We start from the raw sequence: 57,671 nt of genomic DNA, 5'->3' as shown, positions 1-57,671 counted from the left end.
AAACAAGAAATCATAGAAGTTGTGAGTAAGGAGGAGTTTGCAAATTTACACCCCTACATAAATTGTACCAAAACTAGAAAACAAAAACATTTTTCGCTTATAATACATTATACAACTGTATCACTGATAATCTTCAAAAAACCGTTCTTTGAGGCGGTATCAATTAACTGATTAATGGATTTCCTTGCCTTATCGTTAAATAAATACCATTGGTTTTCAGTAACGTCATAAAGTAAAATTTCTGGATATCCCTCTAAATCTTCATTTGGAAAAGACTCAACTAAATTATAAATCTCAAAACTCTTTAGGATATCATCTTCCTGATCCAAAAAATCATATTGTCCTACTTTATAATAAGATCCAAGAATGTCCATGGTATACATCCATGAATAATTTTCAGGGGCATCGACTTTATCCCCTTTATTTTCCATAAAAATATTATAGATTGCTTCGTTATATGCATTCCCATTAATTTGCTGTACTACTCCGCCCATAGTCATATGGTATTCGTGTTGCAATGCTTTTACTTGTACACCATCTATATGCAATGGCTTTGTATCGATAGTTACTGTAAAGTTGCTGTAATTGACATCACATCCAAACGTCTCTGAGATAAAGCGAAGTGGAACGAATATGCGATTATTTTTTATGTATGGTTCTATTTCAAGAAGTATCTTTTCACCGTTCTTCTCCTCTGTAATGCTGTTCAAATTTAATATTACTTTGATATTACTTTTTGTAAAAGTAACTTCGGAATTAGACCAATCAACATTAGCCCCCAAATTTTCACTAATAACACGTAAGGGCACCATTGTACGATTGTTCATAATTTCGGGTTTCACATCAGATACAATATCTACGCCGTCTACTTTTATTTGTATTTCTGCAGCATAAGTAATAGACGATGCAATAAATAAGAGAATTGAAATGAAAACTCCAAAGAATACCTTTCTCACATATAACGACTCCTTTTTTGTCTAATATTTTTAAAATAATATACGTCTATACGATTTAAAAGTTTCGATAAACTGGAGTGGGGTAGCCTCAATTTTGTTTTTATAGCCTTCTGTATGTCCGTTAGCCATCTCAGTAACGTCATTATTTGATAAAATCTAAGATTAACTAAATAAAATAAATACAGATGATCTCTTAATAGAGAAATGCACCATTTTGTTGAGGATCACTAGAGCTCCTACTTGATGGTTGCGACAAAAATATAAACGAATATAATGTTGTACTCATCAATCTTTAACTACTCCATAACCTCTTAACTTCTACTAATGACTGACCAATGAACTCCATCCTATATACATCTGGTTTGGTAGTGTTTATAAAAAATCTACGTTGTACCGATTATCATAATGTGCCATCATTAGAGTCATTACAGCTCAATGAGTGCCTAATACTATTTTCTGTCCTTGATAAATATGACCTTAAAATGTAAAAAGCACACTTCTTCAAGAAGTGTACCATAAAGCTTTCGTTATTCAAGAATGGCGCCTGATTGTTGAAGATAACTTGAGTTTCTATTAGTCATTTATGTATAAACGTTACAAATTGCTCTTTATATTAGAGAGTTTTCGATAACCTCAACAGATTTTCGTGTAGTATCTAAAATACGTGTTCGAACATCGTTTTTTGAAATCAATATTTCTTGTCCATTTTTATCAAAACAGTATGATATCGGAATTGAAAATCCACAATTTCTATATGATCCATCTGCGTGGCTAGCTCCAATAATCATCGCCCTTTGATCAATGGCAATTTTTCTAGCTTCATTCGTCCATTCTTCAAATTGTGCTTCACTAAACATACCAACTCCAATAGGATTAAAGATAATATCGATATCATCATGTTTGACTAGTCCTTCCAATCCTTTGAATATTTCTACACAAAGTAAATATCCTAAATTCACACCATTCTCTTCAATATTCGATGGAGTATATAATTTTTCATCTTCTGGTGTTTTTGCTCTTTCCAACACAAGCTCACCTAAACTATTAATAATAGAAACCCTATCTTTATTGTTATCATCTTTATAACCAGTTACAATAATAGTGTTATAAGTTTTTGCTAAATTACACACATTCTGCATGTTATCCTGATGAAAATAACCTTCAGGAAACAATACTATATCTACGGTAGGATTATTTTCAACTTCATTCTCTAACTGTTCTAAACTATTCTCTCTTTTAGGTTGACCAATAAGAATTTTCATTTACAGCACACCCTTTTTAAATGTTTACTAACTATCCCATAATTATATCAGGTATACACCAATTAATTGGAATGAAAAAAATTAATATTTCATTTCTTTAAAAAGGCACCCTCTTTATTCAAGATTTGCGCCAGATTTGCTGAACAATGAAACTCGAAAACTTCCACACATCCAGTGATTAGCCTATAGTATTATATTTTTATAATTTATTTTTACTATCATCTAATCCAATCTTTTTGGATTACTTTAAAGTCCTTTATTCATTTTTTGGAGTAAATAGAAGAACACAATTTTTAAAATGTCTGCAATCATTAAGGTTCTAGGACTTCATTTTCAGTTATAGTGTAATCGCTTAGCTATTATAAAATGTTGATAGTAAATGTCTTTCATTTTTTATAACGTCACACCACGAAAAAAAATTTTCAACAATAACTCCTGCTAGGTTTTTATCAATTTCTTGGAGTCGATTGTATAATGGAAAGTAGACAAACTCTCTTAAATCAGTTTCAAGATTCTTTATTTTTCTAATCAAATCAATACGTTCAAACTCAATATAATACATATCTTCTGTGGGTAGATCTTCTTCCCAAATACTTATGTAATCATCTGACCACACACGGACGTTATCTCCTACATACTCAAAAGTAGGATAAGGTGTATGCCCCATCCAAGGACTTTTCATTGTAATAACACCTTCAAGAATTTCACGCCCCCCTTCTAATCCAGAGCAGCAGCTTGGGAATACCTCTTTACTTTCACCATAAAAAAATACACCACCAGCAATCACGATGCTCTCCTTTTCAAGTAAATCTTTAAAAGCTTGCTGTGGTCCATTATCAACCTGAATGCCATTATATCCAAACAACTCAACTAAAAATAAATCTACATCGTTTTTGTAGTGTTTTTTGCAAGTGTTATATATTCTTTATATTTGACTTTTGTGAGCCAATTAGGGCATTGATAATATGGGTCTTGGACTACTACTTTAACACCTCTATTAGACATTATTACACCTCCTTTTAGATTGTGACAATATGATTTGTATTCTCTATTAGAGAATGGCCCATTTTGTTGATAAAGATTAGCATATAGGAAAAAAGAAGTTACTCTTTTAGTAGAAGATCTCAATTGGAACATCCCACAAGAAGTAGTTTTTCGAAAATAATCTTGTTCCCACTGTTGTTACTTTTTGGTCCTTTTCAAACACAAATCCTGATCCCATTTGTTCTTTAAATACCCATCCTTTCTCACTCATAAATTTCTTTACAACATCACTACTTTTATTCTCTGAAACATATCTATATGAGTTATCGTTACTTGAAAACATTTCGAAGTCATGACCAGAAGTTTCAAGTTTGGCAATTGATATTAGTATTGGAATTGGGTTGCCTTCTTGAGTTAAAGCATTTCCAAAGCTTAGTCCTAAAAAACCAATCATCAGTATAAACAGTCCTACTGTCACAAACAAAAATCTCTTCAATTGATTACCCTCCTTTATAAATTACTATTATGTAAAATATGATGTCCTTTAATTTCAATACCCCTAAATTATACTAGAATAAATACCATTATATAGCCCAAATCATAAAGAAAGGCGCTTCTCTATTAGAGAAAAGCGCCAGATCGTATTATGAGGTCAATCAGTTAGCAATTGGACAAGCTGCTAATATAATACCTGATCGCTTTGCTGGATCTCCTGCCACAGCTAGAGGTTGATCTTTATATTCTGGATATGCTGCCTTTTCAACTGATGCATAAAACGATTGACGATCCACCAAAAAAATCACTCGTTCTTTTTTCTTTAAATCCATTGTAATCACACCCAAGATAGAATATATGTTCTTATTTATTATATTCAATATACCGAACATATATTCTTAATTCAAGTATCAAAATTTACTAAATAGGGTGCCAGCTATATTTCATTAAACTTCCAATGAATTTATTTTCCTAACATTACCTGAATTGATCCATCAATAGCAAAAACTTAACGAACCAATCAAATTAAAAAAACTTCTCGAAGCCATTACAATCTATGATTAAGTTACTAATTCATTTGAGATAGTAACTTTTTTAGTTATAAAACTCACTTTTTAAGTGGTATTACTCACTTTTTAAGTGTATAATATATTTAACAGATTCATATACTAATAAAGAAACCGCAGGTGCGCTAACACCATACGGTTTTTATACAATAGCCGCATTAAGCGGTAGGACAGAAGTCAATTATAAAAATAGACCGTTTCCTTTGGCTAAGGCGGTCTATTTTTTCTTGCTAACAGATATTAAAGCTACTATTAATAACCCGAAGGTTAACATTAATGATATAGCTTGATATACCGTCATTGGCATCACCCCCTAACTTTTAAAAATGAGGGATCTGCCTACCGCCCTTGCCAACTATTGTATTATTTTAATTATACCACTATATTCCATCAGAAGTTATATATATTAAATAATGAATAGAATAGATTTATGCTGGTAAAGTTTCCTTGCCACTTACGACAATACGCCCTTTATTTAAAATGATAGAAATACAGATCACCAGAAGTTATGGATGTGGTTGTTGAAATTGAGTATCAAACGAGGGAATAACAAGTAAGAAGAAAAGGAGGAGGAAGAAAAATTCAGGGTTAAATACCTATAAAAAATACGGGGTCAGAAAAAATGAGTGGTACACTATAAAATGTTCAGGATGTGGATATGATGTTCATTACTCACACTTCAAAACAATGAAAGAGCGAGGGAAAATACGATTTAGTCAATTTTGTAGTGATGGTTGCAGAAATGAATATAGCCGTCGTAGATACCAAATGAGAAAGCTTAATGCTATTGATAGAGTAAAAGTAGAATCAGAAATTCGAATCCATGAAGAATCAATAAAGGTTTACAAAGACTATTTGAAGCTTATTAATAATAGATAAAATCAGTATTAGGGAAAATAAAGATCCTGATGATATAAATAAAATTTCAAACCTCAAATCATTTATAACAGAACTAATGCAATAATTAAAAGAAAAAGATAGTGAAATTAAAAAACTTATGAATAAATGACCCTAGTCAAAGTACTGTCATAAGTACTGTACCAAGGTCATTTATTCTGATCATTTTATCTTCACCTTATTTTCTTGTCATTGGTTCTTGTATGATTTTTAGCCAATCACACCAGTTAGTGAAACTACCATCAAATTGCACATAAACTTCTTCTGCTTGTGGGTAATTAAAAATTGTTGAATACAATTCATCGTAAATTTGCCTCATTTGATAAGTTGAAGGTGCAGGCATATCAAAGTTTTTAAAGTCTATGATAACTATTCCTTCTTCGTCTATAGAAACACCTTTTAGTAAACTTCTTTTTGAAATAGAAGAGAAGATTGAATCTTCATTCATAAATAGATTAGCAATGTCTTCTTCTAACTCTCGGAATTTTCCACCATAGGTTTTATAGTTGAAACCGATTTCTTTTCTTTCAATTATTGGATCTACTGCTTTCATTAAATTTAATTCACTAGCTTTTTCAGGTGTCAACTCTATGCAAGCATCAAATTTACAATTTGGTGCCCCAATACCATCATGAATTCCTAATGATATATAATAACCAACAGTCGAATGATTTAACATCCAGTCCTTATCAGGGCCATAAGTATGGAAGGCCGTCTCAATATAGGCATCAATTGCATATGTACCAGAAAACTCATAATAATTAAATCCTGAAGCAGCAGAATCAGTTAAAACCTTATCGTTAGTTCCTGGACTTTTACCATCCATAACAGTTTCGATCTTTGATGCCAAGTCATAACTGATTGAATCACCTTCATCATACATTATCCAAGTCCCACCTCTTGAAGAGTTACTTCCTTCGCAATCAAAAGATGTTGCATTAGAGTGAATTGGAATATGATAGTCTGCTCCCCAAGAATTTGAACTACTGGAGTTAGCTTCATAACCACCACTACCCACACGAACCGAATACCCCATAGCTTGTAGATCTTTAGCAGCTTCATGAGCATTATCACTTGCATTATCACTCTCTGAAAAATTATCGCATCCAAATTTGTCTGGACTGTGATTTGCTGGAGAAAGGTAAACTTTCACCCCATTGTACTTAGAAGGGGTATAATTAGTATCAGCGAAAGAGTCAGATGGGAATAATAGCAATGCAAATACTATAACTGCAAGTACTGAAAAAGAAAGCGTTATTTTTGCCATTCTTAGCATGATAAATTACCTCCATTATAATTAGAATTTTGTTTGCAATATAGTATTTCGATATAAGATAAAAAATTCCTTTTACTTACTTAAAAAATAAAATAAGACAAATTTGGATATATAATATATTTTCTTGAAAAATGGAATAAATATGTAATAATGTAATTGAGGAGGTTAATTTAGAAGTGACTATAGAAAAATAGAATAAGAAGATTATTATTAGGGAGTGATTAATATTAAGAGAGTAACAATTTTAGTTTTATTTTTTGTTTTAATTACAGGATGTTCCAATGAAACAATATCAACAGATTCAACAGATAGTAACATATTAATAATCGAGAAAGGCGAAGTTAAAACATATGAAGACATTTTGACAGTTGAAGATATTGAAGAGGATATTGATGGAGATGAAAAAAAAGAACATATTAAGTTATCTATATCTCCAGCTCCAAAACCTGATCCAGAAAATGAAGGTCAATACCTCTGGGATGACAGTCAAGTCTGGCAGCTAGTTGTTGAGGACGAAGGGGACTTTTACACTCTATTTGACGATCATGTTCAAGGATTGGCTGAGCTATATATAGCAAACGAAGGGCAGAATCAAAATGCAATTATCTTTCAAACAAAGGGAACAACCTTAAGTTTGTTACAATATAAACATAACCAAGATGGTTATTTTGAAAAGAAAGTTGTTTATAATGAAGGTACCATACTTCACCGTTCAACAATAAAATAATAACGTACCATTAAGAAGATGATAATATTTTAGAAATTGAAGAATGGAGAATAATACGACTGAAAACCATCCTCGATGGAAAGGATGGCTTTCGGTTTAAAAAGTCATGGAAATGTAGTATATAAAGATTATATCTTATGAGAAGGAAACATTCAAAAGAGTAGTATCAGTCAGCAAGTTCATGTTCTTTTTCTAATTCTTCCATCAAAGTTAAAATACTTGTCAACAGATCTGCAATTTGAGGTAGATTGCTGATTGGCTGCAAAATCTTGAATCATAATACGTACAATTTCAAGGCATTTATTAAACATAGTTTCATTCGTATGAAAATTAAAATTCAATTATAAAGTTCCTCTCTGTCATCACTTTTTATTAGGAAAGGAGCAAGGCTACTTACTCCCCACTCCTGACAAGATGTAGTTTTAAAATAAAGTTTGATCAAAAACCTCATACATACCCACATTCTATGGCAAATAAAAGAATCCATTTTGAAAGAAAGATTGATCAAAATGGATTCTAAAATGAATATTAACTACTTGGTTTTTATAAAAAAGATTGATCATTTTCTACTCATGTTATTCCATAATCGCGCCATATTGTTGAACATTACCTAATTATATTGAAGCAGTATTTTGATTTGATTTGTATTCTTTCGTAATGTAATCAATAAGAAAATCTCTATCTTCAGGGAAAGTTAATTCTAAAAACTTTATTTCATCTAAGGTTTTCCAAGCGATATCATGAATAAGATTATCTGGATCTTGAATTGTTTCTTTCCCACCTAGTATTTTAACTAAAAAATAATGGACTTCGACAGATCTGTTATAATACCTATCATTTCCTTCTTTCACCTTAATTTCTTTAACTATTTCAGCTATATATCCTGTTTCTTCCTCAATCTCTCGAACACAGCATTCTTGAAAAGTTTCATTGTGTTCCTTTCCTCCCGATGGAAATAGACCAGGTTTTTTTCTCTTCAGGTTTTCCTTGTAAGACCATTAGCAATTTACCATTTTCATTAACACAAACACATGATGAACCAAACCATTTTTGCATTGAGTATAAGCCCCTTTTATAAAAGATAAATAAAATAATATTCCTTTAACTTATACGTTCTACTTTAAAATCCCCCCATGCTGCAATTTCTAATATGTCATCTTGAAACGGGAAAATGAAATGAATTGATTTATCCATAAAAGTTGCATGTGGATCTTTTTGTTTGAGTACCAAATTCATTTCTTTTAGCCAACTTGAATTATTTACTTTTAATAATGAACGTGGATACTCATCATTAACAAATAATATAGTATAATCAAAACAATCTATAGTTGTTTTTTTTAAACCTTGACAAGGACCAAATGAAACTTTCCAACGATTTTCATTTATATCATCGAATTCTACTATTATTTTATTTAATTCCGGATCAGTATATATTTCGTCTAATGGTGTTTCATGTATTTTAACACCTATATCAATAATTTCAATTTCCATTATTTCTCCTTTCCTTTCACTTCTATACAAAATTAATATTCATTTTTCTCTTTAATTTTAGTGATGTCTATCTTATGTTAAACCGTGTTCTATTAATGCGCCAGATTGTTGCAAAACTTCCATCCTTATAAGCCTTAACAAATACTTTTGACAGAAGAAAGCAAAGCGTCTCATTTGATACAATAAGAATCAATTCTTTGCAGTTCATTTTTATCATTAAAAATATAGACATCACAGGCTGAAACAAAAGATAATTGTTCACCATTGCGAATAAATTCAGCTGTTCCATTTACTGCAACACAATTTTTTTCGGAAATTACATTCAATGTAGTGAATTTAGTGGTTATAGTTTTGAAATAATTTGAAGTTTTCTTGCATTCTTCTATTACAGCTTCCCTACCTACTAAGGTTTTGTCACCAACGATATTCCATTCAATTATTTTTGCTAGAAATGGAAAAGCAGGCTCAAAATTACCATTAGAAAATGACTCTGCTATTTGTTTTTGCTTGAGAACATGGCTTTCTGAAGTCATAGTTCAATTCCTCCTCGAATAATTAGATAAACTTTATATTATAATATTAGCTCACAGATGTCTTACCACTGTTTGCTCTATTTAATTAGTACATCCGAAGGGATTAATACCTGCGGACTAATTTCCCTCTATCTAGCTACGAAAATTGAATTTTCGGTTGCCGTTCTTTAATTAAATGGCTCTAAAATGAAATTGAGCGCTGATCCTTGTTCTAGGATTGCGCCATTTTGTTAAAGATGTACAGGAAATTAGCTTTATTAAAGTCTCTTACTTTTTAAATAAATTACTAAGTTTGGTTTTAATAAGGAAGCTATAATGGAGTTGTATAATTACAATTACTGAATGGATTCCAAACTGTCCAGCCATTTCCTTCAAATAATTTCTGTAACATCCAGAGATGATCACTTCCAATTATGAGTAAGATCCTTTCATTTGTTTTATCAGAAATTTCAATTATATTTTTAAATATCATTAGCTCTCTTTCAATCCATTTATTCAAAAAATCCACTCCTACAGATGCACCATCTTTTTCTACTGTAGCAAAAGAGAGATACATATTTTCTAATTCATCAATCATATCTTTATCATTTTGGTGTTTATATATATCAAGCAAATGACTAGCAGGATTTATATTCCCAGTTTTTTGAGAATATGAATTTATAATCTTTGAAATTTCTGGATATTTGCTTTGAATGGTTTGATTAAGTTCGATTAGATCATCTTCAGTAATTTTACCGTCCCAATTTACTGGAAACACTTCTTCATGCTGTAATTGATTTGCCAATCTAAAACCTAATTGTTCAATTTCATTAATATCATAAACATTATTATGATTTTTATATTTTTTATTTAATTGAGATTTTTGACTTTTTTCATACTCCAAAGCTATTTTAAAAGGTTTAAGTTCAGATAAGTAGTTAACTAACTCTAGAATTTCTAAATTCTTTTCTTCTATTAATCTTTTCTCTTGTTCAAAATGAAACGTTCCTACAAGAATTATCTCCTTTTTTATTTCCATTTTTTACTATTACACCTCCTGCCTATTCCTACAAATAATTATTTCAAATTTGCATCATCTTTACAATACGCTATTCCACAATCTGGCCCCATTCATAAAGAAAGACGCTTCTCTATTAGAGAATAGCGCCAGATTGTGGAAGATGGGACTCCGCTTACCTGCTAGTTTAAGATCTACACTCTTAATAAAAGATATTTATGTTTTGTATAACATTTTCTATGGGCATTACCCGCCTTTTCAACACTTGCTTACCACGTAAATTGACAAGAAAATCAATGAATTCCAATTTCGTTGGAATAGTTAATATATCATGAGGATGCTTATTATTTGAGACGGTATCATGGACATACTTTTCTAAGGCGTGTATTACAGTTACTTCATGTTTTTCTTCTAACATGGTCCACCTTTCTAACTCTTCCCAAGAAAAGTTTGATCTGAAGAATAGTTCGTCCCAACCTTCAGTAACAGGAAATTTAACATGACCTTCCATCCATGAAATAACATCTCTCGAATGAAAGTCTCCAAGATGGGACAGAGCTTCATACCCAGATATTTGTTTATTAGATACTTGTTCAAGAAAATTAAATACTAAAGATAGCCCTTCATCCTTACTCATACACATTGACGTTAGGCAGGAACGCAATCTAGTATCTATAACAGTTTTTTTGTCTTCCCATAAGCTTTTTACCCATGTCTCTACGTAATCTCCTAAAACTCTTCCGATAATCTCACATATTATCCTTTGATTATTTAAAACCTCTTTTTTATGTAGTTCTTTTAAAAGAAAGTCAAATAACACTTTTCTATTAAATTTCTGGAGATAGTTGATTTCTTTTTCATCTAGTTTCTTACGATAAACAACAAAAGCTACTAGCTGTTCCATGTCATTTTTGACATCATCTAACATTGTCTCAGAAAATGAGTTGAACCAATTTTTCCACTTAATTGCTGCTGAACTTGTAGTTACCAATCCAGTATCACTTAGAAAATATTCAAGCTGCCACTTTTCACTGCCAATACACGCTAGTTCGGTAATCCTAAATAAATAATCAATAAATGAATCCGCAATATAAGTAACTGAGTCATCTTCATGATCCCAATAAATAACTGGTTTCTCTTCGCCCTCAACAGACATATCGAACGCATAAACATCTCCATTTCCAGCATGAGCAAATTCTAATTTCCCCCTAAGTGTCTTTCCATAATCTTCTCCGTCTTCCATCAGTTCGTCAGCTAACGTATCTAAATTCTGAAGGAAATCAATGTTCCAATTTATCTCTCCTGAGAATATTTCCTTGAATTCACTTGGAATCATTGTATCGTTAGAAAAAGAGTAATAAAACGAGAGTGACTTTCCTAAGTTCAGTAATATATGTTTATACGAAGGAGGTAATTGATAACCTAACTCTTTTTCCTTTGCTGTTATCTCCTGTGCCGTTGCTCTTTTTCCAATTTCAATTGGAAAAACTTTTCCGTTATTGCTGTTTAATTTATGTAGTATTTGCTCCCACTTTGATAGGAATTTGTTAATCTCCATACTCTTTAACCACCTTTAATTTATGAAAGAAATTTGTTTATTAAATGGTCCGTTAAATTTAAAATTTTCCTTTAAAATCCACCTCAATTTTAGCATATCATTATCTTCTCTCTCACCTAAATATCTTTTTATCCAAATATCACACCTTACATTATTTTAGACTACCCTTTTAAATTTATTAGAAATCAGGATCAATATATTTAGAATGATATTTTATTTTACTTTCCCAACAAGTGTTATCTTCCACAATCTGGCCCGATTCATAAAGAAAGACACTTCTCTTAGAGAAAAGCGCCAGAGGGATTCGATCCCGTCCACAATACTGTTCACCCCCTACTTGTAGAAACATGTTTGAGGCTGGTTGGGACATAGATCCCGTATAACAAGCGAAGCTATGAAACTACAAGTTTGGTTAGGGGTTGCCGGCAAATCTATTAAAGGGAAGTGATACAACATGGATCCAGTCATTGGTCTGGATGTTGCAAAAGGAGAAAGCCAAGTTCAAGCGTTTCTAGAAAAGAAAAGTCCTTACAAAAAGAGTTTTAAGTTTAAACACGATCGAATGGGCTTACATGATTTTTATTTGTTTTATCAGGAGGTAGAGCAAAAAGGCGGACAACCTCCGGAAGTTATATTTGAATCAACAGGGCACTATCACGAGCCTGTCTTGCAATTTTTAGAGGACCATGGTGTAACCTATTATTTAGTCAATCCTGTCATTTCATATGAGGCCAAAAAAGTGAGTCTACGAAAAGTCAAAACAGATGCCATGGATGCCTATCACCTCTGTGAGCTGTATTACAAAGAAGACCTAGAAGCATTTCAAAAGAAAAGTATTCAAACGCTAAACCTTCGTAATCTCAGTAGACAACATGATTCCCTGACGGGAATCTATGTACAAACCAAGTTGCAATTTCATACTATATTAGATCAGGTCTTTCCTGAGTATAAAGGAGTATTTGGGGACTTATTTTCAAAGGTTTCCCTACATACCCTACTCACTTTTCCAACACCTAAAGAAGTTGAAGAACTGAGTCTTAGTGAAATTGCACATGAAATTCACCATCTATGTAAGAGTCGTTCGAAGTCCTGGTCAGTGAAAAAGGCGGAGGAACTAACATCTGCCGCAAGAAATAATCCATATAAACAAACGCTATACTACAGTTATCTTATTAGTTTAAAGATGTATATTGAAATGCTTCTACAGTACCAAAAACACCTATCCCAGTTAGAGGCGGAGATAGATGCCATGGCTCAAGAGTTTGAAGCATATCATATTATTCGATCAATCCCTGGTATTGGAGGTAAGATTGCAGCCACAATCATCTCTGAGATTGGTGAAATTGATCGATTTAATAACCCCAAGAAACTCGTTGCCTTTGCCGGAATTGATCCTAGTGTTCATGAGTCGGGCAAATTTAAAGCGAGTATTAATCTTATTACAAAAAGAGGCTCTAGTAGACTTAGACAAATTTTATATACGGCCGTACAATGTGGCTTGATAAACACTCGAAATCCTAGACTAAAAGAATTCTATGATAGAAAACGAGAGGAAGGTAAGCCACATAAAGTCGCAGTCATTGCTTGTGCTAATAAGCTCATTCACTGGATTTATACCTTATTAAAACGAAAAGAAACATTTGTAATATAGTTTATACCAAAATAATCAATTAAAAGAAAAACTTCCTAAATCCTTAGAAGGAGGCTTATTTGCTATGCTTATTTTTATCCTAACACATCTAAATAAAAATTTTTAGAGTTTATTATTGACTTCCTATTAGCTGGTATTGTTGAATAATTTAATCATGCTTACCATAGACGATGGCAATCAGGATATGAGAGATTTATTACCACATCTTTTTATACAATGAGAAGATTACAGTATAATCTAAACAAGCAAGACACGATGTGTATTCGTTTCTCTTAAGTTTACTTAAGTCCTATATCATACCTGATTTAAATTTATATGTGGTTCTGATCACCTTTACAAATTGTCCAACTGCTTCTAATATCCATGTCTACAATCATCCATTTTGTAGGCTTTGAAAAAAGTTTGATCAAACACCTCACGCAATTTCATATTCTATGGCAAACAAAAAGAATCCATTTTGAAAAAAGATTGATCAAAATGGATTCTAAATTTGAGATTAACTACTTAATTTTTATAAAAAAGTTTAATCATTCTATTGTCTATCTTCTTCTATATTGATCGCTAGTTATTACCAGCACACTTTAATTTAAATCAAAATTTGTTTTTCAACAAAATAGCGCTATTCAAAATCCTAGTAATAACAAGGGTTTAACCGTATCGAGGGACAATACACCCCACTCTTAAATCATGATTAAAAGGAAGTGTTAATTATGCCTGAAGAACTAAAAAATGCAATGATTTCTGGTCTTATGAATGGATTAAGTATGCTATGGACTAATACCCTATCAGTCTGATAAGAATAAATTTGTATAAATAAAACCTTGAGCCATAGGAGGTCCTATAGCGTCCAACAAGCATGTAGAAGTTATACTAAATGGTGTTGGTGGTAGACCACCCATGTCAATATCTTTCAATAAAACAATTCCTTCTCCCACAGCTGCTATACATGCTGATAATATGCCGCTAGGTCCTCCACCAGAAGGTATAGATATTTGCTGTCCAATCTTACTTGCTAGCAAATTCGTCGTGGGGTCTTCACAACATACACATTCTCCAACGACGTCCTTTCGAATGGGCTTTAATTTAAAATCCGCTGGGAGAGTTAGAAAACCGACTGTAATGATTTGACAGATTGCAATTTCTATTCCCTCACTCGTCGTTGCAATAAAATCTTTGACTTCTGTTAGTGTAAAAGACATGGCGCCCCCACTTGGTAGTATAGCACCCAATGTTGTGATGATAGCATTGATCTCTGTTCCTGCATTTTCCAACTGTTCTAAAGCACACTGCATCGGACAAACGCAACAGTTACAGACTGATCTATCGAAATGTCCCATAAGATTCACCTCCTTTTTACATTTGGTGAGTTATTATATGAACAGAATAAATAGTCTGATTGGACATCTGCCTTAGGTGATCATAAATCCGCATTTGTCAGTGTCAATAGATGAAATGTCATAAGATAAAACTTTTTTTCTTGGGATAGAACCAGCACCTGAACGATGAAACGAAATTTGTTTAAATATCATGAGATTTCGGCACCAGAAACAGCCGTTTTTGATCATATTGCATACTCATTAATAAAGTTGTAACAATTTACATATACTTTTTTGTATGTATTTTTGAATTTTTTTTATAAGGAGGCAGTATGGATAACAAAAAAGAAAGTAATGTTCAAGGGAAAACACATAAAGTTCATAGACAAAATGACGATCGTATGAATTCTGAAAAACTCGTTCAGATACTCAAGGATATTTCGAATGATTCAAAAATATTAAACTTGCTCAAGGATAACCCTGTTGAAATCGCAAAAATGTACGGACTTACTGGAAAATCGTTGGAGGCTCTAACCAGTGCTGATGATTTACTACTCGTTAAACGACCAAGAAATATTAAGCTAGATGGTGAAAAAAAACGTTGACTTTTTACACCACAATTATAGCTTCACCTATACTCAAAAGTTCGTTTTTTTGAAGAAGAATATGCAAACAAGTCAAAGCTGGGGGGAAAAGTTACAATGTCTTATTCGTTTATTAGCATAGTAATTCCTGTAAGAAATGAATCTGATCGTTTAATTGGAACAATCAAGTCCATTATGGAGAACAGTGTTACTGCTTGTGAGAAAGAATTTATTATAGTAGATGATGCCTCTGATGATCCTTTCTATGAAAAAATGGTAGACGAGGTTTCTGAAGTTTGTGTTAAGGTGTTTCGGCTTAATGAGCATGTAGGCATTCCACGAGCAAGGAACTATGGTGTAAGTATGGCACAAGGTGACATTGTTTTTATAACGGATGCACATGTGCATTTTAGCAAGGGGTGGGATAGCTTTGTTTTAAATAACATAGAAGATAATAAAATTATAGCGGCTACCATTTGTGATCCTAAATCAAATTTTAAAGGTTACGGAAGCCATTTAGTTGTACCTTTTGTGGGGATAAGGTGGAATCAAAAATTGGATGTTGATCGCTCGCCTTTCGTTCAAATTGCATCTTCAGCAGGGACTGTGCTTACCAAAAAGTTGTTTGAGAGAATTGGAGGATATGATCAAGGTATGATGATATATGGAGGTGACGAGCCCGAATTTAGTATCAGGGCATGGTTGAGTGGCGCTGAAATTGTGTCCGCCCCATCTCTCCAAGTAAATCATCGATTTAAAACGATAGAAGAAGTTAGCACCTTTTTAAAAGGACTAGGAGCGAATTTGATTCACAATAATCTCAGGTTTGGACTACTATATTTAAGTGAACCCGCCTGCTTACAAATGATTAGATATTTTGCAATGCTCTATCCTAAACGAATACAAGAAGCAGTCAAACTGTTGCAAAAAAGTGACGTTTGGGATCGGAGAGCTCAACTCAATGAATCATTAATTTATGATTTTAAATGGTTTGTTCGCCATTTTAAAGTGAAGGATCAAATAAACCAAGAAATCTTTTTTTAAATGGGTAAAAACAAATAGGTCTGGAGGTGCAGATTGTGAAGTTCCTCTAAAATATTGATCTTTGCTTTTTTGTAAATCGGGAAATATGTAAAATTATATTTGTAAAACTCATCTAAAAACTTACTATTTTTATACAAATAGATTCTAAATTGAGTATTTTGCCCATCCCCCCGGATATGGAGCTACTAATGAAAATCACGTTTTAAGGTGTAGCATAGATCATTCCCATAAATGGCCGTTTATGGGACAATACTATTTTTGATTCAAAGATGTGAATTTCAATTTTATTTTGCGTACTATTTAAGATTTATTTTGCGCAAATATCAAATAAAGGATCATACTAATAGTCAAAACTCTTCTAATTAGGTATGATCCTTTTATGCTTTTTCAACAAAGGCGCCATTTTGTTGAAGAACACAAATATAAAATTAAAAGTGTTCATATTATTTATTCAAAAAAATAATTTTAATTAATAATACTGTATACGAAGCGAATTATTATAAAAATAATTAAAAATACTGAGACAATGACTGAAATTAGTTTGAGCATTTTAAATCGTCTCCTGTGTAAATTTACTCTGGTATGATCTCAATCAAGAAAGGTGCTTCTCATATTTTAGAAATGGCCAGATTGTACAAGATCATCTGATTTGGTTAATTAAAATTTTGGTTTTATTCCTTTACTTTCTTAATATATGGCTCAATATAACTTTGATATTCATCTGTTAAACCCTCTGGTAATTCGTTAATGTTAAAATACTGAACATCAATAGATTCATTTTTATCAATTTTAATATTTCCCTTAATATCATGAGTCAAATAAACAGCTGTCACTGAATATAATTCATCGCCATTTGGTACTTTAAAGTAGTATTCGGGACCCGAAAATACATTTAATAATTCCAACTCTCCAATTTCAAGACCTGTTTCTTCTTTAACTTCCCTCCTTGCGGTATCTTCTAGACTTTCACCTAATTCCATTAATCCACCAGGTAATCCCCAACCTCCATCACTCCTGTGCTGTAACAACAATTCGTTATTTTTATTAATAACTAAGACTACGGATCCCGTCAGTATTAAAGGACGATTACCTACTAACTTTCTTAATTCCATAACGTAATTCATAACTAATTCCCCTTATGTACATTAAAATAACAAAATTATATAAACTATTAATAAACTAAACTGCCACTTTAATAACGTTCTTTTATCCAAATAAAATATCATTTTATACAATTATATAAACGCTCCAGTGGAAGATTAGTAATTGTGAAAATGTAATCTTATTCCTTATAATCCTCATTAGCTTAATAAAAGTTTGATACATTTTCACAGTACTTTTTTAGTTCAAGGTGCTTCTCTTATTAGAGATACGCGCCAGATTGCTGAATAATAATTTGTTCTGAAAGCGAAAATGAGAGTTCCATTAAACCAACAAAATCTATCCCAAAATCATTCACCCCTTAAATCTAACCACTCCCAATAACTATCAAATAATTGATCGTGTAAAAAATCACTCTCTTCTTCAAAATCTTCCCGTACCTCTGTTAAGCTTAAGCCCAACCATACTTTATTATCCTCTAATAACGATGGGTTAGGATCAGTTACTCCATCAATTAAACATAACGCATCATGAAAAGCACACATGATGTTATCACGTACTATTTTTTCAATTACACTGATACTATCAGAATTAAATTGTTGAGTTTTTAAGGATTTTAACTCCTCTTCATTTAATTGAATTCTTCCCAAACTAATTTCTTAGATGGGTCTTTTAATTGATTTTTGATCATTGAGTATTCCTTAATAATATTGTGAAGCTCAACCAAAAATGCTCTTTTAAAGTCCACTTTCTTTTAAATCTCCTTCCTAAAAAAATATCAAAATACAATTTACATAAGATATACTGTTACCTATTTTAGCATTAATGTTTGTCACTTTTATAAATCTAATCTGTCAATTATGAACTTATATAAATTATCAGCTTCTTTGTCACTATATTTAGTACCTGGATACCATGCAACAACTGGACATTCACAATTGTACATTTTGAATGTATCTAAACAATAAATCCAATCGGCGCCAGGTTCAAATATTACCACATAACCCTCTGGAATTCCGTATTCTTTCCAACCTATTGTATTATCTACACTTATAAGCGTATTGTTTAAACCTATACCATCAATCTCTATTCCTTCAAAACTAACTGACCCATATTCAGTTAATATCCATTTATAACTATCTGGTAAACTAACATTCAATTTTTCTTCAATTTCTTTTATTTTAATATCTGAAGCTCCTTTTAATTTGTAGACGCTATTTTCTTCGACTAACTTTTTTAGCTCTTTTTCGTACATACTGATCACCTCTATATGTAGACACTATATTTATATTACCATATCTGTTTAAATCCTTATCAGCTGGTATAGCTTCTTTATTATCAAAGTGCTTTTTAACGAAATAAACTCAATAGAAATTAATTTTATCCTCCACAATATGGCCCAGATCATAAAGAAAGGCACTTCTCTTAGAGAAAAGCACCAGATTGTGGAAGATCGTTGTTAGTAAATTACCAATTAAGATGAAATTTATTAGTTTAATACTTTCACTTTAATAGCCAATGTATCCCATTTTTTTCTTGTTCTGGTGTATATATCTGATATGTTCCTTCTATCATATCTTCGATTGTCCAACCTTCACAATCAAATTCTTGAAATGGAATATCTTCATACATTCCCTTAAAATTATCGTATTTTCTTAGTTCTGTAACTTTAACCCTTAATGTTTCATTTTCTTCTGGTACCTTAACGAATTCAATTGTATCTCCAATTTTGATTTTTCTTCTTTTTTCGTCGTTTAAGCGTACTTCAACTGTTTTATTACCTTCTTTTATTGATTGCAAATACACTTCATATAGCCCCATTTTGTGTAACACTTATTACTTCACTGATTTCGACAGCTCCCCCCTATATTCCCTTCTTAAACTTAAAAGGTAGTTTTAATATAAAACGACCAGTGATAAAATGAAAGAAAAACGAGGTACTGATATGCATTTAAACGATTATATGAATAAGAAGTTCATAAACTTAAAATTAAGACCACCTCTTTTTTATAATTGGGATACAGGAATTAGATTTGAGCTGGGCAATCCAGATGAAAATAATGAACTAGTTTATATGGATCGTGTCTATCAGCGTTCTTTATCTCTTTTCAAAAGCCTTCATTCTCTTGATGATGAAATAATTATAGTTGCCAACGTACATCATGCTGGTGAAGAAAATATATTAAGAAGACGAAAATTAAAGATTTTTAACCACTATATAAAATTCAAAGAAGTTTTATTTAGATTACAACATAAGGTTATTCCATATGTCTTCGAGGACGTATACGACATCTACGACTTTGAAACACATAGATACACACTTCGATGTAAAGTTTCAGACGTAAAGTATATTAACTTAATAAAGGCAATTTGTAATCAAGACATGGATATAAAACCAAAAATATATCATGATATATTTTTTATCAATATTACCAACGATACGATTTTTCATATTTATGATAGCAGAGGTTGTGATGTTATTGCTTCAGAAATAGATTCTATAAGGGAATTATATAAAAATTATAATGACTGGGTTTTAGATTATGACAGGGTTACGATTGATAAGGCATTTGAATAATCACCCTGAACTTATTCAATTAACTAGACCTTTTCACGAAAAACGACGCCCTCTTTATTAAAGAAAAGCGCCAGATTGTTGAAGAGTATATTACTTATAACAAATATTAATACAGATTATTTAAAAATCTAACTTTAAGAAAACTTCATCTTCAGACTCTAAACCAGTTTCAGTGATTTTAAAACCTGCATCAATATATAATTTCATTCCAGTAGTATTGTTAGGATGAATACTCATCCAAACTTCTTTATTATCAAAGTTATTTTTTATTAACTCGATAACTTCTTTAAGTGCTAATTTCCCATATCCTTTTCCTTGATAGTTTTTGTCAATCATAAATCTAGCAAGATTCATATCTCCATCATCATCAAGTATATAAGAAGTAAACCCAACCATACAATCATCATTATATATTGCAAACAAGTACATATTATTCTCAAATTTAGATTGTGCAATTGAGTATGTATTAGATGGTACATATTCATTTTGTTCTTCAAGAACTTTCAACTCTACACATTCTTCCCAATTTTCATTATTTACTTCTTTTAATTGTACACTCATTTTATATCCCCTTTTTCTCAATTATATTTCTTATAGGGATTCATCCCTTCCTTCCAAACACTTTCTTGTTACACTTTAACATAAGTCACCATGAAAATGAGTATGGATCTATTCAATAAGAAAGACACTCTTCTTATTAGAGAAAAGCGTCAGATTGTGGAATAAAAAAATTAATATGTAACAAGTTGAAACCTTTAATTAAGAAAGTCGTACTAGTAACTAAAAGTTAAAGTAAAGGCGGAGAATCAAATTGTTTTTAATATAGAGTTACAATGTACAAACTGCGGACGCACTTTAACTTCAGGTGATGAAGTATTTATTCAGCTAACATTACCAAATGAACGTAAAATGCCAGTAGGTGTTTTAGATAAGGTATTAAGTAAGTATGCAAATATGGTTTTTTGTAAGAATTGTAATGAAAAAATTTAAATGGTCATTAGCATTGTAGCAGGATTTTGGAATAATAATTTATACACTTAAATTTTTCAATAAACGACAAAATTTATAATAGAAAAAGGGAAAAAAGATTTAAGACTACCTATACGCTTAGATAAATATATTAGATATCAAAATCTTTTTTTCTATTTAAAATATATTTTAAGAATAGCGCCTTAAAGTATATTAGGGGGTATTGAATTGAAAAGGTGGTTAATATCATTAACAATTATTTTTGGTGGAGGTTTTTTAATTCATACGAGATGGGGACTTCTACATTGATAATATTCACAAGTTATTCAGCTAAATGCTTTTGCTTATTTAAAATGAGAATCAAAAAAAAACTCATAATTCGCTTTTCTAACTCATGAGTTCTGATCAATCTTTCTTTTAAAATACAATAAGCAATACATGGTTTGTTGTCGGACGACGACAAACCATGTATCTTTTGCTTAATTACATCCTCAATTACTAACCACTTTATTTTGTTGACATAGTATCAGTCATTTTCATTCTCCTAGATTATAAGTAGAATTTAAACTATCCTATTTTCTGTACTGACTTTATCTTGTTATGTTTCAATAATAGTTTCATTCCACTCCAATATAGGGAGTATACAATGGAGTACCCTAGCTCTTATTTCCATAGACATACCCCTCTACTTCCTCTTCCTCTTCAGCAAGATATTTATGCCAAAGACGAGTAAATTCACCATTAGCATTATGAAGTTCCTCAAAAGTGCCTTCCTCAACGATTTCACCTTGTTTAAATACATATACATAATCAAAATGTCTCACAAGGTGTAATCTATGGAGAACACTAATCACACTTCTATCAGATAAATGTTCAAATAAACTCTTAATTATTGTCATTTCTACTGCAGGATCTACATTAGAAGTAGGTTCATCTAATAGAATAATCTCACTATCTCTTATAGAATAAATCCCTCTGGCTAAAGCTAACCTTTGTTTTTCACCACCAGATAAATTTACACCTTTTTCTCGAACATCACTTTCAAGTCCATTTGGCAATCTTTCTACAACTTCTTTAAAGCCCGAAATTCGCAACGCATTCTCAACTTCTATTTCACTACCTGACATTCCCATCGTTATGTTGTAATGAATGTTATTTTCAAAAATCTCAGGTTCTTGCGGAATAAGTGTGGTGATTGTTGAAAGTGAAGAAACAGGTAGATTCGTACCATCCTCTTTTGTCAGTGTTCCTCCCTCAACAGGTGTTAATCCACGTAATACTTTTAGTAATGTACTTTTTCCTGCACCACTTGCACCAACAAACGCTATCTTTTTACCCTTTTCTATAATTATGGATACATCTTTTAAATGATATTTCCCATCCCCATATGAGAATTTGAGTGAATTCAAGTTAAGTTGCTTCCATTGATCAAGATCAGTTCCAATATACTCATTCATTTTTACCTTTTCATCTAAGATCGGTTTTATTGTTTCAAAATCTGTTTTCCAGTGAATGACTTGTTCATAATCCCCTGAATAAAATTGGAATGATGACATGCATTGATGTAGATAGAAGAAAATGACTGTTACAGAACCAATCATAATTACACTACCAGCTTGATTCTGAGTGTAGATGTAATAAAAAATTAATCCAACATCAAGTGAAATCATGATGAGGGCAGCAATGAAACATTTTATATTTGTAATGTAATTCTCTTTCACTAAATGCGGAAATACACGATTAATACGTTCATCAATATCATTTTGTGCTGATTTACCTAGTCTTAACATTATAATCGTTGTGATATTACTAACATAATCATGTAGTCCAGCTGCAACATTATGAAACTTGTCATTCTGTGCACGATATTCTGGGATTGATAAGCTATATAATTTTTTAGTGATAACCACCAAAGTCAAACCACTGAATACAGCTAATACAGAGATAATTGGGGAAATTGTCCATAGAATAATTAATGGAACCCAAAAGTTCATAAAAAACTGAACATACATAGATTGAGATTGACCAAAATTAAATAATCCATCTGCAGCTTTGTTCACTCTATCGATCACAGCTCCTGAATGATTGTCTGAATGCCAACTTAGGGGTAACGATTGAAGGTGGTTATACATTGCATTTACAAAACGTTTTCGATTACGAAATGCAACAAATCTTTCTATAAAACGTGCACTCCTATGGAATATTTCAAATACAAAAAAACACAGAAGATAGAATCCTAACCAAGTAATAACCTCTTCAACCACAGTAGGTTCATTTCTTTGTAGTGCATTTAAGACCATGGAAAAAGCAAAGGGTTTACCTAATTCACCTAACATAGAAATTGCATGCAAGGTCAAGTAAACTACAACTTTCCATCTTTCTCGTTCAGCGTAAAACCATAATTGTTTGAACATATAAATGTATTCCAAAATACATCTTCCCTTCTAAATAAATATTGATCATATAATTTTACTAGATTCAATATTTACTAGGAGGGGCTCGAGTACGGTGTCAAAAACGTCAAATCATAATGTAATCCTCCAAATATAATTTGTTTAATTTCACTTAAAAAATAACATTTAATAAGGTCTCATGTCAATATAACTACTATGCGCTTTTTTGTTTACACAGCAGTGTGCATAAAATTACAAAAAAGAGTCCGAGCATAATATAAGGTATCCATATTTTATCTTTTTTCATAGGTCTTGTTAAAGAGATAGTCGGGGTAGTGGTTCTTCAACAATATGGCCCTTTTGTTTAATATGAGCGTCAAAAAAAACTCATGAATCTCTATCTAATTCATGAGTTTTGATCATACAAGTTTAAAATAAAGTTTGATCAAAAACACCTCTAAAACCCATATTTTATGATAAACAAAAAGAATCCATCACCGTTAGGAAGGTCAACTCCCTACCTTCTTTAATTTTCATATCTGTATGGCTTAATTATTTTACTTTTAGCCAAAAAAATCACCTCTCAAGATAATCTTATCTCAAGAGGGGATCCTATTCAATTATTTTAATCTTTTAAATGATCGATCTTTCTTTTAAACGATCAATCTTTATTTTAAAACTACAAATGATAGAGTTTCATCGAGTACACAGAAAATAGTTCTGTAGATTGATAAAAGTAACAAAATGATTAGAGTATAATTAATACTATATTCCTTTAATTGGAATTTAACAAAAAATTGAAAAAAGGAGAGGTTAAATGTTTAAGATGAGAAGGGGAGTTATCTTTTTCACAATCGTATTATTAGTGGTGATGATGGTTTTGCCGAGTGTTGGTGCACAGGAAAATCAACTTGTGGAGGAGGTACAAACAGAATTAGAATATAAGCTGGTAGGTGAAGAAGAAGGGCACTACGCTTATCAGAAAAATCATAAGAACGACCCAATAAATCCGGAAGTATCTGTATCGGAACATGGAAATCCAATGGTTCCAGAGTCATCTTATGAGCATTCAGATTACTTAAATGAGGATGCAAAAGTATTTAAGGTAGCTGACAATGTATATTCCTTTTCAGGTTTTGGGTTAGCCAATACAGTTATGATTGAAGGGGAAGATGGGATCATTATTATTGATCCCAATTCGGACATGCATGTTGGAGATATGGTGTATGCAGCGATTCGAGATATAACAGACAAGCCTGTAAAAGGGATCATGTACTCACATAATCATATAGATCATGTAGGAGGGGCAAGGTCATTTGTGACACGTGAGCAAGTCGAAAATGGGGAAGTTGCGATTGTAGCTCATCACAAATTAATGGGGAACATAAAGAATATTTTCTCCGTGATTACTCCGATCATGGTTCAACGGGGATCATACCACACAGGTGAATATTTGGACTGGAACTATAAATCAGGTAAAGATAACGGGTATGTGCATGGAGGTATTGGAGTTCCTTTCCAAGGAAGACATGAAGAAGAGAAGCAGGAGGAAATTTCTTTCTTTAAGCCAACGATCATGGTTCCAGATGAAGGTTCAACAATGACAATTGCGGGTGTTGAAATGGAAATTATGTACGCCCCATCAGAAACAGAAGATGAAATGGTGTTTTATTTACCAAAGGAGAAAGTACTTATTACATCTGAAGTAATCAATCCTACATTCCCCAATTTATATAGTCCTAGAGGGACGAAAACAAGGGACGTGGGACAATGGATAGAATCGATTGATGAAATGAGGTACCGATTCGATGAGGCCAAATACATGGTCCCTACACATGGGAGGCCTGTGTATGGAAAAAGTAATGTAAAAAAACGTATGACAGACTATCGAGATGCCATATCTTGGGTCTATCAACAATCCATTAGAGGAATGAATCAAGGGTTCAATAAAGATCAATTAGTTGAATTTGTCAATTTACCCGAGCGACTCAATGATCCTTGGGATCACGGGTTAGGAAATCATTATGGAGATTATAATGTCTCTGTGAAAGCCATCTATACGGACTTTTTAGGATGGTTTGAAGGAGATCCTACTGAATTATCCAGAGCCCCTTATGAAACAAGAGCATCAAACTATGTGGAAGTAATGGGCGGCTTAGAAAAAGTGAAGAAAGAAACAAGGGAAGCTATCGATCGAAAAGAATATGAATGGGCAGCTGAATTAATTACGTGGGCGGTGAGAGCCTTTCCTGAGGATACTGAGTCCAAATTATTGAAGGCCGAGGCGCTCGAGGAACTGGGGTATCTGTCGACGGCAGCCAATGTCAGAGGTTTTTACTTGAGCGCGGCACAAGAACTTAGAGGTGAATTAGAATCAAATGTTATTGACCCTGGTCGAGGAGATATATTAAAAGAATTAGACTTTTCTTCGTTAGTTAGCATGCTTACGTATAATTGGGATGCAGAAAAAGCAGAGAAAGATGATGTCAATCTTGGGGTCAAATTTGTTCTAAAGAACGGAAAAGAGAAAGAAAAAGTAGCAATCTTGGTAAGAGGTGGCGCAGTAGAATTTGTATCAGCAGAACATGCTGATTCACTTGGATTATTTGCTATTAACTCCACAGTAACGGCTACTAAAGAAAGTTTGGAGAGTATATTATTAGAAGAGTCTACTATAGAAGAAGAAATAGCGGAAAGAGGAATGGAAGTTTATAATGTGATAGGTTTCAAAAAATTCATTTCTTATTTGGATGGTGAAATTGCCTACCGAGATATAAAGCTAGCAGATAGATAGTGGAGGCAGTGGTTCTGGTGCAAAAATAGTCTACTGGAGAAATAATGTTTCAATAGATTCTATGAAGTTAAGAGCCTAGTCCGAACAGTTTATGTATGAATTCAACTTCATTTTGGACAGACTTCACCTGTAGGTGAAGCTGTCCCTTTCTTATGATTAGTCAAGTATATTTTAAGAATTATTATTTTTATGGTTTTACAATTAGTAGGGGAAATAGACTAATTTTTTTCTAAGAAGGGAATTCCTTATTGAACCTTTTCGAGGGGATGGGGCAGAAACACCCAAATTCAAAAAATTTGCTACCTTTGGCGAAGGGGCAGTTTTTCTTTTTATTATCCTTTTTAAAATGGATTAATTGATATAATCCGGTTAGGGTTTACATGTGAAATGGCTTAGAATCGTTCTCACAGAGGGGTTTAAGTGTATATAACCATTTTTCCCACTAACAATCAACTCCTAATTTGTTCTAGCTCTGTAGTATTCAAGTGAGTCTCTTTTCCAAATAATACTGTTCACAATCTTTTGGATGATCCTCAATCACACCGATCACCTTGTAACTAGACAATCATGAAAATCCAAGCTTCATTTTATCAAACACCCCATTCTAATATCAGTAAATTTATCAAATAGTTTTCTATCTACAGCTTAATAGCAATAGATGAATTTTATCTACTCTTCCCCATAAACTCTAATAATTAATTAGATCATCATCAAATTTAGTTAAAATTCCTAAGTTGTTTTCAAGAATAATCTTATCAAGTAAGAATCGTCATCTGGACACATCAATACTGGTAATATTTCTTCAGGTTTGGTTGATTCATATCTATCTTTTAAGAGCATTTTTCCTTTTGGATCGAATAACCAATCAAAATTTTTTTTAGCTCTAGGTTGTCATTTCTTCCTGATAGTTTAAGAATCTATTTCATTTGAATATTTTAAATAGCCCAAATATAAAAATAAAAGGAAATCCCAAAACTAAAACAAATCTAAGTAAGTAAATATCAAAGATGATACTTATTAGAACAATAGGTAGTCCAACCATAGCAACAATAGATACGAATTTAGTATAACGAATGACTTCCTTGGATAGCTCTGGTTCTTCTTTGTACATCCATCTTCTTCCAAATAATATACTTTCCTCCGGATAAAAATAAGTCCAAATAAACAAACCATATATAGGAATCATAAAAATAACTGTTATTATAAATTCAGCCATAAAGTCTCCCCCCTAAGAATTCCAATGAATATCAATTAAAGAATCCTTTTAAATAATTTACGTTTTCTTTCTATAAAGGTTTCGACTATTGCTCAATACAGGTTCTAAATATTTCAATCACTTTCTTTATGAAAATATTGATGAAGGAGTCAATTAGAAGTTACTTAATTACTGTATTTTTCGACTTTAAATCTCAACACTGTTTTTAGATCTTCAGGTTTTACTTTTCTAAAATCCGATAGGTATATTTCACGATGTTTCATAGATGTTCTTTTTAAATCATTTTGTGTACAAAACTGATTCATAATTTCAAAACTGATGGGTTCATCATCGTAACTTCCTACGTGCAACATCTGTACACAGGCACCTTCTTCTATCGTTTTAAAATTAACTTGATCCAATAATGTATGGGGTTTTTTCTGTTTAGTTATCTCTAAAATATCATTCGCTAAATCTTCCGTTACAAAACTTGGCTGTCTAATCATTAATTCAAAAGCTAAATTATCTTTATCAATTACTTTAGGAATATATTTAGATTTATCTGCAATATCCCATACACCTTCAAGTGGATAAACAGTATATTCATAATAATCATTAGGTGGATTGCTCCATTTATATGACATTCTTGCTCCATACGATAATGAATATAAGGCACTTATATATTCCCCAAAAAATTCATTGTTTGGATTCCCTTCTCCTTGAATTGTAAAAAAGTTAAAGTGGGGTATTTGTACAAGTTCGGGTTTGTTTTTGGGTAAATAAAACTGTTTTTCGTGTTTTCTCCATTCTTTTTTCACTATTTTCACTCCATTTATTATTAAAATTGTAATTCTAGATTAACAATTATTAGTTGACAACATGATGTCATATTATAAATTCTTTTTGTAACTTTCTATGGTTTTTGTTAATTTCCCCACTAAAATTTCATTAATATACTTTGGTTCAATGATATTTATATCTTCACCAAAAGAGATTAAATAACTGTATAACCAACCATCTTCATTCAGGACAATATTTACCTCCAGTTCACCACTTGCCAACTCTTTTATAGATTCACTCTCAAATTCATCAAAAACCCTATGTTTTATATTTGATGTAAAAGTCATTTTAAGATGGATTGGCTTTTCTATTTTATTTGCTTCAAAGGTTATATTTAACTCATTAGGATTGTAAATTTCTCTATCAAAAGTACGATCTGTGACTTCGGAATTTTTTATTCTATGAACTTTAAATATTCTATAATCATTTTTCAGGAGGCAAAATCCTCCTAGATACCAAGCTTTTTGTTTAAATAAAAGTTTTAATGGATTAACCATTCTTTCGGTTTTATTACCGTATATATTAATATAATCAAACTTAATCGTTCTACAATTCATTAATGCATATTTTAATTTTTCGAATTTATACTTTTCATACTTAGAACTCCCCCAATAAGAGAAATCAACTTCAATCCAATTTTTATCACTTTTGTTGAACAGTGCTTTTAATTTTAATAATGCTTGATCCACATTTTCATATTCTGTTGCTTTTAATGTTTCCAGACCAATTAATATTTTATTCTGTTCTTCATTTGATAAAACAGATTTGTCCAAAATAAAATGGTCAAGTAAACTTATACCCCCGCCTTTCCCTTTATTTGTGTAAATAGGAATTCCAGCCATAGAAAGCTTGTCTACATCTCTATAAATAGTTCTAGTAGAAACCTCAAATTTTTCAGATAATTCCTTTGCTGTTACTTGATTTTTATTTAATAGAATATACACAATTTGAAATAATCGATTCATTAACATACTCGTCACCACCTATTCACATTATATCTCATATATAACATCCTATTATCATATTAAATCTAAGCGTCAAACAGTTCCCACCTTGCTAAAGGAAGCTGTTGTCGTATAGTGACAACAGCTTCCTCACACGTTTACTATATCTTTAATTGATTCGTAATCATAATAGTTTCGGAATTTATTCAAAAGGAAAATATATACATGAGACTTCGTTGAAGCATGCATATTAGCTGGTTGTCATAAAGATGGTATAGTACTCGACCCTTTCTTTGGTTCAGGAACTACTGGAATGGTAGCGATGCAACATAATAGAAATTTTGTAGGCATTGAGTTGAATCCTGAAAATATTGAGCAAAGAAAAGATTATCAAAGGTCCAATTATTCAATATCATTTTTATCTGTTAATTCCTTTATAAACTCTTTAATCATTCCATTAGCTTTTACTTTCACCCCAGTTAAATAACCATATCCTGAATAAGCTGCACCAGTATCAATGTTCCACGAGTTACTATATCGATTATATTGAGGCTCTTTACATGGTGTATGACCGATTATTTGTAATTTATTAATATTTTTTATTTTATTTCGGTTCCAAATCACACTCAAAAGGCTCGATTCATTAAGAGGTTTAATTGCTTCCTCAGCAATACCAGCATGACTTATAAATATTTTTGGATTCTCCCAAAACAACGGTAATTCTTTAAACCACTCAATATCACTTTTAATATCCCTATTAACTAAATTATATTGATTAATTGTATCTTGACCACATTGCTGTAACCAATTGTCATTTGGATAATTGACAATATGTTGCACAAACTCATATTCATGATTTCCTTTTAGAAAAATTACTTTGTTTGAATGTTTTAGTTTTAGATCTCTAGCCAAATTAACTGTTTGTGGGGAGTTTTTTCCTCTGTCTATTAAATCTCCAACTTGAATTAAAAGTTCATTTTCCATGTCCCATTTTTCCAATAACTTTTTGAACGTATAGTAACATCCATGTATGTCGCCAATAATAAAAAGATCCATAAAACTAAATACCTCCACATCCAAGCGCCTCATCATACCATTATTGAACTAGATATGCTGTAAGTCACACATTATATTCAAGAAATATGTCCACACTGTCAAATCTATCCTCAACAATATGGTCCATTCATAAAGAAAAGCACTTCTCTTATTAGAGAAACGCGCCAGATTGCTGAATATTAATCTTGTTATTTTTCTTAAAGTAAGAAAGGTAAAAAGAATAAAAAGTGGTCACAGATGAAAGGTTAAATATATTAATGTTATGATATAACTTACCATTAACCATGTCTTATCATAACTGGACTCTACATTGTAGCATTCACCTTTTATCAAGTTAACCTTTTAATAAGACTCACCCTTACTGTTTCATCCCAAATTGGTCCTTTTCTAACTTCAAAATAGCCAAGTTTTAAATTCATATCAATTACATGTTCATTTTTTTCTTCAGTATGTGTGTATATTACTTTAATATTTCTCGATTTTGCTTCGATTTCAAGTTGTTTTTTTAGTAAGGTAGCCAATCCCCTTTTACGATATAAAGGATTAATCCAAAGTTGAAACACTTCCAAAAACTCACCGTTATCTGGAAAAAACTTACGGTCAATTTTATTAAAAACTTCAAATGATCTAATATTTTTTAAATTTTTTATTCTATAAAGTATGAAACCAACTTGTAATTCTCTTGTTTCATCCTCTACAACAAAACTACCTTTTTGTTCATTTACAATAAAAGTTTTCATCAACTTATAATGTTTTTTTAAGCAGGAGTAACTTCTTTTTTCTTTCTTGATTATTGTATACCCCTCATTTTTTAGATCTGCTTTAGTTATAAATTTGAGATCTTTTTCCTCGCCTCTTCTTAGTTTCATATAGAAACTCACCTCAATTAGTTGATGTTGGCTCCCATCAGGAAACAATAACATCTTCTAGAACAATTTGGTTCTTAAGTCCATACTTACACAATCTATCACTAATTTTAGCATAAATATCTAACTAGGTTATAATTTTGGATGAGGGAATTCCTTACCTTGCTATGGTATTTGGAAACTAGAATCATGAACGGATATACAGATTCATCCTTCCTCATCAAAGAAAATACTACCAGATCAGTGATCCGGAAGATGGATGTATCATATTATTCTTTAACTCGAAAAATCTTTTTCAAAAAATTAAAAAGTTTCCCGTTTTTTTTTAAAAGTTCTCGATAGAAATCACTTAGATATTTGTCAACTAAAACCCGCACTAAACTAAAGAATAATGAGATAATTAGTATAAATAATAACAATATCAATCCTGTTTTTATTATTTCCATAACTACGTAAAACACCTCTTTTTCAAATAATTAGTAAACATATTTTTCCGAATCATAAATAAGAGAGGATTCTCACACTTTATCTAATAACGAAATGGGAATAATTATAACAGCAAACCCAAGAGATGGACATTGTACACCCTCCATTATTTCAAATTTGAATACACTAGACAATTTTATTTACCACAATATAGTTCAAATCATAGAGAAAGCGCTCTCTATTAGAGAAAAACGCCAGATCGGGGAATCAAATTGATGTAACTGTCCTAGAACATTTGTACATACATGAAACAAATGGATTGCATAGTATGATGTATGACTTCCTTCCATAATTTATCCTCGTTGTTCACAATTTTAGTTAAATGGTAGGTAGGACAGTCCAAAATTAAAATTAAAGGAAAGTTAATTATATGAGTAAACAATTTGATATATTATGTAATAAATTTACAACGATATTAGGGGGACGCCATTTATTGATCCAAACATTTCTTGTACGAGTGTAGCAACGCGCCCTTTTCCCTTGAAAATTCAAGGTGTAGATTCATCTAAAGTAAACAATGCTTTAGCAGTTGGCCTAGATTTTCAATCATTAGATAAAAAAGGGAGAGCTTTGTGTCTTGGAGAAATTAGTTTATTAGAATCAGAATTAACCCCATTTATAAGATTTTTGAGGAATTATAAATCAATTAAAATAGGATCTGCCGTACAATTGTATCTAAAAAGTAACCCCAAAGTGTTCACTTTAACTATTGAAGCAGTTGAATATCCCGTTATTTTTGCAAAAATAGTTCGGGAGTCTTTTATTAGAGCAAATATAAATTTTTTTCCTACTCGCATTGGAGTAGTAAAAAAAAGATGTAAACGCTTAGCCTCAGTTTTTGGAAATATGTTTGTTCCTTTTTGCTTTAATAATTTTTGTACTATACGTTTTCAAAGATCAAGAAAGTCCAAAATACTAGGCAGATTAAATGTAGCTTTTAATGACCTGCTGTTTTCCTTTACACCTATCTCTAAAACAGAATCTCTTTGCCTAGCTAGATTAGATTTGTTTGAAGATGAGATAAATAAGATTGTTAAACGAATTCAGAAACGAGGATTTCTACTAGGGAATGCATCTTCGTATTTTAGTTTTTCTAGCCCACCTTCCTCAATTGTCACCTATCAAGCTATAACAAATCCATTTGTTTTTGCAGCAAAATCATCTGAAATCGTTAAAGGATTGAACACTCCCACCACTTAACGCTTTGCGTTTGAAGTGGGGGATTCCTAAGTTCAGAAACCTAATGGTCTGTAATGGATTAGGCTATCCCCATAGTTCCTACGGTTAAGAGACGAATGGCTTCGTCCATAAAGAAAGACGCTTCTCTTATTAGAGACATGCGCCAGATTATTGAGGATAGGGAAAGTGTAAAAAGGTTATCCTCAAGCCGTATATTCAACCGTTTCGGATAACCTAATTTAATTATTTTACCAACTTAAATTTAATTCATCCATCGTTACAATTTATATCCACCTATTTATTAAATATACTCAATTACCTGCATGAAGTAATTGCGTGAGGGAATGACGTGAGACGCGTCATCGTTAATCTTTAAAAATTCCAGTAAATTACATTAGAATACTGGTCTAGTTTCGTAATGTCTTCTTTAAGCAATTTGACTTTTGACAACTTCATATTCTTTTATTTTTCAGTTGACATAGTACCGCAGGTCTAAAAATTTTATAAGATTTAATATAACGTATACAATAGACCTCAAACCCTTCACTATCAACAAAGCCTTCTGTGAACGATGTTAATCTACTATAAGAAATAAAATGTAGAAAAAAAAATTAATTGAATGATTAAAACATATATTTATTGAAAGACTTTTTTATCTATTTCTAAGTTTTCTGCTACTTCATGTGCTTTTTTAATTGCCGCTTGTTTATTTCCTTCTGCTAAATCAGGTATAGCCGTACCTTCTGCAAAGATACTATCTATTTCAGTTACCCCTAAATAAACTAAAGTTGTTTTTAAGAGACTGTTAGCATGTTCCGATTCTGCATTTGGTCCATCAGAATATATGTTACCAGAAGCCAATATATGAACAGCTTTCTTCCCTTTCCCTTCTAATAAACCAAATGATCCAGTTTCATTAGAGTCCATAGTTATTCCTTTAACTACAATTGTATCAATGTATGCCTTTAACACTGCTGGATAGCTAAAATTCCACATTGGATTAACAAATACATAACGATCTGCTTCAGCAAATTGTGTTGCTAATTGACTGATACGACCGAATTTAACTTGTTGTTCGTTTGTTAATGATTCGAAACTTCCTCCTGCATCTAACTTAAACCATGCACTTAATACGTCAGCATCAAGTAAAGGTATATTTTCTTTATATAAATCTAGTTTAACAATTTCTACATCTGGATTTTTCTTTTCATAAGTTTCTAAAAACTCTTTACCTACTTGGAGACTCACAGAATTTTCTTCAGTTAATGGATGTGCTGTAATATACAATAATTTTTTCATTTATCTTCTTCCTCTCATGATTTTAAATTTAAAAAATTTTTTTTTAATCTTATACACAGCTTTAGAGTATCCAATATACTTAAAACCTTATTCAAATAAGGTGGGGGTGTATTATTGAACGTAACATTAATAATCTTTTCTTTGAGATTTCGATATACTTACAAAATTCTTATTATGTTGTGTCGCTACATCCAGTAGTTCCTGAAGGCATAGTACTAAACCCAGTATAAAATTAAACACCTTAAGAAAATTGTTTAGTTAGGTGTTAAGCAGTCCAGAATGTTGAAATTTATATTGGTGGTGAGTTAAAGGAATAGCATATACTGTTCTTTTAAAACAGTATTTTCTAACCTTCCACTTTCTGTTTAACTGCTACCCATACTTCAACTTCTGCGTCTATCGGATTTCCATCTAATAAAATTCCAGCCACTGGTCTCCCATTATATTCATAATCGTATGTTTCTTTTAGAATGTTGTTAAATGCTTGATCTTCGAGACTATCAAATGCTAAACGAGATAGTCCACCTTTCCTAACAAGAACCAGATCACTTACCTTCTGGAAATAAAACCTCCTCTGTTGCATCTATGACTGGTTGTGATGCTTTAACGCCTGCATAGTAGAAAGTGTTGTTTCCAACCATTTCCACTGCTCCGTATCATATTGGCTTTCAGAAATTGGTTGAAGTAGTCCCAACTTCCCATCTTTAATAGTTTTCCTTGAAAATTTCAGTTTTTGATTAGAGATATCATAGGAATGGATTTTTGCTGCTCCTTTTATTTTTGATTTAAACCCAACAAGGCGGAAAGCCTATTTTTTTCTACTATGAAATTATTGACTTATTTCACCTCCTTAAATCTTTGAATATATAACTTAACATACCTAATATGACACCTATATGGCATAATTATTAAAAAAGAGGTGGCTTTTTATGAAAATTGAACGTCTAATTGCTATAATCATGCTTCTTTTAGAGAGAGAAGTAGTACCTACAAGCGAACTTACTGAAAAGTTGGAAGTAAGTAGAAGAACCATATTTAGAGATATTGACACGTTAAATATGGCAGGACTACCTATTATGACAACAAGAGGTTCTAACGGTGGAGTGAGTTTAATGAAGACATATAAAGTTGATAATAAATTATTTACGCCAAAAGATGTACACAGTTTAATAACCAGCTTAAAAAGTTATTATCAATTGCTAGAAAACAAAGAAATTGCAAATACATTGATCAAATTGGAGAGTATGACAGAAGGGGATGATTCATTAAAACAAAATTTTCACGACGAATATTTTTCTATAGATTTAGAACCTAGTCAAGGAAACCGCTCATTGAAAAATCTGCTTAAAGTTATTGAAAAAGCGATAAAAGATAAACAATATTTGTTGTTCGATTACATAGATATAAATGGGAAAGCAAGCGTTCGCAAGGTAGAACCTTACAAAGTAATCTTTAAAGAAAGTAGCTGGTACTTACAAGCCTTTAGTCTTGAAAAAAACGATTATAGAGTATTCAAGCTAGCCAGAATGAGTAAGGTACGGCTTTCAGAAGAGATATTTACTCCAAAGAATTTTGTTCCAATACCCATGAACTGTACGGATTGGATGACTAAACATAGAGTACCAGTCACGATAAAAATAGATAAATCCATAAAAGATAAAGTTATTGAACGATTTGGGGAAGAATATATCATTGCCAATAACGGAAATGTTTATCTAGCAAAATATCCAATTATAGACAATGAAAATGGATATAATGAACTTCTTAAATTTGGAATTAAATGTGAAATTATTGAACCTCTAAGTGTCAGAGAAAATTTTAAAAAATATTTACAAAATATTTTTGATAAATATATTGAGAAGACTTAGAAGTTCAGGAACCTTGCATGAATTAGCCAGCCTTTATCACGATTTTTGTAGCCTTGAAATAATGTTTGATCAAAAGTATGCTACAAACGTTGATTTTATAATAAAAGAAACCAACATATTTTGAACAAAGATTGATCAAAATACGTTGGTTCGGTTTTGATGTGGAGTTAGTTTTTAAAAAAAAGATTGATAATTTTTAAACTTTAAGAAACCAATGAACCACCTAAAAAATAACCTTTATATGAAATACATAATTATTTGAGTCATTTAGTTTTCGTAAGCTATTGTAGCTTTATAAAAAAGTTTGATCATTTAATTTCTTGTATAGGCTCAACACTCACGCCTGGTAAGCCCCATCCTTTATTTCCGTATGTTCTTTTTAATAGGAGAACATTACCTCCGAATTAAATATTATAGCGTGAGCGCCAAATCTAAAAGTAGCATTAAAAGCCAACTTTATTCCCCCTTTTTCAACAAAATCCGCCTGTTGTTAGAATTTTACCTATATAGTAATATAATTCTTTTTAAATCCTTTGCTTATGAGTAACAAACTTAACGAAAACAGCTTTATATGTCTTCTTCCAGAAATGTGCCATATTGTTGAAAATAAACTAAGCAAGGCACGATGTATATTCTATTGATCTATTTCTATCATGGTTATTTTCACATTCAATATGATTTATTAGAATATTCGTTAGTATAATAAAACCATATATTTGAAGGGAGAGATTTATTTGGTACATTTATATAAAATGGACATACCTCATATAGTTTTCGTTTATCTCGCTATATACCTCAATATGTTTGAATAATCCGTGAATTTTGGTTTGTTTTTAGCAATACATAGAAAAGCACCCTCACATTAATGTGGAAGGTGTTCGACTGTTGTCTGCTATAATTATATGGAACTATGTATGTCTATCCAGGACCATATCGATTGTATAAATAATCACTTTTTTTATTGTATTCATTTATTAACTCTTCTACTTCTTCTAATTCTTCAATTGCTTGACTTTTAAGCTCTAAATCTTTATCTTCAATTGCTTTTTTTATTTTAGTAAATGCATGATATGGAGTTTCAATTGTGTCCATAAACAACCTATGCAAACTTCTAACTTCAACTGACTCTGGAGAATTAAGACCTCGTAAATTTTGTAAATGAATAAAATAATTTGGAATAATCTCTTCATTCAATAAGTCATATAAAATATCATCATCTTGATTTTCACTAGAAGCACTTTCGTATAAAGATATTAAATCCTTCATTTCTTGTACAGAAAATTTTGCCAAAGATCTCTTTTCTCGATAAAGGTCATGATCTGTATCCACATCAGTTGAAAATTTAGCAACTACAAGAGTAATACTATTAGTTATTAATAATAAGAGTATAAAACTGATTATTAGTGATGATTTTTTCAATAACTCACCCCCTCTACCAATCTAATCATACAATATCTATCTGCACTTTTTGACAGGTAAATATAGGAGGATTAATAGGTTGCTCTAATATAATTGTTAAACATATGAGTTTAAATGACACATTGATACAGGGACATTCGTGGAATTTTTTCTTTTTAATAGATAGAAGTACATACAGAAGAACTTAGTTTTGCATATAAAGGTAAAGGGGGAAAGAAAAAATAAAGGAGGTGTATGCAAATGACTCCAAACCCTCTTACCTTTTCGAAAGATTATTGCAAAGAAAAAATACTTTCTACTGGTGCATTAAGTCCAAACAGTGATATAGGTGCTAACTATGCTCATCTTGCAATGATAAATCGTGATTCAAAAGTATGTAATATAATAGTTGAACTTATACAATGGACACCAACGGGCAATCAGGTATTAACGACAGAATGTTTTAATATTCCTGGAGGACAACTTCGTACATTTACTTTTAATGTAATGAACATACCACATTATGAGATGCAAATTGACAAAACAAACGCTAGTAAAAATTGTATTGTAAATACTTTTGCTATTGAAAGTGACATGGGTCCTCCTAAACCAGCACCAGGCTATACTTTCCTTGAAAGCCAGTTAATAATTATTAAGTCATAATCACTGTTATATTGAAAATGGGGTACGGCAAGAATTCTTACTTTTAGAGCCACTTGAAAAAAATTTCATATAACATGTCTTATGTGACACTTTTAAGTAATATTAAGTTTATTAATTTAAAAATTAAGTCTCTAACTGCTAAAAAAAGTAGCGCAGAACTCAAATAAAGCTAAAAACTAAGTCATTTTTCACTGAATATTTGTGAGTGGCTCAAAAAAGAAGTAATTCTTGCCATACCCCTATATTCTATGTCAAACAAAAAGAATCCATTTTGAAAGAAAGATCGATCGAAATGAATTCTAAATTAGATATTAACTACTAGTTTTTTATAAAAAAGGTTGATTATTTTCTACCATGTTATTCCATAATCGCGCCAGATTGTTGAATAACTATAATTACTATAGTTATGTTTTATAATAAATCTTGAATGTTAGAGTCTTCTCCTACAAATATTATCATCTCTCTATCACAAAAAACTTCATTGCATAACAACTTATAAGTTAACGGAAGACATCTTCTGTAAAGAAATATAACTCCCAAATGATCTCCAGTTTGAATCAGAATAAATGCACATAGCCCTTTTTTTAAGAATCATTACAGACGACCATACGTTAATCCTTTACGTTTCATATAAATATAATATAATGGATAAATTTATATAAGCAGAAATAATGGGTGTGACCCTAAGGGTCAAAATCGTTCATCGTTCACATACTCCTTTTCTGCATATATAAAAAATAAAACTAACAAATAACAAAGAAAAGAGGTGGGATGATAACATGCCTTTTAATAATAAAATAGAAGTCAAACAATTTGAGTTCGTTACCCCTGCAAATCGTCCCGGTACGGGGGAAGAGATTTTTGATAACTCTGCTAGCCCTACTGTTGTGGCAGAAATTACTTTTGACTGTTTAAAACCAGGGGATCGCATTTGGTTGAACAGTATTTTTCATTTAACTAATAATCAGTCTGGAGAAGAACCTATCATAGATCATGCCATATTAAAAAATAATGTGCCGATTTATACTGCGCAAACAGAAATTGATGGTACAGGAGACGATAATATAGGGCAAATATTTTCACAAGAAACTGTGGATGTCATTACCACTCTAGAAAAAAATGTAACTTATAAGGTGGTTGTGAGTACACCCAGTATAAATGGTACGGATGTTTTTTTATTTGGTCCTATTACGTTTACCGGTACTCAATTTACCAAAGGGAAAAATAGTTTAGCGTTTAATAAAGTAGAAGTCAAACAATTTGAGTTCGTTACCCCTGCAAACAGTCCCGGTACGGGGGAAGAGATTTCTGATAACTCTGCTAGCCCTACTGTTGTGGCAGAAATTACTTTTGACTGTTTAAAACCAGGGGATCGCATTTGGTTGAACAGTATTTTTCATTTAACTAATAATCAGGTCGATGTATCTCCTCTCATAACTCACGCCATATTAAAAAATAATGTGCCGATTTATACTGCGCAAACAGATATTGATGAGGATGAAGACGATAATATAGGGCAAATATTTTCACAAGAAACTGTGGATGTCATTACCACTCTACAAAAAAATGTAACTTATAAGGTGGTTGTGAGTACACCCAGTATAAATGGTACGGATGTTTTTTTATTTGGTCCTATTACGTTTACCGGTACTCAATTTACCAAAGGGAAAAATAGTTTAGCGTTTAATAAAGTAGAAGTCAAACAATTTGAGTTCGTTACCCCTGCAAACCGTCCCGGTACGGGGGAAGAGATTTCTGATAACTCTGCTAGCCCTACTGTTGTGGCAGAAATTACTTTTGACTGTTTAAAACCAGGGGATCGCATTTGGTTGAACAGTATTTTTCATTTAACTAATAATCAGGTCGATGTATCTCCTCTCATAACTCACGCCATATTAAAAAATAATGTGCCGATTTATACTGCGCAAACAGAAATAGATGCTACAGGAGACGATAATATAGGACAAATATTTTCACAAGAAACTGTGGATGTCATTACCACTCTAGAAAAAAATGTAACTTATAAGGTGGTTGTGAGTACACCCAGTATAAATGGTACGGATGTTTTTTTATTTGGTCCTATTACGTTTACCGGTACTCGATTTGTCGACGGGAAAAAGGGTTTCAGGTGATATTCTTTTTTGAGTATGTTTTACGTGTAAGACGCTGGCAAGAATAATTATGTTACAAATGTTACTATGAATTCAATGCGAATTCACCAAGGGAGGATAATGTGCATTTACAATCGTTCGGTAAAATCTTCACATACAAAAACAGCAAAGTCAATTAGAGGGTTTAAGAAGGGACATTCTCTTTTGGTTTTGCTTTCTTTTCTTAAATAAGATTTTTAAAAAAATCTTATATCAAGAGAAAATTAGTCTTTTTTTGAGTGGCCCAAAAAAGAACGAATCGTTGCCGTACCCCTAATAAGCATTCTTTCAATCATCTTTTAGTCTCCTCAATTTCTATTATTTGAATATTAAATATATCTAATCTATTAGAAACTTTCCTTTTATCCATTATATGTAATGCATAGAAATTGAACAACCTAACAAATTTTGCTTAGTGCTTTTATTAATAAAAGTCACCTCTTTTCGTACTTACATTTATTTTTTTCTTCAACTAAATGCTTCTTAGTTTAAGTACGTTCCAAAAATCCCTTGTTCCACAATCTGGCCCCATTCATAAAGAAAGACGCTTCTTAGAGAAAAGCGCCATTTTGTTGAATAACAGTTTCAAATCCAATAGTTAAGCTATACTTATCTATTGTGGTGAATAAAGGTTAGGAAGAAATCCTTGTTTTAATTGAGTTTGTTTACCAACACAATATCCATTACAATAAATGTAATCGCTAAAAAGACACTGCCATAAATACGGAATTTCTTTTCTCTAATCCTCCATAACACCAACGACGCTATTGTAAAGAATATTATCCAAGCCTCTATTTCTTGAATTCTTCTTTGGTTTTGATATATCACTAATCCTTCCTTATTATCTCCCTCAAAAGTTTCCTGATATATTTGTTTTCCATACCAACTATAATTAGTAATTTGATAGCTAGATGTTTGTTCAATATACTCAATATTTTTATACCCCAAAGCAGGCATATAAAAAGAAAAGGCACTCAATAACACCCCAAAAATAAATAATAAAATATATGATGCCACTTTTTTTATCAATGAACTCCCCCTCCTAACGAACTCATCTATCCAGATTCGTGAGTTAAGATTAAGTAACTACCATATCACTTGTGTGTGCTTATTTGGTCTGATCAATAAAAAAGAATGTACACTTTGTTAATAAATTCAGGCACATGTGCAATTAACCCAAATTAATTCAAGAATTCTTCCTTTTTTCTCAATAGCAATTATTCAAAATTATTCTTTTCTTACAACGATTTTCCTAATCATAAAAATTCTTTTGGAAAATCAATTAGTTCTTATTCGTTCTATAATATAATTAGTCTATCCATATACGACTAATATTTGGGGGAGCTTGTGTAAAAGAAAGGAGATATACATCAGGATTAGTGAATGATTCCCATTCCTTAAATCCAAAACGATCATCATAATGTTTTAGAATAAGCGATATTAGGTTTCCATGTGATACTAATACTATATTTTTAAATTCTTTACATAGCACTTCATCAACGACACTTATTGCACGACTCATCGCAGTCAAACTGGATTCACCGCCATCATAGCATAAGTCTAAATTATCATACGTGTTCTGAAGCATACTGCGCCATTCAGGGTTATTCTTATTGGATAAAATTCTTTCAGTTAACCGATTATCAAATACGATGTCTATTTCAAGTTTTTCTGCTAATGGAGCTATAGTACGATGTGCACGCTCATAAGGACTTGAAATTATAAAATCAATATTTTTAGTAAGGAGAAATTCTGCGAGTCTGTTTGCTTCTTGTAAACCTAAATCAGTTAATGGAGCACTAGATTCTTGTCCATCTGCTTTGCAATGACGGACGACATATATATTCATAATGGTACCTCCTTATAATCCAATATTAGTTTTTAAACCTTTGTAACTACCTGAGTCAGGGAAATTTTCCTGTACAATACTCATAAATTTTCCAGAGAATCCATGTTCAACTAGATCATTGACTGGAATCATTAGTACTTCACTTATTGGATTTTTGTCAAACTCATTAGATGGAAGACGTATATTTCCTTTCATCCGTTTAAGCAAGAAGGTTATGTGTAGCAGGGAAGGTGAGGCTTCAGGTTTATCACAGATATACAAAAGCTTTAAAACCTTCGTGGTGAGTCCTGTTTCTTCCTCTATTTCTCTTACAATAGCTTCTTCTAGAGTTTCTCCTTGTTCGACTCGTCCACCAGGTAAAGACCAAATTCTATCTGAAGTAACGTTCTGTTTAACTAACAAAATTTTTCCATTCTCAATCAGTATTCCTGTTACTCTAACCTGTAATAGATTGCTCATCAGTATCCACTCCAATCATTAAAATTCATAGATTAAATTTGCATTGCTGATATCGATTCTATCAACTCTATAATTACTCAGCCTCATTCAATATAATATAAAAAAGAGAGTATACTAAATAGTTATTCCACTGTCAAACCATCATTCAACCGTAAACGTTCCTCCACAATATGACCCAAGTCATAAAGAAATGCGCACATAAAAGATAGCGCTCTATTCTGAATAACGAATAACTTATGTTCTTTTTCCTGTTCTTCAATTCAAGCCCCTGATAGTTATATACTTAGATTAAATTACCCATTAAGACCAAAAATCACTTAAAAAATGATGAAATAGCAGCCATTATAAAAAAAAATATCATTAATCCAAAATAAAATGGAAACCCAAAAACTATTTTTTCAAAAGCCTCTTTTTGTGCTTTTAATTTTACTTTTTCTTTTTCGTTGTCATATGGTATTTTCCATAAATAGAAATTCAGTGCTTTTAATGAAATTATAGAGCTGATATATATCAATATCAGTATTAAATAAATATCAGTAATAACAATAATCATAAAAGTATCCTCAGAAATATAATCAACTGCTATAACTGGAATTGCAATCAATAATACGATAATGCTAACTGTAACTAGACAAATACGATGAAACTTTAATAGCTTCTTAATTACTAAAGCTACAAATAATAATATAGGGAAGAGTATGAGAAACCCTACTCCAAAAATCCACTGCAATATAGTCATGTTCAATCACCTTAATTATTAGTAATGAATCCAATATTTTTTAAAAAGATCTTTCCATTCTTCATCATTGACATTAAAATCTCCGTTTTCATCAAAACTTCTTATAAAATTCATTAGATCTTCTTCTGTATATACCTTTCTTTCTAAGATAGCATTAAAGGACCAGTATAAACGTATTTTTAGTTCCTCTGTATTGTAAGAAAGTTTTTTTCTTTTTCTAGGATTTACATAGCATATTTCTTTCAGCATTTTTAAATCCTCTTTGTATTGTTGGACTTTTTGAAGATTTGGGTGTATTAACAGTTCAATTGCTTTTAAATATTTTTCTATTGCCTCAATATATAGTGGGATAGTATTTTCTCTGAATTTTATATTCCCATTTAAAGTTCCTTTAATATCCTCTTTTAAGTGCCAAGCTTGAAATAGCAAATTGTGCAATCCCGTTACCCTAACAGTAATATTAACATCCTTTACAATATCACCTGTATTTGTTACAACTAGATATTTCAAAAGATTACCATCAGATAGTCCATAAAGGTATCCCTTATAAATGCCAATAAAAAAATAATCCTTTTCTTTAATACGAAGTTTAGGTTTCATTTTTAAAGCCATTTTTCTAAAGGATGTAAAATCCTTTGAAGCTTCTAGAAATACCCCTTTTGCTGGTTCCATCATCTGTATAATTACCATCGGATTCTACCACCTCTTGAAACAATGATTAATTATTTCCCCTTGTAATAATTTAGGGTTTGTCAGCCTTTATTTATGGTAATTATACAGGAAGGATATCAATATCGTTAGTTTAAAATTTTTCATAAAAATGATAAATATAGGAAATATCAATTCCAATAAGATTTTCTATAGCCCTCTCGTACTTTCTATATGTATATAAATTGATCTTCCACAATATGGTCCAAATCATAAAGAAAAGCACTCCTCTTAGAGAAAAGCGCCAGTTTGTGAAAGAACTTATATTAATTGTTGTTTTTAATGATAATAATTATTCCAATACTCTGGAATATGTTCTAATTTTGTAATTGTTGTTTAGTTACTTCCATTCCACCACACCATTTACTTATCTTCCTCTACTTCTTCTATAAACATATCATACTGAACTGCATATGAAATATTACCTTGTGTTACTTGTTCATGATAATTCGAATCTTCATCAATATATGAGATATCATCAATTTTGCCTTTAAAAATTTCTTCTTTATCTGCTTCAACTAATTTCTCAAGTGCTTCTTCCTCTGTTTCTGCGTTAACTTCAACCTTTAAAACTCCAATGTAAGGCAATTCAATATAATACTTTTTCATGTTGTTAATCTCCTCCATGTATTTAGTTAACTGTGTTATTCACTTAAATACGAAACTAAAATCACTTCTTAATTCTTTTATAAATAAACTTTTTCCACCAGTATTCCCATTCTCAACCCTATTATCGTTCGCATATAACGATACCTGATTTTTTATGCCTTTTGTATGTAATTTCATGATGTGAGATAAATTATATATAAAATCTAAATTCATATCTAGTTACAACCTTATATGGATGTTTATGAAAAAACCAAAAAACTTCTGAAAATTGAAAATAATTTTAAAAAACACATAATTAAGCATGAAAATAACGCTTTACATATTAGTATCTAGTATATATAATGGGGACATTCGGAACATGATGACAAAAAATTCTTAATAAGCTTACCAAAAGATGAACGCGAGGTCAGGTAAATCTATGGCTTTAATCTTTTGGGTAATATCAATTGTATTATATATTTTGATAACTTCGATTTAATTTGCCGCAAACAAACCTCCTCAAACCATTTCATTTAAAACAGTCTCAAATGATTTTTAAAATCCACTTTCTGAGAAATCTCCTTCCTAAAAAAAATAATAAAACATACTATTTATATAAATTAAGAATTACTATCAGCCTAATTTAGCATTAACCTTATAAGCGTATTGTTTAAACCTATACCATCAATCTCTATTTCTTCAAAACTAACTGAACCCTATTCAGTTAATATCCATTTATATCTATCAGGTAACTAACATTCAATTTATCTTCAATTTCTCTTTTTTTAAAATCTGAAGCTCCTTTTAATTTGTAGACACTGTTTTCTTCGATTAACTCTTTTAGCTCTTTTTCGTACATACTGATCACCTCTAATAAGTAGACACTAATATTACCATATCTGTTTAAATTCTTATTAGCTGGTATATCTTCTTTTTTATCAAAATGCTCCCTTTAAATGAAGAAAGACGCTACTTCTTTATTCAGTAATGCCACATGATTTAGAATAGATCAATGTAAAATTTAATATAGCGTTGTATAAAGTGTTTTTATCTCTTTCTAAATCTGCAGGATCAGTTACGAGTTTGAACACTCCCACCACTTAACGCTTTGCGTTTGAAGTGGGGGATTCCTAAGTACAGAAACCTAATAGTCTCTAATGGATTAGGCTATCCCCGTAGTTCCTACGGTTAAGAGACGAATGGCTTCTTCTTAGATTAAGTCCTGCGTTAATATCTCGATCATGATGAGTGTGGCAAGATGGGCATTCCCATTCTCGAAAATTAAGATTCTCAACGTCTTTGTTTTTGTAACGCATTTAGAACAAAGTTGGCTTGAAGCGAATGTTTTAGATACAATAATCACATCTTTGCTATACCATTTCGCTTTATATTCAAGCATCGTACGAAACTTTGCCCAAGAGACTTCCGTTATTGCTTTTGCTAGATTTCTGTTTTTGAGCATGTTTTTTACATGCAAGTCTTCTAACCCGATCATGTCGTGGTTTTTGACAACTTCGGTTGAAATTTTTTGCAAATAATCATTTCTAGCATTGGATATTCCATGATAGTTGATCAGAGGTATTTGTGTACTGTCTTCTAGAATCATTGAATATTCTAGAGTGTGGTTATCTTTATTATAAATAGGAGAGACGTCCCAATCTTTTACAAATATACGTTCTTCAGGCAACCTATCCTTATTTTCTTCTACAGTGCCCTCCTTGTAAATTTCTAAAAGTGCATCTGCATCTCTTCTTGATCCTCATCTGTAATATAACCTACTTCGTCATACTCTACGACTACATTCAGTTCCGCCATCACTTTGCTTTTTTAACTCGTCTATGTGTACATTATTTGGAATCCACTTTTAAAAAAAGGATAACTAAAATTTCTGGGGCGCAGAGTTATTAATGCTAGTTGCCATGAGATGGATTTTCCCATGGAAAAAATCTCTTTTTTAATAAAACTAAATATAAAAAAATTACCAGAAACACGTAAAGTATTTCCGGTAATTGTATATTATTTATTTCTTACGACAACTAAATTTTCTATATAATTCCATCACACTAAATTCTTGCTTTGATTTGAGATGAGTATATTCATTATCCTGAGTGCGTAGATAAATACTCTCATCTTCATTTAGCGGATAAAACTCGTCTGAACATTGTCTAAGGAAAATGAATACTTTATCCCTCTCTATTAAATGGGTCGTTTCATCATTTTTCACTAATTTACATTCATCTTCTCCACCCATTTGGTGTACATAGATTTCTGTGTTTTTTAAGCACTGGTCTCCTTTAAATACAGAATCTATTTTAATTTTTGATACAGTATAAAAATCGTATAAATTTTCCCCTTTTTTAATTGTACCCATCTCTCTACTTACTTCTCCTTCAACAATAAGATCTGCATCATTAAAAAGTGATTGGTGATTATTGTAATTAAATGCAAAACTAGCGTGAGAACTGACCAATTGTTTGTCAGTGATTGAAGAGGTGGAATTAGGGTATAAACTGTTTATTGCAGTAATATCATCCTCTTGAGGAACAAGATAATTTCTGTCATTTGTGTAAGGATACATTACTGAAGGAGTTGATTCATTATGAGCTAATCCAATCGCATGCCCAAACTCATGTGTAGCTATACCGTTAATCGTATCATCATTATAATTTTTTGTATAATGAGTATTGAGATAACATTCTGTTTTTGTTACGATACCACCTGTTTCCCATGTGTAAGTAATTCCATCCCAAGAAGCGTCTCTTTTTTCCACTTCACTTGCTTTAAAACTAGTACCACTCTTTTCATTCAAATTTACATTCGTTGCACCATTCCAATTTTCTGCTGCAGTTAACCAGTAAGAAGTACCCCCAGAACTATAATCAATATCTTTAGTCGGATATTTCCATCCTGCTAATGGTGTTGCCATAAAAAACGTCCCCTTTATATTGTAGTTGTATTTAAAAGTGTTAAAAACTGGGATTCCATATTCAGAATCCCAATTCTAGCACTAGAATTATATTTCAATGAAGTGCCCTGTGGATCCATCATATCTAACAGAGAGCGAATCAATCTCCCCACCAAATTCTGCAGTATAGATATTACTAGAAATTGTAGATAGCACTAGTCCGTCCATTACATTGGATTGCAGTAAAATCTTTACTTTTTCAAATGGTGTAAAAATACCATTTTGTCCTGCAAGTACAGTAGAAGCGTTAATAGGTGCTCCAATCGTTTTACTTCCATTTGCTACAACATCTTGTGCTAAACCAAATGTAAGATTATCAGTAGTTGTATTATTTACTTGATATGAACCCTTACTTGTTTTCTCACCTTTGTTATTTTCAAATATTCCACTTCCAAAGTCATAAACAGATCTTTCCTCTGCATTTTTTTCAGATAATTTATCAATTGTTGCACCATTTTGAATTTGTGTCTTAGAACAATAAACATTATAATTTTCATTCCAACTCACTGTGTTATATTCGAATGGATCAATCGTAACCCAAGCAACTGAATCATTACCTGGAGATTCCTTTATTAGTACCACTTTCTGAGCAGCACTATAAATATTTTTCAAATCTTTATCTTCAAATTCAATCTTCAATTGATATTCCATTTTTAATTTCTCCTTTTTAATTGTTTTTTGTCTTTCATAGAGACATTAGGGATATACAGCATATCGGTCTATCCCAAACCAACTATGCTTTATTTCTGTCTCTATCTATTACTGTAATTTTGCAAACATTTTAACAACTAGATTTTAATTTTTTTTAGGCTCTTCAAGAATTAGTGATAAAAATTCCGTAATTAATGCTTGATTTGCATCCTCCCGAGGCATTGGAATATACTTTATTAACTTTAAAATATCTTCTTCAAATAATTGCAGGATCGCACTCATACTTTCCTTATCACCCGTTTTTGCTTTTTCTACTAATTTTAAGAGGAGGAGATCTTCTGACGTATTGTTTGGATTGCCTTCTTTTTGCATTTATTCACCGCCTGTTGGCTTATATTTAATTCTTTTGCCAGTTCAAGTTCCGTAAAACCTTCAAAGTATATTTTTTGTAAAATATACTTTTCTTTATTTGAAGAAAGAAGAGATAACAATTCTAAGAGATAATACCTCGAAACCATATCTGGCAGGAAACTTTGCGTGGTACATAGACATTCATCAAATTCTACTAACCATTCTTTTTTTCTGCGTACTTTTGCTGCATACTGTATCCTCCAAGCCATCCTTTTTAACAAAACTCGATAAGTATCCATAGCTCCTATTGTTTCTTCAATTTCCAAACTCATTTCGCCATCACCTCCAATCCAGAAAATAGCTTTCAATAATAAAGGTAAATTGAAGGTTCTTTTCACAACAAAAAATGAGATATTTTGTAATATTTTATATAAAAATATAAAAAAATCCATCATAAAAACTATTAAATTTTATTTTTAGCAACCTTATTTCAATTTTCAGTCCTAATATTTTTTACAAAAAGTTGTTTTTTGGTTACTTTTATTTATTTATTAATTACAACACTTAGGAGTGTGATGAAATGAGTGAAGAAGAAAGGAAAGAGATTGAAGTATTAAAAACACGTATGGAAGGAGTGGATAAGAGATTTGATACAATGGATCGAAATATCGAGGAGATGTGGTTAAAAATTGACCTAAATAGAGAAGGACAAATTAAAACACAAACTGTACTTGAGGAAATAAGAAAAGACATTACATCAATGGGATTAAACATTGCAAAAATTAATTATCAAATGACAAAAGATAGCAAGAAAATGTTTGAAAAAATAACTGATCATAATAATCACTCTAATGTAAAATGGGAACAATTTTTACTTAAATCTGCTTGGCTTTTAATGGGAATGGTACTCTCTATTATTATGTTACTCATTAAAAATTCTTTAGGTTTGTAAAGGAGGTGTTATGGATATGAATAATTTATTTGACAAGGTTTTTTCAGTAAATGAAATGAAATTAAGTGTTTTAGTAATCATCTTTTTCATATCATCTGTATTTGCACTAACGATGTATGTAACTGGTAAAGGAATTACTGATAATTTGTTAACATTTCTAATTACATTGATTTGTGCAATAACTGGAATTAACGCTATGAATATGACCAAAGATTCGATCACTATTTTTAAAGAAAAAGCTAAAAATACAAAAGCTGAATGATATTTAATAAAGAAAAGAAGTGATTTTTTTGCCAATTAAAATTGCTCTGGATACAGGTCACAGTTCAGATACTTACGAGGAAACAGGGGGAAAGGGAATTATATATGATGGGGGTATATTTGAAGAGCATGAATTCAACGTAACCGTTGTTAAATATGCACAAGAATTACTAGAAATCAATGGATTTGAGGTGCTCCTAACCCAGCCATTTGATGACGAGGTTTCATTGATTGATAGAACAAATCTTGCAAATAAAGAAAAAGTGGATTTATTAATTAGTATTCATGCAAATGCAGGTGTTCCTGTTGCAAATGGAGCTTGTGCCTTTTATTGGCACAACTCAAATGAAGGCAAGAGGTTAGCAAAAATCTGGGCTAATAAAATGGAAGGAAGCCCTATTGGAATACATGGAACAGGGGTACATGAATCCAAACCAAACTCATGGTCTGATTTCCATATGATACGTGAAACAAATATGACAGCTGTTCTCTGTGAACATGGATTTTTCACAAATCATCTTGATTTAAAGTATATTCTTTCTGATGAGTTTAGAAGAGCTTGTGCTTTAATTCTAGTCGAATCGATTTGTGAATTTTTCGAAAAATTATTTATAAACCCTCAACTACCAGATACACAGGTTGAATTGCCATCTATTCAAAGGAAAGTAAATGGATTGTTAAATGGAGAACCTATACTTATTGATTCCTATTTAATCAATAATATGACTTATGTACCTTTAAGATTTTTAACTGAATCTTTTGGAACGGAGCTAACATGGGATCACAGTAAATTCCAATATCACATTATACAAAAACCACCTATCAATGAGCTTTAGAAATTCGTAAAACAAAAAAAGCATCATACACCACAACTTAAGTGGAATGTGATGCTTTTTTTTATACTAATTTTCTTCGTGTCTGAAACACAAAACTTTTATCTTTTCTAAACAACAATAAGACACAAAATGCAATAGCCATAAAAACCATACATAAAATAACAACTTCACGATAACCAAAATACTCAGAAACAAAACCAAACAATAAAAATCCTAACGTACTTCCAATTTTTGAAGTGTTCATATAAAGAGTTGTTGCTGTACCAGGTTCATCAGGAATAAAGTCTTGAAAATAACTGATAGCAATCCCATTTGTAATCGAAATGTAGGCTGCGCTTAAGAATTGAATGACATAAATCTGCCAAGGTGCTTCAACAAACATTAATATCGAGAAATATATCGTTGCTATAAAAACACCTAATTTGATCAGAACACTACTATCTATTCTTGCAGCCAATAATCCAAACCCCAACATAAATGGAATTTCAAAAATTGGTGGTATACTGAAAGCCCAACCTACGTTTGCTTCCGTTCCATTTAATACCTTTGTAATGAATTGCGGCATATTCATCATGTTCACTGTGTTGGCTGAGGCAATCAATATAAAAGCAAATAAGTTTGCAAATATATAGGGACGTGTGATAAACTCCCTTAAATTTACGGGTTCTTTCGGCTTTGAAGCTTGTGGATCATGATGTTTTAAAAATTTAATAATAAAAAAGAATATGAGCAAATAACCAGATGCAGCTACTAAAAATAATCCTTTAAAATCGTATTGTAGTAACACAAATGCGGCTATTGCTGGACCCACTGTCCATGATAATGCAAAAAACATTCTAAATAAGTTCATTGCATACGGCATTTCTTTTGATGGTAATTTGGCGCGATCTACTGCCTCTCTAGCATATGCAAATACTTGAGGGAAACCTGAGGAAGCGATCCCTATAAAAAAGGAAGCAATAAACAATAATAAGAAATAGTTACGAACGTAAGCATATAATACGTAAGCAATAAAGGCTGAAATCGTTACCACTATTAAGATGCTTTTCCGACTATAACGTCCATCAGATAGTTTTCCAATATACGTACTGATAAATATACCCACAATTGCTGAAATCGTCATAAAAACCCCAAACGATATATTACTCATGCCTACTTCATCAATTCCAAACATCGAATTATATGGGAAAATAAATGAAGCTGATATCCCGAACAAAATATTTAACAGGATTAATGATTTATACTCAGGTATCTTCAAAATCTTAGCAGTTTGCTCAATAAAATTCATGTAATGTGTCTCTCCTAGATAGTTTGTCTAAAACAAAAAAAAATCCGTAAAGAAAACTCGCCGATTGGCGAGCCTCAAAGGTGAAGACAGAGGGGTAGTTGCACTTATACTTTATTCATTAAAAATAAATTCTTAAAGTGTAAAGAATTACGGATTTTTAATCTATCAGATGATTATATGTTATATCTATTCATATATCAATTGATCATATTTCCAGTTTGTCCATTTAAAAACAACCCGATTTAAACTTCCCTCTTAATTCGATATTTTTTCATGATAATCCAAACCATAAGCAAAGACAAGAAAATACTTATACTTCCACTTAATATACCTATGCTAAGATATGTGTATTTCGTCATCCATATATCTACAGCCCAATATCTATTACTGAAATCCTTACCATCTTTTATCAAGTAATTTGTAAACCAAGTACCATCCTTAATACCATAATCAATAGGGCGATTCCATTCTTCTGTAATGAATTCTACACTCATTTCATATATACTTGCATTACTTTTCACAAATGTAGTTATAAATTGTTCTGCCTCTTCTGAAATCTCTGAATTCGTGCCTAATTTCTTAAATATTTGATTTGCAAAGTTCTGTCTCTCTGTTGTATTATTCCAATCCATCAGTAAAAATATCACACTCAAAACAGTTCCAAGCAACAAAATAACCACAGCCGATTTTATGATTTTATTTTCTAGTTTTTTCTTTGCTGTTGTGAGTTTTAGGATGATCGAACTTACCTCCCTTTCTTCTCCAAAACGTTCAATGGCAATATTAATCGCTTCTTGTTCAGTGTGTCCTTCCTCTTTCAACTCATGTACGGCTTCGATTAGATGTGATTTCATCTCTTCTTTTAATTCCTTTGTTTCTTGTTTGTTTCCATTTGTCTCTTTATATATGGAATTTATATATTGATCTATTTGTTTCATATTAAGTTCCTCCTTCCAAAAATGAATCCATCATTTTTTTTACAAATTTCCATTCTGTCCGTTTCAGTTCTAACCCTTCTTGTCCAAGCAGAGTCAATTTATAATATTTTCTACGTCCGCCCGGTCCTTGTTCATCGCTCCAATACGATTCAATCCATTTATTTTTCTCTAATCGTTTTAAAGATAAGTACAAAGTACCTTCTTTTAATTCAAACTGATTGTCGCTTTTTTCCCGCACTATTTTAGCTAATTCATAACCATACATGTCTCGTAGAGATAACATCGATAGGATTAATGTATCTATATGTCCTTTGAGTACCTCTTTGTTGATTTCCATCCAATCACCTCCTGGAAATATAATAATACATATTACTATATAATGCAAGGTACTATTATAAAAAAATACTTTGTTGAATTTTATAGATAAGCTCCATTAAATTCTGGTAGTTTATTACATTCATTCCTCTTTAACCATATTATGAATGTAATTTGACGACTCAATTAATTGCTTAACTTTCATAAACAATGGAAATAGACCGTCCTTTGCCTACACGGTGTACGGTCTACTTTCTAATATAAACATAAGTAATTAGTTTAGCCCATTATGAGAGCTTGAGTTTTACCTTATTTACAGCTAATCTTGAATATCTATGTGCTAAATTATAATATATACTTCTTTTTATATCATCATTCATTTCAATGATATTTTTTATATTAATTTTACTAGTAATATATCTACACAATCTTTTCTCCTTTGAATTTTTCATGGAATAATTACATTGTCTAAAATTGATATCAGTATATATTATTTTGCAATCGCTAAACTCACTATCAATAGCAAAATTAATTGCTTTTAATTCAGCATACATAGAATGACCTTTTAAAAATTGAAATGTATCTGTTTTTATTGTTACAGATTGATTTGATACTATAATGATTGCTATCCCAAATAAACCTCCATTTTTATGTTCAGAAGCATCACAAAAAATATGTGTAAAAGAAGGATTTAGACTGATTTCCTCTACAAAATCTTTTTTAATATATTTATATTCATAGTGATTGTTATTGTAGGTATAAAGGATAGAACCTAAATTATGATTTTCTTTTTTTTGTGGTTGTGGATCGATTCTTTTACATTCAATACACACAGCTCTTGAATTAAGGGGAGATTTTAGCCCTCCATCTTGTAAAGGGATTATTCTCTCTATTGATTGAGCCTCTTTGTTACATTTATAACAGAGATAGTTTTCTCTTTTTAATACATGTTTTGTCAAACCATAACGATGAAATTTTTTTAAGATGTGACTTTGATCTACCACAGTTGCTGCACATTCTATTACCATTTGTTTAGCAATTTCAAATGAAATTTCTTCACTTCCTTCTTTATATGCATAAGTGATTACAACATTTCCGTTTGGTAGTGGTGCTAACTTTCCGCCATATGGTTGATTGACCATGTTGTTTATTTGTTCTTCTGTAAATTTTATTTTGCAATGATTACATATTTTTCTAACTTTGTTCTTCCCTGATGAACTTAACCTTCTAAATTCATCTATTATTTTTATATCTTTACAAACTGGGCATGTTTTAAGTTCAGAAATTATATCCATACAAACCAAATCCTATATTTTATTTATATTTATTAGTTAGGCAGTATACTGCCATATATAGAGCTTTATTTTATTTCTCCAAAAAATTTAGCAATTCAAAATAGCTGTTGATGAATTAGTGTTATATTTTAAAACTGCGTAAGATTTCATTTTATAATTTCTATTTGTATCTAATGGATATTCAATGCTTTGTGATATTGTTCCAGCCATTTCAAACGACCTTTGCGACTTCGATTTGAGTTACAAAGCATTAAATGGCAATTAGTTTCATTAACTGCATAATCAAAAAAAGTTTGGGTGAGAGCATACTTAATCAAATAGGTCCTTGCTTCGGTAATAATGTTTGGTAATAAGTGTCGAGTAATTCAGCATGGTTATATTGGTCTATCACAATTGAGTTGTGCATTTCTTTTTCTAAAGCTTTTGCAAATGTAGTTTTTCCACTATGAGTTTTACCGACTGTCATAATTACTAGTCTATTCATTAATGCAACTCCATTCCCAATGATTCATGTTGGTCTATAAGATACAAAATTATATTTTTTTAAAGAACCAGTCTATCTATTTTTCATTACATTTTCACTCCAGATAACTGCCGTTTAGTATAGTAACAATTATTTCAAATAATCTTAACTTTCACAAGGAGTAATTCCACGATATGGCCCCATTCATAAAGATAGATGCTTCTTCTCTTTTTTAGAGAAACGCGACAGATTGATAATATACACAACCAAGTTATTACATTATTTATATTATAAAAGTAGCCTTTTTTTCTAAAATATTGTTATTATATAAAAAGATTTATAGTAGTTTATGCTAAAAGAGTGTTTCCAAGTAACTAAGAGTTCGAACACATGTGAACTTTAAAAGGAGAGCTTATTATGAAAATATTATTTTTATGTACTGATAATTACACAAGAAGTGTTACAGCAGAGTTTTGTTTAATTAATTATTTAAAGAAAAACAATATATCGCACATAGAGGTACAGTCAGCAGGATTTAAATCTAATAGCGATTTAAATAAATTCTCAAGCATCCATTTTGATAGAATGCATCAACTTAGTATTGATACATCAAATTTTAAAAGAACACAATTTAAGAAAGAATTTTTTGATGAATTCTCCGTAATCGTTGGAATGGGAAAAGAACACAAAGATTATATTTTTCAAGAATACGGCAAAAAAATATATTTATTTAATGAAATCTACAAAAACAAAGAAATATCATTAGTTGTTCCACCGCCAGATGAAGATAGAAGATATTTAGAAGAAATTAAGAATATGGTTGACTATATTAATAACGCTATGCCAAAATTTGTAGAGAATTTAACTCAAATCCAAGTACAAAATTAATTTCTTCTGGTTTAATTGGTGTGTTAGTTTAACTAAGAAAATTTTTACTACAATATCTTCTGGATAGTCATTAATGGAGATAATTCAGGATTATAGAAAGTGAACAATCTCTATTCCTTTAATAGCAATCCTGGCTATTTAGTAATATGAAGAAGTTCCTTAGCTTTTAATAACATTCACATCTACTTTTCTTATATCTTTCTTATTCTTTTTAAACAATATAGTCCTTATCATAAAGAAACACGTCTCTCGAGAAATACGCCAGTTTCTGGAAGATCGAATTAGACTCTATCAGGAACTTCTTCACTTACTCGGTCAAATCTACTAAATTAACAAAATTTATGACAAAGTCATTTTTTCGTCTTAAATCTACAATTTTATTGCCTTTTATTGTTTTTATTCCACCCTTTATTACATAATATTCTAAAAATCAAGTATAAAATCGCAAAATTTACAAATAAATACAATGAATAGGAATAATGAATGACTATGTAAATAGGATTTTATTCACCTTTTTTCAGTTCTTCACATTTTTCTATAAGTTTTTTATGTTTTGATTTTATTTTTTCCATATATTATTATAGAGTTGTCCACATTATCTTCTCCTTTAGAGGATGTGCGGCAAAACTAATTTATTTACCTTTTGGTAAATATGTTTATGGGCAAATTGCACTTGGGGAAGTGCGGTGAAAAGAGGATGAAAAAGTCCTCTTTTCATTTCTAAACTAATACCATTAATAACAAACTTCATAAGCATTATTTTTACAGATTTGTTAATTGTCATCTTGTTCTTAAAACATTTTTTAGTAAAACCTACTGTTTTACTCAGGATTTATGATAAAATATATTCTTAGTGAGGATAACTTAGGAATAAGTGTTTCTACAATGATCAAATGAAGGAGAATTAAAATGGAAAAAGTACTTATTTTCGGACACAAAAATCCAGATACAGATACAATCTGTTCTGCAATAGCTTATGCTGATTTAAAAAAAGAAATAGGAATGGATGCTGAGGCAGTTCGTTTAGGTGAAGTAAGTGGGGAAACTCAATTCGCTTTAGATCAGTTTAAGGTTGCAGCACCACGTTTAGTGAATACAGTAGCAAATGAAGTGAAAAATGTCATTTTGGTTGACCATAATGAATTTCAACAAAGTGTAGAGGATATCAGAGAAGTTCGTATATTAGAAGTCATTGATCATCATCGTATTTCAAACTTTGAAACAAGTGATCCTTTATATTACAGAGCTGAACCTGTAGGATGTACTGCAACAATTTTAAATAAACTATATAAAGAACATGGAATTACGATCAAGAAGGAAATTGCTGGATTAATGTTATCAGCCATCATCTCTGACTCCTTATTATTTAAATCTCCAACATGTACAGACCAAGATGTAGCTGCTGCTCGTGAGTTAGCTGAAATCGCAGGCGTGAATGCAGAGGAATATGGTTTAAATATGTTAAAAGCTGGAGCAGATCTAAGTGGTAAAAGCATTAATGAAATGATCACCCTTGATGCAAAAGAATTTAGCATGGGAGATTATAAGGTTGAAATTGCTCAAGTGAACACAGTAGATACAGCAGACGTTCTCAATCGTCAGCAGGAATTAGAAGATGCCATTACACAAGTTATTGCTGAAAAAGAATTAGACTTGTTTGTTTTTGCTGTAACAGACATCTTAACAAACAATTCCACTGCATTAGCACTGGGTAAAAAAGCAAGTTCGGTTGAAAAAGCATTTAACGTTACTTTAAACAATAACACTGCTGTCCTTGAAGGTGTTGTTTCACGTAAGAAACAGGTTGTTCCTAATCTTACTGAAGCATTAGCTTAATAAGGTAAATACGAATTATTAATAAGAAGATCTATGTGCTGAATTAGTGCATAGGTCTTTTTATATAAACACAGACAATTTTTAATCTGCTAAATTTAATAAATTATCAAATATCATCAACCTTCTCTAACTATATCAATATCTATTTTATTGAAGTTCTATACCAATCAATG

General features: G+C 31.3%; 59 protein-coding genes and 5 pseudogenes. 16 read left to right on the top strand and 48 right to left on the bottom strand.

Annotated features, from left to right (window positions below):
* Positions 1-107: 107 nt before the first annotated feature.
* From EPK97_RS13570 to EPK97_RS13545, 9 genes and pseudogenes are all read right to left on the bottom strand, one after another.
* The gene (locus EPK97_RS13570; protein ID WP_162037162.1) at positions 108-956 is read right to left on the bottom strand and encodes a stalk domain-containing protein; all 849 of its coding nucleotides are present in this window, start codon (positions 954-956) and stop codon (positions 108-110) included.
* Positions 957-1,248: 292 nt separating this feature from the next.
* Positions 1,249-1,424, bottom strand: a pseudogene (locus EPK97_RS21920) (histidine phosphatase family protein); the annotation flags it as partial.
* 140 nt (positions 1,425-1,564) lie between these two features.
* Entirely contained in the window at positions 1,565-2,218 is a 654-nt protein-coding gene (locus tag EPK97_RS13565; protein ID WP_162037161.1) for a hypothetical protein, read from the bottom strand.
* 352 nt (positions 2,219-2,570) lie between these two features.
* On the bottom strand, positions 2,571-3,083 hold the full coding sequence (locus EPK97_RS13560; RefSeq protein ID WP_162037160.1) for a hypothetical protein: 513 nt from the start codon (positions 3,081-3,083) through the stop codon (positions 2,571-2,573).
* A gap of 17 nt (positions 3,084-3,100) precedes the next feature.
* Positions 3,101-3,223: a hypothetical protein gene (locus EPK97_RS22240; RefSeq protein ID WP_276609504.1), complete on the bottom strand. Its 123-nt coding sequence runs from the start codon at positions 3,221-3,223 to the stop codon at positions 3,101-3,103.
* A 106-nt stretch (positions 3,224-3,329) separates the two neighbouring features.
* Complete coding sequence (locus EPK97_RS13555; protein ID WP_240903819.1) at positions 3,330-3,698, bottom strand: amino acid kinase family protein; 369 nt, start codon at positions 3,696-3,698, stop codon at positions 3,330-3,332.
* Between the two features lie 166 nt (positions 3,699-3,864).
* Positions 3,865-4,029 (bottom strand): annotated as a pseudogene (locus tag EPK97_RS13550) (Y-family DNA polymerase); the annotation flags it as partial.
* A 451-nt stretch (positions 4,030-4,480) separates the two neighbouring features.
* Positions 4,481-4,564: a putative holin-like toxin gene (locus tag EPK97_RS22615; RefSeq protein WP_407925676.1), complete on the bottom strand. Its 84-nt coding sequence runs from the start codon at positions 4,562-4,564 to the stop codon at positions 4,481-4,483.
* A 774-nt stretch (positions 4,565-5,338) separates the two neighbouring features.
* Complete coding sequence (locus EPK97_RS13545) at positions 5,339-6,436, bottom strand: N-acetylmuramoyl-L-alanine amidase CwlD (protein ID WP_162037159.1); 1,098 nt, start codon at positions 6,434-6,436, stop codon at positions 5,339-5,341.
* A 217-nt stretch (positions 6,437-6,653) separates the two neighbouring features.
* Between EPK97_RS13545 and EPK97_RS13540 the strand changes: the two genes are divergently transcribed.
* Positions 6,654-7,163, top strand: coding sequence for a hypothetical protein (locus tag EPK97_RS13540; protein ID WP_162037158.1), 510 nt, complete (start codon positions 6,654-6,656; stop codon positions 7,161-7,163).
* A 179-nt stretch (positions 7,164-7,342) separates the two neighbouring features.
* Here the strand turns inward: EPK97_RS13540 and EPK97_RS13535 are convergent, their stop codons facing one another.
* The 6 genes and pseudogenes from EPK97_RS13535 to EPK97_RS13510 form a co-directional block, all read right to left on the bottom strand.
* A complete protein-coding gene (locus EPK97_RS13535) occupies positions 7,343-7,504 on the bottom strand; it encodes a hypothetical protein (protein WP_162037157.1) in 162 nt (53 codons plus the stop codon).
* 273 nt (positions 7,505-7,777) lie between these two features.
* Positions 7,778-8,219 (bottom strand): annotated as a pseudogene (locus EPK97_RS13530) (NUDIX hydrolase).
* A 45-nt stretch (positions 8,220-8,264) separates the two neighbouring features.
* Positions 8,265-8,654, bottom strand: a complete 390-nt coding sequence (locus EPK97_RS13525) for a hypothetical protein (RefSeq protein WP_162037156.1) — start codon at positions 8,652-8,654, stop codon at positions 8,265-8,267.
* A gap of 170 nt (positions 8,655-8,824) precedes the next feature.
* Entirely contained in the window at positions 8,825-9,187 is a 363-nt protein-coding gene (locus EPK97_RS13520; RefSeq protein ID WP_162037155.1) for a hypothetical protein, read from the bottom strand.
* A gap of 310 nt (positions 9,188-9,497) precedes the next feature.
* Positions 9,498-10,205, bottom strand: a complete 708-nt coding sequence (locus tag EPK97_RS13515) for a DUF5694 domain-containing protein (RefSeq protein ID WP_162037154.1) — start codon at positions 10,203-10,205, stop codon at positions 9,498-9,500.
* Between the two features lie 181 nt (positions 10,206-10,386).
* Positions 10,387-11,742 carry an SMI1/KNR4 family protein gene (locus EPK97_RS13510; RefSeq protein ID WP_162037153.1) on the bottom strand — a complete coding sequence of 452 codons (1,356 nt, stop codon included), beginning with the start codon at positions 11,740-11,742 and terminating at the stop codon, positions 10,387-10,389.
* 454 nt (positions 11,743-12,196) lie between these two features.
* Between EPK97_RS13510 and EPK97_RS13505 the strand changes: the two genes are divergently transcribed.
* The gene (locus tag EPK97_RS13505; protein ID WP_162037152.1) at positions 12,197-13,393 is read left to right on the top strand and encodes an IS110 family RNA-guided transposase; all 1,197 of its coding nucleotides are present in this window, start codon (positions 12,197-12,199) and stop codon (positions 13,391-13,393) included.
* Positions 13,394-14,178: 785 nt separating this feature from the next.
* On the opposite strand, the gene EPK97_RS13500 is transcribed toward EPK97_RS13505, so the two are convergent.
* Positions 14,179-14,730 carry a hypothetical protein gene (locus tag EPK97_RS13500; protein WP_162037151.1) on the bottom strand — a complete coding sequence of 184 codons (552 nt, stop codon included), beginning with the start codon at positions 14,728-14,730 and terminating at the stop codon, positions 14,179-14,181.
* Positions 14,731-15,041: 311 nt separating this feature from the next.
* On the opposite strand from EPK97_RS13500, the gene EPK97_RS13495 reads away from it, so the two are divergent.
* On the top strand, positions 15,042-15,314 hold the full coding sequence (locus EPK97_RS13495; protein ID WP_162037150.1) for a hypothetical protein: 273 nt from the start codon (positions 15,042-15,044) through the stop codon (positions 15,312-15,314).
* A 96-nt stretch (positions 15,315-15,410) separates the two neighbouring features.
* On the top strand, positions 15,411-16,337 hold the full coding sequence (locus EPK97_RS13490; protein WP_162037149.1) for a glycosyltransferase: 927 nt from the start codon (positions 15,411-15,413) through the stop codon (positions 16,335-16,337).
* 671 nt (positions 16,338-17,008) lie between these two features.
* Here the strand turns inward: EPK97_RS13490 and EPK97_RS13485 are convergent.
* The 4 genes from EPK97_RS13485 to EPK97_RS13470 form a co-directional block, all read right to left on the bottom strand.
* Positions 17,009-17,461, bottom strand: coding sequence for an NUDIX hydrolase (locus EPK97_RS13485; protein ID WP_162037148.1), 453 nt, complete (start codon positions 17,459-17,461; stop codon positions 17,009-17,011).
* A 327-nt stretch (positions 17,462-17,788) separates the two neighbouring features.
* Positions 17,789-18,088, bottom strand: a complete 300-nt coding sequence (locus EPK97_RS13480; RefSeq protein ID WP_162037147.1) for a hypothetical protein — start codon at positions 18,086-18,088, stop codon at positions 17,789-17,791.
* 188 nt (positions 18,089-18,276) lie between these two features.
* Positions 18,277-18,693: an SMI1/KNR4 family protein gene (locus EPK97_RS13475; RefSeq protein WP_162037146.1), complete on the bottom strand. Its 417-nt coding sequence runs from the start codon at positions 18,691-18,693 to the stop codon at positions 18,277-18,279.
* Between the two features lie 248 nt (positions 18,694-18,941).
* Complete coding sequence (locus EPK97_RS13470; protein WP_338075710.1) at positions 18,942-19,244, bottom strand: ASCH domain-containing protein; 303 nt, start codon at positions 19,242-19,244, stop codon at positions 18,942-18,944.
* 139 nt (positions 19,245-19,383) lie between these two features.
* Between EPK97_RS13470 and EPK97_RS13465 the strand changes: the two genes are divergently transcribed.
* On the top strand, positions 19,384-20,016 hold the full coding sequence (locus EPK97_RS13465; RefSeq protein ID WP_240903818.1) for a DUF3885 domain-containing protein: 633 nt from the start codon (positions 19,384-19,386) through the stop codon (positions 20,014-20,016).
* A gap of 120 nt (positions 20,017-20,136) precedes the next feature.
* Here the strand turns inward: EPK97_RS13465 and EPK97_RS13460 are convergent, their stop codons facing one another.
* Both EPK97_RS13460 and EPK97_RS13455 read right to left on the bottom strand, forming a co-directional pair.
* Complete coding sequence (locus EPK97_RS13460; protein ID WP_162037144.1) at positions 20,137-20,577, bottom strand: GNAT family N-acetyltransferase; 441 nt, start codon at positions 20,575-20,577, stop codon at positions 20,137-20,139.
* Between the two features lie 1,064 nt (positions 20,578-21,641).
* The gene (locus EPK97_RS13455) at positions 21,642-23,414 is read right to left on the bottom strand and encodes an ABC transporter ATP-binding protein (protein WP_162037143.1); all 1,773 of its coding nucleotides are present in this window, start codon (positions 23,412-23,414) and stop codon (positions 21,642-21,644) included.
* Between the two features lie 781 nt (positions 23,415-24,195).
* On the opposite strand from EPK97_RS13455, the gene EPK97_RS13450 reads away from it, so the two are divergent.
* Complete coding sequence (locus tag EPK97_RS13450) at positions 24,196-26,172, top strand: alkyl sulfatase dimerization domain-containing protein (RefSeq protein ID WP_162037142.1); 1,977 nt, start codon at positions 24,196-24,198, stop codon at positions 26,170-26,172.
* A gap of 67 nt (positions 26,173-26,239) precedes the next feature.
* Here the strand turns inward: EPK97_RS13450 and EPK97_RS21915 are convergent.
* The 4 genes and pseudogenes from EPK97_RS21915 to EPK97_RS13435 all read right to left on the bottom strand — a co-directional run.
* Positions 26,240-26,329: pseudogene (locus EPK97_RS21915) on the bottom strand (IS6 family transposase); the annotation flags it as partial.
* Positions 26,330-27,094: 765 nt separating this feature from the next.
* Positions 27,095-27,388: a hypothetical protein gene (locus EPK97_RS13445; RefSeq protein WP_205690264.1), complete on the bottom strand. Its 294-nt coding sequence runs from the start codon at positions 27,386-27,388 to the stop codon at positions 27,095-27,097.
* Positions 27,389-27,552: 164 nt separating this feature from the next.
* On the bottom strand, positions 27,553-28,185 hold the full coding sequence (locus EPK97_RS13440) for a GyrI-like domain-containing protein (protein WP_162037141.1): 633 nt from the start codon (positions 28,183-28,185) through the stop codon (positions 27,553-27,555).
* Positions 28,186-28,257: 72 nt separating this feature from the next.
* Positions 28,258-29,178, bottom strand: a complete 921-nt coding sequence (locus tag EPK97_RS13435) for a helix-turn-helix transcriptional regulator (protein WP_162037140.1) — start codon at positions 29,176-29,178, stop codon at positions 28,258-28,260.
* A gap of 220 nt (positions 29,179-29,398) precedes the next feature.
* On the opposite strand from EPK97_RS13435, the gene EPK97_RS22685 reads away from it, so the two are divergent.
* Positions 29,399-29,638, top strand: coding sequence for a DNA methyltransferase (locus tag EPK97_RS22685; RefSeq protein ID WP_162037301.1), 240 nt, complete (start codon positions 29,399-29,401; stop codon positions 29,636-29,638).
* Here the strand turns inward: EPK97_RS22685 and EPK97_RS13425 are convergent.
* Positions 29,554-30,207 (bottom strand): metallophosphoesterase family protein, encoded by a 654-nt coding sequence (locus tag EPK97_RS13425; protein WP_162037139.1) that lies wholly within the window; start codon positions 30,205-30,207, stop codon positions 29,554-29,556. The two genes, EPK97_RS22685 and EPK97_RS13425, sit on opposite strands and share 85 nt — an antisense overlap.
* Positions 30,208-30,536: 329 nt before the next feature.
* Positions 30,537-31,076 (bottom strand): GNAT family N-acetyltransferase, encoded by a 540-nt coding sequence (locus tag EPK97_RS13420; protein ID WP_162037138.1) that lies wholly within the window; start codon positions 31,074-31,076, stop codon positions 30,537-30,539.
* A 963-nt stretch (positions 31,077-32,039) separates the two neighbouring features.
* Here EPK97_RS13420 and EPK97_RS13415 point away from each other — a divergent pair.
* Positions 32,040-32,759 (top strand): DUF1259 domain-containing protein, encoded by a 720-nt coding sequence (locus tag EPK97_RS13415; RefSeq protein WP_162037137.1) that lies wholly within the window; start codon positions 32,040-32,042, stop codon positions 32,757-32,759.
* Positions 32,760-33,374: 615 nt separating this feature from the next.
* On the opposite strand, the gene EPK97_RS13410 is transcribed toward EPK97_RS13415, so the two are convergent.
* Together EPK97_RS13410 and EPK97_RS21530 are read right to left on the bottom strand one after the other, a co-directional pair.
* Positions 33,375-34,037: an FMN-dependent NADH-azoreductase gene (locus tag EPK97_RS13410; protein WP_162037136.1), complete on the bottom strand. Its 663-nt coding sequence runs from the start codon at positions 34,035-34,037 to the stop codon at positions 33,375-33,377.
* A 346-nt stretch (positions 34,038-34,383) separates the two neighbouring features.
* Positions 34,384-34,620 (bottom strand): hypothetical protein, encoded by a 237-nt coding sequence (locus EPK97_RS21530; protein WP_205690263.1) that lies wholly within the window; start codon positions 34,618-34,620, stop codon positions 34,384-34,386.
* Between the two features lie 346 nt (positions 34,621-34,966).
* Here EPK97_RS21530 and EPK97_RS13400 point away from each other — a divergent pair, with 346 nt between their 5' ends.
* Positions 34,967-35,905: a helix-turn-helix transcriptional regulator gene (locus EPK97_RS13400; RefSeq protein WP_162037135.1), complete on the top strand. Its 939-nt coding sequence runs from the start codon at positions 34,967-34,969 to the stop codon at positions 35,903-35,905.
* Positions 35,906-36,823: 918 nt separating this feature from the next.
* Here the strand turns inward: EPK97_RS13400 and EPK97_RS13395 are convergent.
* Positions 36,824-37,324 carry a hypothetical protein gene (locus EPK97_RS13395; protein WP_162037134.1) on the bottom strand — a complete coding sequence of 167 codons (501 nt, stop codon included), beginning with the start codon at positions 37,322-37,324 and terminating at the stop codon, positions 36,824-36,826.
* Between the two features lie 240 nt (positions 37,325-37,564).
* On the opposite strand from EPK97_RS13395, the gene EPK97_RS13390 reads away from it, so the two are divergent.
* Both EPK97_RS13390 and EPK97_RS13385 read left to right on the top strand, forming a co-directional pair.
* Positions 37,565-37,966, top strand: coding sequence for a hypothetical protein (locus EPK97_RS13390; protein WP_162037133.1), 402 nt, complete (start codon positions 37,565-37,567; stop codon positions 37,964-37,966).
* A 779-nt stretch (positions 37,967-38,745) separates the two neighbouring features.
* A complete protein-coding gene (locus EPK97_RS13385) occupies positions 38,746-40,098 on the top strand; it encodes a hypothetical protein (RefSeq protein WP_162037132.1) in 1,353 nt (450 codons plus the stop codon).
* A gap of 669 nt (positions 40,099-40,767) precedes the next feature.
* Here the strand turns inward: EPK97_RS13385 and EPK97_RS13380 are convergent.
* The 12 genes and pseudogenes from EPK97_RS13380 to EPK97_RS13330 all read right to left on the bottom strand — a co-directional run bounded on the left by EPK97_RS13380 (position 40,768) and on the right by EPK97_RS13330 (position 48,758).
* Positions 40,768-41,145 carry a hypothetical protein gene (locus tag EPK97_RS13380; protein WP_162037131.1) on the bottom strand — a complete coding sequence of 126 codons (378 nt, stop codon included), beginning with the start codon at positions 41,143-41,145 and terminating at the stop codon, positions 40,768-40,770.
* A gap of 280 nt (positions 41,146-41,425) precedes the next feature.
* On the bottom strand, positions 41,426-41,965 hold the full coding sequence (locus EPK97_RS13375; RefSeq protein ID WP_170295531.1) for a histidine phosphatase family protein: 540 nt from the start codon (positions 41,963-41,965) through the stop codon (positions 41,426-41,428).
* A gap of 12 nt (positions 41,966-41,977) precedes the next feature.
* The gene (locus EPK97_RS13370) at positions 41,978-42,424 is read right to left on the bottom strand and encodes an NUDIX hydrolase (protein ID WP_162037130.1); all 447 of its coding nucleotides are present in this window, start codon (positions 42,422-42,424) and stop codon (positions 41,978-41,980) included.
* A gap of 313 nt (positions 42,425-42,737) precedes the next feature.
* Positions 42,738-43,163 (bottom strand): hypothetical protein, encoded by a 426-nt coding sequence (locus EPK97_RS13365; protein WP_162037129.1) that lies wholly within the window; start codon positions 43,161-43,163, stop codon positions 42,738-42,740.
* 18 nt (positions 43,164-43,181) lie between these two features.
* Positions 43,182-43,835, bottom strand: a complete 654-nt coding sequence (locus EPK97_RS13360; protein ID WP_162037128.1) for a hypothetical protein — start codon at positions 43,833-43,835, stop codon at positions 43,182-43,184.
* A 399-nt stretch (positions 43,836-44,234) separates the two neighbouring features.
* Positions 44,235-44,480 (bottom strand): hypothetical protein, encoded by a 246-nt coding sequence (locus tag EPK97_RS13355; RefSeq protein WP_162037127.1) that lies wholly within the window; start codon positions 44,478-44,480, stop codon positions 44,235-44,237.
* Between the two features lie 703 nt (positions 44,481-45,183).
* Positions 45,184-45,318, bottom strand: a complete 135-nt coding sequence (locus tag EPK97_RS22235) for a hypothetical protein (RefSeq protein WP_276609503.1) — start codon at positions 45,316-45,318, stop codon at positions 45,184-45,186.
* Positions 45,319-45,621: 303 nt separating this feature from the next.
* Positions 45,622-46,185: pseudogene (locus EPK97_RS13350) on the bottom strand (RNA-guided endonuclease TnpB family protein).
* A gap of 294 nt (positions 46,186-46,479) precedes the next feature.
* Positions 46,480-47,385 carry a matrixin family metalloprotease gene (locus EPK97_RS13345; RefSeq protein WP_162037126.1) on the bottom strand — a complete coding sequence of 302 codons (906 nt, stop codon included), beginning with the start codon at positions 47,383-47,385 and terminating at the stop codon, positions 46,480-46,482.
* An 87-nt stretch (positions 47,386-47,472) separates the two neighbouring features.
* Positions 47,473-48,075, bottom strand: a complete 603-nt coding sequence (locus tag EPK97_RS13340) for a hypothetical protein (RefSeq protein ID WP_162037125.1) — start codon at positions 48,073-48,075, stop codon at positions 47,473-47,475.
* 144 nt (positions 48,076-48,219) lie between these two features.
* Complete coding sequence (locus EPK97_RS13335; RefSeq protein WP_162037124.1) at positions 48,220-48,447, bottom strand: helix-turn-helix domain-containing protein; 228 nt, start codon at positions 48,445-48,447, stop codon at positions 48,220-48,222.
* Complete coding sequence (locus EPK97_RS13330; protein ID WP_162037123.1) at positions 48,396-48,758, bottom strand: sigma factor-like helix-turn-helix DNA-binding protein; 363 nt, start codon at positions 48,756-48,758, stop codon at positions 48,396-48,398. Before EPK97_RS13330 ends, EPK97_RS13335 begins: the two co-directional genes overlap by 52 nt.
* Before the next feature lie 248 nt (positions 48,759-49,006).
* On the opposite strand from EPK97_RS13330, the gene EPK97_RS13325 reads away from it, so the two are divergent.
* Genes EPK97_RS13325 through EPK97_RS13315 form a run of 3 tightly spaced genes read left to right on the top strand, consistent with a single transcriptional unit; the run spans position 49,007 to position 50,475 of the window.
* Entirely contained in the window at positions 49,007-49,378 is a 372-nt protein-coding gene (locus tag EPK97_RS13325; protein ID WP_162037122.1) for a hypothetical protein, read from the top strand.
* 16 nt (positions 49,379-49,394) lie between these two features.
* Positions 49,395-49,640, top strand: a complete 246-nt coding sequence (locus tag EPK97_RS13320; RefSeq protein ID WP_162037121.1) for a hypothetical protein — start codon at positions 49,395-49,397, stop codon at positions 49,638-49,640.
* A 28-nt stretch (positions 49,641-49,668) separates the two neighbouring features.
* The gene (locus EPK97_RS13315; RefSeq protein WP_162037120.1) at positions 49,669-50,475 is read left to right on the top strand and encodes an N-acetylmuramoyl-L-alanine amidase; all 807 of its coding nucleotides are present in this window, start codon (positions 49,669-49,671) and stop codon (positions 50,473-50,475) included.
* A 61-nt stretch (positions 50,476-50,536) separates the two neighbouring features.
* Here the strand turns inward: EPK97_RS13315 and EPK97_RS13310 are convergent, their stop codons facing one another.
* The 5 genes from EPK97_RS13310 to EPK97_RS22610 form a co-directional block, all read right to left on the bottom strand.
* Complete coding sequence (locus EPK97_RS13310) at positions 50,537-51,763, bottom strand: sugar efflux transporter (protein ID WP_162037119.1); 1,227 nt, start codon at positions 51,761-51,763, stop codon at positions 50,537-50,539.
* 242 nt (positions 51,764-52,005) lie between these two features.
* Complete coding sequence (locus tag EPK97_RS13305) at positions 52,006-52,701, bottom strand: permease prefix domain 1-containing protein (RefSeq protein ID WP_162037118.1); 696 nt, start codon at positions 52,699-52,701, stop codon at positions 52,006-52,008.
* 1 nt (position 52,702) lies between these two features.
* Complete coding sequence (locus EPK97_RS13300) at positions 52,703-53,038, bottom strand: PadR family transcriptional regulator (RefSeq protein ID WP_162037117.1); 336 nt, start codon at positions 53,036-53,038, stop codon at positions 52,703-52,705.
* A gap of 265 nt (positions 53,039-53,303) precedes the next feature.
* Positions 53,304-54,311 (bottom strand): hypothetical protein, encoded by a 1,008-nt coding sequence (locus EPK97_RS13295; RefSeq protein WP_162037116.1) that lies wholly within the window; start codon positions 54,309-54,311, stop codon positions 53,304-53,306.
* A 313-nt stretch (positions 54,312-54,624) separates the two neighbouring features.
* Complete coding sequence (locus tag EPK97_RS22610; RefSeq protein ID WP_420826794.1) at positions 54,625-54,795, bottom strand: ATP-binding protein; 171 nt, start codon at positions 54,793-54,795, stop codon at positions 54,625-54,627.
* A 396-nt stretch (positions 54,796-55,191) separates the two neighbouring features.
* Between EPK97_RS22610 and EPK97_RS13285 the strand changes: the two genes are divergently transcribed.
* Both EPK97_RS13285 and EPK97_RS13280 read left to right on the top strand, forming a co-directional pair.
* Positions 55,192-55,662, top strand: coding sequence for an arsenate reductase/protein-tyrosine-phosphatase family protein (locus EPK97_RS13285; protein ID WP_162037115.1), 471 nt, complete (start codon positions 55,192-55,194; stop codon positions 55,660-55,662).
* A gap of 909 nt (positions 55,663-56,571) precedes the next feature.
* Positions 56,572-57,498: a manganese-dependent inorganic pyrophosphatase gene (locus EPK97_RS13280; protein ID WP_162037114.1), complete on the top strand. Its 927-nt coding sequence runs from the start codon at positions 56,572-56,574 to the stop codon at positions 57,496-57,498.
* Positions 57,499-57,671: the final 173 nt, after the last annotated feature.

Source organism: Chengkuizengella sediminis (assembly GCF_010078385.1).
Classification (GTDB): domain Bacteria; phylum Bacillota; class Bacilli; order Paenibacillales; family KCTC-33759; genus Chengkuizengella; species Chengkuizengella sediminis.
This window is presented reverse-complemented; position numbering and strand designations above follow the sequence as displayed.

Coding starts and splice junctions, on each gene's coding strand:
- EPK97_RS22240 (WP_276609504.1), bottom strand. CDS start 3,223: ATGTCTAATAGAGGTGTTAAAGTAGTAGTCCAAGACCCATATTATCAA.
- EPK97_RS13565 (WP_162037161.1), bottom strand. CDS start 2,218: ATGAAAATTCTTATTGGTCAACCTAAAAGAGAGAATAGTTTAGAACAG.
- EPK97_RS13495 (WP_162037150.1), top strand. CDS start 15,042: ATGGATAACAAAAAAGAAAGTAATGTTCAAGGGAAAACACATAAAGTT.
- EPK97_RS13485 (WP_162037148.1), bottom strand. CDS start 17,461: ATGAATTACGTTATGGAATTAAGAAAGTTAGTAGGTAATCGTCCTTTA.
- EPK97_RS13325 (WP_162037122.1), top strand. CDS start 49,007: ATGAGTGAAGAAGAAAGGAAAGAGATTGAAGTATTAAAAACACGTATG.
- EPK97_RS13335 (WP_162037124.1), bottom strand. CDS start 48,447: ATGCAAAAAGAAGGCAATCCAAACAATACGTCAGAAGATCTCCTCCTC.
- EPK97_RS13305 (WP_162037118.1), bottom strand. CDS start 52,701: ATGAAACAAATAGATCAATATATAAATTCCATATATAAAGAGACAAAT.
- EPK97_RS13355 (WP_162037127.1), bottom strand. CDS start 44,480: ATGAAAAAGTATTATATTGAATTGCCTTACATTGGAGTTTTAAAGGTT.
- EPK97_RS13410 (WP_162037136.1), bottom strand. CDS start 34,037: ATGAAAAAATTATTGTATATTACAGCACATCCATTAACTGAAGAAAAT.
- EPK97_RS13330 (WP_162037123.1), bottom strand. CDS start 48,758: ATGAGTTTGGAAATTGAAGAAACAATAGGAGCTATGGATACTTATCGA.
- EPK97_RS13445 (WP_205690264.1), bottom strand. CDS start 27,388: ATGGCTGAATTTATAATAACAGTTATTTTTATGATTCCTATATATGGT.
- EPK97_RS13465 (WP_240903818.1), top strand. CDS start 19,384: ATGCATTTAAACGATTATATGAATAAGAAGTTCATAAACTTAAAATTA.
- EPK97_RS13490 (WP_162037149.1), top strand. CDS start 15,411: ATGTCTTATTCGTTTATTAGCATAGTAATTCCTGTAAGAAATGAATCT.
- EPK97_RS13400 (WP_162037135.1), top strand. CDS start 34,967: ATGAAAATTGAACGTCTAATTGCTATAATCATGCTTCTTTTAGAGAGA.
- EPK97_RS13370 (WP_162037130.1), bottom strand. CDS start 42,424: ATGAGCAATCTATTACAGGTTAGAGTAACAGGAATACTGATTGAGAAT.
- EPK97_RS13435 (WP_162037140.1), bottom strand. CDS start 29,178: ATGTTAATGAATCGATTATTTCAAATTGTGTATATTCTATTAAATAAA.
- EPK97_RS13385 (WP_162037132.1), top strand. CDS start 38,746: ATGCCTTTTAATAATAAAATAGAAGTCAAACAATTTGAGTTCGTTACC.
- EPK97_RS13320 (WP_162037121.1), top strand. CDS start 49,395: ATGAATAATTTATTTGACAAGGTTTTTTCAGTAAATGAAATGAAATTA.
- EPK97_RS22615 (WP_407925676.1), bottom strand. CDS start 4,564: ATGACGGTATATCAAGCTATATCATTAATGTTAACCTTCGGGTTATTA.
- EPK97_RS13500 (WP_162037151.1), bottom strand. CDS start 14,730: ATGGGACATTTCGATAGATCAGTCTGTAACTGTTGCGTTTGTCCGATG.
- EPK97_RS13450 (WP_162037142.1), top strand. CDS start 24,196: ATGTTTAAGATGAGAAGGGGAGTTATCTTTTTCACAATCGTATTATTA.
- EPK97_RS13295 (WP_162037116.1), bottom strand. CDS start 54,311: ATGGATATAATTTCTGAACTTAAAACATGCCCAGTTTGTAAAGATATA.
- EPK97_RS13340 (WP_162037125.1), bottom strand. CDS start 48,075: ATGGAATATCAATTGAAGATTGAATTTGAAGATAAAGATTTGAAAAAT.
- EPK97_RS13460 (WP_162037144.1), bottom strand. CDS start 20,577: ATGAGTGTACAATTAAAAGAAGTAAATAATGAAAATTGGGAAGAATGT.
- EPK97_RS13390 (WP_162037133.1), top strand. CDS start 37,565: ATGACTCCAAACCCTCTTACCTTTTCGAAAGATTATTGCAAAGAAAAA.
- EPK97_RS21530 (WP_205690263.1), bottom strand. CDS start 34,620: ATGCAACAGAGGAGGTTTTATTTCCAGAAGGTAAGTGATCTGGTTCTT.
- EPK97_RS13280 (WP_162037114.1), top strand. CDS start 56,572: ATGGAAAAAGTACTTATTTTCGGACACAAAAATCCAGATACAGATACA.
- EPK97_RS13505 (WP_162037152.1), top strand. CDS start 12,197: ATGGATCCAGTCATTGGTCTGGATGTTGCAAAAGGAGAAAGCCAAGTT.
- EPK97_RS13345 (WP_162037126.1), bottom strand. CDS start 47,385: ATGGCAACACCATTAGCAGGATGGAAATATCCGACTAAAGATATTGAT.
- EPK97_RS13515 (WP_162037154.1), bottom strand. CDS start 10,205: ATGGAAATAAAAAAGGAGATAATTCTTGTAGGAACGTTTCATTTTGAA.
- EPK97_RS22235 (WP_276609503.1), bottom strand. CDS start 45,318: ATGTACGAAAAAGAGCTAAAAGAGTTAATCGAAGAAAACAGTGTCTAC.
- EPK97_RS13365 (WP_162037129.1), bottom strand. CDS start 43,163: ATGACTATATTGCAGTGGATTTTTGGAGTAGGGTTTCTCATACTCTTC.
- EPK97_RS13420 (WP_162037138.1), bottom strand. CDS start 31,076: ATGAAACTAAGAAGAGGCGAGGAAAAAGATCTCAAATTTATAACTAAA.
- EPK97_RS13310 (WP_162037119.1), bottom strand. CDS start 51,763: ATGAATTTTATTGAGCAAACTGCTAAGATTTTGAAGATACCTGAGTAT.
- EPK97_RS13360 (WP_162037128.1), bottom strand. CDS start 43,835: ATGGAACCAGCAAAAGGGGTATTTCTAGAAGCTTCAAAGGATTTTACA.
- EPK97_RS13525 (WP_162037156.1), bottom strand. CDS start 8,654: ATGGAAATTGAAATTATTGATATAGGTGTTAAAATACATGAAACACCA.
- EPK97_RS13425 (WP_162037139.1), bottom strand. CDS start 30,207: ATGGATCTTTTTATTATTGGCGACATACATGGATGTTACTATACGTTC.
- EPK97_RS22610 (WP_420826794.1), bottom strand. CDS start 54,795: ATGAATAGACTAGTAATTATGACAGTCGGTAAAACTCATAGTGGAAAA.
- EPK97_RS13300 (WP_162037117.1), bottom strand. CDS start 53,038: ATGGAAATCAACAAAGAGGTACTCAAAGGACATATAGATACATTAATC.
- EPK97_RS13375 (WP_170295531.1), bottom strand. CDS start 41,965: ATGAATATATATGTCGTCCGTCATTGCAAAGCAGATGGACAAGAATCT.
- EPK97_RS13285 (WP_162037115.1), top strand. CDS start 55,192: ATGAAAATATTATTTTTATGTACTGATAATTACACAAGAAGTGTTACA.
- EPK97_RS13545 (WP_162037159.1), bottom strand. CDS start 6,436: ATGCTAAGAATGGCAAAAATAACGCTTTCTTTTTCAGTACTTGCAGTT.
- EPK97_RS13475 (WP_162037146.1), bottom strand. CDS start 18,693: ATGTACGAAAAAGAGCTAAAAAAGTTAGTCGAAGAAAATAGCGTCTAC.
- EPK97_RS13510 (WP_162037153.1), bottom strand. CDS start 11,742: ATGGAGATTAACAAATTCCTATCAAAGTGGGAGCAAATACTACATAAA.
- EPK97_RS13520 (WP_162037155.1), bottom strand. CDS start 9,187: ATGACTTCAGAAAGCCATGTTCTCAAGCAAAAACAAATAGCAGAGTCA.